The following is a 57,671-nucleotide window of genomic DNA, read 5'->3' as shown; positions in this document are numbered from 1 at the left end:
GTGCCTCGATCAGGCGTTCTGGCGATCCGGTAGCGGCGCCGAGCGGTTGCGCCACCAGGCGATGACGATGGCCGCCATCAGCACGAAGCCCAGGTATCCCATCGCGGGATAGACCAGGCCCACCAGCTTGACGAAGCCAACCTGGCTGGCGATGAAGGCGAGTACCACCGCGACCACGGTCGCCACACGGAAGGGCACGCCATAGGCGGCGCAGCGCGCGGCCAGGGTGTAGGCGAAGCCGCTGGTGGTGCAGTACAGCTTCACCAGCAGCAGAGCCAGCATCACATCGCCGAACCACGGCGCGATGTTGTTGCTCAGCAGCAAGGTAGGAATGGCGCTGCCGCCGATCACATCGATCTGCACCAGCATCACCAGGGCCATGGCCAGGATCAGCACGCCGACACCGATGCCGCCGAACACGCCGCCCAGTGCGGCAGTACGCAGATTAGCCACGCTGCCGCCCATCACCACCACGGCAGCCGCGGTGGCGGCGACGTTGTAGGAGACATACAGCAGCGCGCCAAGCAGCCAGTTGGGCGCCGGATGCGGCACGGCCTGCGCGATCTGTTCCAGCTCGACCAGCGGCTTTTGAATGTGCGTCAGCGCGTAGACGGCGATGATTGCCACGATGACCATCAGTACCGGCGTGATCAGACTCATCAGGGTGATCACACGCTTCAGGCCAAGGCACACGGTGATGACGGTCAGTACAGCGAGGACGATGCCGCCGATGGAGTGGCCGATGCCCAGTTGCTGTTCGAAGGACGAGTTGGCGCCGGCGAACATCACCACCATGGTGCCGAACAGGAAGAAGGTCAGCATCAGGTCGACGATGCGGCCCAGCGGCTTGCCACAGATGTACTCCATGGCTTCCTTGTGCGACTGGGTCTGCAGGCGGCTGCCGATCTGGTAGAGGTTCATCAGCAGGAAGGCGAACAGTGCCAGTGCCACCAGGGCGCCGGCCAGGCCCATGATGCCGAAACCACCGAAGAACTGGAGGATCTCCTGGCCCGAGGCGAAGCCGACGCCCACCACCAGGCCGATGTATGCCCCGCCGAGCTTGAGACTGGTTTTCATGATCGAGACTCTGTTGTTGTTATGAGAGCGGCCCCGCTCGCGGCGGAGCCGAAAAGGGTTACGCCTGGCCGACGTAGGCCTGGACTTCCACCTCGACGTCCACGCCCAGCGCCAGTGCCGATGCCACGCAGGAGCGCACCGGCAGCCCTTGCTCGAAGTAGCGCTTGTACACCTCGTTGAAACCGGCGAAGTGCGCCATGTCGGACAGCCACACAGTGGCTTTCACTACCTGCGAGTAGTTCGCGCCGCAGGCTTCCAGGCTTTCGGCGATGCGGGTCATGACCGCTTCGGTCTGGGTCTGGATGTCGCCCTTGACCACCTGGCCGTCCGCGGTCATCGGGATCTGCCCGGACAGGAACAGGAAGCCGCCGGCTTTCACCGCGCGGGAGAACGGGAAGGGCAGGGTGCTGGGGTAACGCTGGATATCGCTCATTCTAAGGTCTCCGGGGGAATTCAACGCAGGCGCGCCGGGTTCAGGCGCTGGGGGTCGACGCCTTCCTGGCGCAAGGAGTCGGGCAAGGGTTCGCCGAGCAGCAGCGATTGGGCCAGGCGCGACACGCCATCGGCGGACTGGATGCCGTAGCCACCCTGGGCGGCCAGCCAGAAGAACGCCGGGTTCTGCGCATCCTGGCCAATCACCAGGTCGCCGTCGGCGACGAAGGAGCGCAGGCCGGCCCAGCTGTGGTTCGGCCGGCGGATCGCCAGGGTGGTGTGCTCTTCGATGTGGTACACGCCCAGGGCGATGTCGAGCTCCTCGGGCTGCACGTCCTGCGCTTCCACCGGGTCGGCATTGGCGGGCGAGCCGAGCAATTGGCCGGCGTCCGGCTTGAAGTAGAAGCTTTCGTCGATGCCGATCACCGTCGGCCAGTGGCTGATGTCCACGCCATCCGGCGCCGGGAAGGTGAAGGCGGTACGGCGGCAGGGCTGCAGGCCGATCGGGCGGATGCCGCAGCGCTTGGCCACGTGATCGGCCCAGGCGCCGGCGGCGTTGACCAACTGCGCGGCGTGGACGGTTTCGCCCTGGCTGAGTTCGAGCGTCCACGCGTTATCCGCGAACTCAGCTGACAGCAGCTCGCGGTTGCAGCGCAGCTCGCCACCGCGCTGGCGCACTGCGCGCAGGTAGCCCTGGTGCAGGGCGTGGACGTCGAGGTCGCGGGCGTCCGGCTCGTAGAGCGCGCCGATGATGGCGTCTGCGCGCAGGACGGGGAGGAATTCCAGTGCCTGCTCGGTGCTGATGCGCTCCACGCCCGGCGTGGACTCGGCCTGTCTCAGCAGCTCGACGTGCTCCGGGCCGCCGACGTACAGGCAGCCGCGCGGGGTGAGGATCGGGTGCTCGCTGAAGCCTGCCGGCGGGCGCTCGTAGAAAGCCCGGCTGGCGCGGGTCAGCGCCTGGATCTGCGGCGTGCCGTAGGCCTCCATGAACATGGCGGCGGAGCGCCCGGTGGAGTGGTAGCCGGGTTGCTCTTCGCGCTCCAGCACCAGCACCTTGTGGGTCTCGCTCAGACGGTAGGCGAGGGAGGCGCCGGCAATACCGGCGCCGATGATGACGAAATCGAAATGGCTCACTGCAAGGGCCTTGTGCAGATTTTCTCGTATGTGAGAAATCTAAGATATGAGAATTTTTGCGACAAAGGCAAGGCCCGGTAAACTTTCGTCGGCCCCCTCACGAGATGTCCCATGAGCGAAACCGCCCACGCACTACCCAAGCCCCAGCAACTGGATCGAGACGAAGTCGGTGCGCGCCTGCGGGCAGTCCGCAAGCAGCAGAAGCTGACCCTGAAACAGCTCTCCGACCTGTCTGGCGTGGCGGTTTCCACCCTGTCGAAGATGGAGTTGGCGCAGGTCGCGGTGAGCTACGACAAACTGGCTGCCGCCGCCCGCGCGCTGCAGGTGGATATCGCCCAGCTGTTCCGCCCGTCGCCGTCCGTCGGCGGGTTGATGGGGCTGAAGACATTCGTGAAGACCGACATCGATGACGCCGCCGGCTACGACACCGGCGGCTACGAGTACTACCCTATCGCCGGCGACTTTCCGCAGCGCAGCATGACGCCGCTGTACGCGCGCATCTTTGCCCGCGAGGTCGGCGAGTTCGACGATTACGTTCGCCACCCCGGCCAGGAGTTCGCCATGGTGGTGTCCGGTCGCGTGCGCATCCAGTTCGAGACGGGCGAGTCGGTGAGTATCGGCTTGCGCGAGACAGCCTATTTCGACAGCAGCGTCGGCCATCTCTACCTCAACGACGGCGAGGCCGACGAGGCGCAGGTGATGGTGGTGATGTCGGAGTTGCGACCCGCCGAGTAGCGGGCCTCAGGTCGCCTGCTGGGTGTCGCGGCGAGGCAGCAGGGCGATAAAATCGTCCAGCGGCACCGGGCGGCCGAACAGGTAACCCTGGTACAGGTGACAGCCCTGTTCCGTCAGCAACGCCAGTTGCTCCGGGGTTTCCACCCCTTCGGCCACCAGATCCAGGCCGAGGCTGTGTCCCATCGCGATGATGGCGCGGACGATTTCCGCGTCGTTGCTGTTGCTGGGAGCGTCGCGCACGAAGCTCTGGTCGATCTTCAGGCTGTCCACCGGCAGGCGCTTGAGGTAGGTCAGCGACGAATAGCCGGTGCCGAAATCGTCCATCGCAAACTGCACACCGGCTTCGCGCAGGCGCTCCATGCGCGCGATGGTGTCGTCCAGTTGCTGGATCACGATGCCTTCGGTGATCTCCAGCTTCAGCAGGCTGGGCGGCAGCTTGGTCTTGTGCAGCAGGGCCAGCAGGCGCTCCACGAAGTCGCTCTGGCGGAACTGGCGGGGGCTGATGTTCACGCTCAGGCTGAAGTTCTCGATGTCGATGCGGCCTTCGGCGAGCAGCCGCGCGCCGGTGCGACAGGCCTCCTCGATGACCCACTGGCCGACTTCGACGATCAACCCGCTGTCTTCCAGCACGCGGATGAAGCTGGCTGGCGATTGCGGGCCGCGGGTCGGATGGCGCCAGCGCAGCAGCGCCTCGGCGCCGACGATGCGTGAATCGCGGGCATCCACCTGCGGCTGGTAGTGCAGGTTGAATTCGCGGCGGGCGAGGGCCATGCGCAGGCCGTTTTCCAGGCGCAGGCGCTCGCTGGCGGCCTGCTGCATGGATTCGTGGAACAGCTGCACGGTGTTGCGCCCGGCGTCCTTCGCGCGGTACATGGCGATGTCGGCGCGCTTGAGCAGGTCGTCCGGGGTCGCGCCGTCGTCGGGGATCAGCGCGATGCCGATACTCGGGGTGATCTGCAGGCGGTGGCCGTCCAGCAGCATCGGCTCGGCCAGCAGGTCGCGCAGCTTCTCCGCCAGTTGGCGCACCTGCTGGGCGGTTTCCAGGCGGCTGCCCTCGATGCCGGTGATCAGCACGACGAATTCGTCGCCGCCCAGGCGTGCGACGGTGTCTTCCTGGCGCACGCTGGCCTCCAGGCGCGCGGTGACCATCTGCAGGATGGAGTCGCCGACGGAGTGGCCGAGGGAGTCGTTGATGTGCTTGAAGTGGTCGAGGTCGAGGAACAGCAGGGCGCCGCGCAGGCTGTGGCGTTGCAGCAGGGCGATCTGCTGCTTCAGACGATCCATCAGCAGCGCGCGGTTGGGCAGGTCGGTCAGTGCATCGTGGTAGGCCAGGTGCTGGATGCGTGCCTCGGCCTCGCGCAGCTCGCTGGTGTCGCGGGCGGTGAGCAGCAGGCAGTCCATGCCGCCCAGCTCAATCGGTTCGACCGACACGTCCACGGTCTTGGTCGTACCGTCGCGGTGGCGACCGCGCATCTCCAGGTGGTGGACGTAACCGTCGCGGTTCAGCGCAGCGATCATGTTCAGGCGCTCGTCCGGGTCGGCCCAGATGTTCATCTCCAGTGAGGTCTGCCCCAGTACTTCCTCGGGGCGGAAGCCCGTGAGGCGGTGGAACCCTTCGTTGACCTCGATGTAGCGGCCGGTCTCGCGCTCGGTGATGGTGATGGCGTCGGGGCTGGAGTGGAACGCCTTGGCGAACTTCTCCTGGCTGGCCTTGAGCGCGGCCTCGGCCTGCAGCCGGCGTGTGACGTCGCGAAAGCTGGACAGGATGCACAGCTGGCGGTCGACCCAGATCAGCCGGCTGGCGACCATGCAGGTAATGGTCTGGCCCTCGCGGGTGAGGAACTGCACTTCGACGTTCTGCAGTGAGTGGTCGCGCATCAGTTGTTCGAACAGCCGCGAGCGCTGGTGGTGATCGGCCCAGAAGGTGACCTGGTGAGACGAGCGGCCGATGATGTCTTCAGCGAGCCAGCCGAAGGTACTGCAGAAGCTCGGATTCACTTCCACGAACTCGCCGTCGCGCACCCGGGAGACGCAGATCGGATCCGGGCTGCCCTGGAACAGGCTGGCGAACTTCTCCTCCGAGGCCTGCAGGCTGCGTTCGCGTAGCACGCGCTCGGTGATGTCGAGCAGGGTGCCGGCCATGCGTAGCGGTTTGCCGTGGCTATCGCGGTACAGACGTGCGCGGCTTTCCAGGTAGCGCACCTCGCCCGAGTCGAGTTGGGCACGGTAGGTGAACTGGTAGTCGTTCTCCGGTCCGCGAGCGAGCCGGGCGTAGGCCTGGCGCATGCGCTGGCGGTCGGTCTTGTCGACACAGGCGAAGAATTCGCCGAAAGGCCCGTGGAAATCGCGATCAGGCAATTCGTGCAGAACAGCGGCGCGGGCCGAGCCGTACAGCAGTCCACTGGGAATGTGCCAGTCCCAGATGCCCAGTTGCGCGGAATCCAGGGCCAGGTCCAGGCGCTCCTGACTGTCGCGCAGGGCGCGTTCCTGGGCGCGCATGCGGGTGATGTCGCGCACCGTCAGCACCAGGCAGGGGCGGCCATCCTGCTCGATCTGGCAGCCATAGACGCGGGCGCTGCGGACTTCCCCGGTGCGGGTGATGAGGGTGACGTCGAAACCGTCGATCTGCCGCTCGACGGTGATCTTGTCGAGCATCCGCTGGCGTTCTTCGAGACTGTGCCAGAGGCCGAGCTGCACCGAGGTGCGGCCCAGGGCTTCTTCGCGGCTCCAGCCGAAGCGGTCGACGAAACTGGCATTGAGCTCGAGGAATTTTCCGCTGTCCCGGTCGGTGATGACCATGGCGTCAGGCGCGGTATGAAAGGCTTTGGCGAACTTGTCCTGGTCGTCGGTGGCAAGCGGGGGCGAGAGCGGATCGCGGCTCATGCGTCGCTCCCCCTGTGTCTGCCGGCGCCGGCCAAATCGGGCCGGAGATCGCGAAGTGACATGCGGACGGGCATTCGGGCCCCTTCTTCTAATTCTGTCAGAACAATAGAGGTTAGGCCGCGACAGGCGCAAGCCCGGCCGCCTGGGCGTCGAGCAGGCGCATGAAGGCCCGTGCGGCGTTGGACAGGGTGCGTTCGGTATGCAGGATGTAGCCCAGCTGGCGGCTGAGCTGGATGTCCTGCAGCGGCAGGCGGACGACGCTGTCATCCAGCATGGTGCGTGGAAGGACGCTCCAGGCCAGGCCGATGGAAACCATCATCTTGATGGTCTCCATGTAGTTGGTGCTCATGCCGATGTTCGGCGTCAGTCCCTCGGCCTCGAACATGCGCCGCACGATGTGGTGGGTGAAGGTGTTGCCGCCGGGGAACACCGCCGGGTGCCGCGCCACGTCGGCGAGGAACACCGGGCCTTGCACCGACAGCGGGTGCTCGGGAGCGGCGACGAAGTCCAGCGGGTCGTCCCACACCGGTACGGCGCGCACGGGCTCGGCGGTTTCCGGGGCGAGGGTGATCACGGCCAGCTCGGCGCGGCCGTGGAGAATCTCTTCGTAGGCCACTTCCGAATCGCAGAACTGGATATCCAGCGCCACCTGCGGATGGGCCCTGGTGAAGGCGCGCAGCAGCGGCGGCAGGCGGTGCAGGCCGATGTGGTGACTGGTGGCCAGGACCAGCCGGCCACTCACTTCGCCGTTCAGGTTGGTCAGGGCGCGACGGGTATCGTCCAGCACGCTGAGGATCTGGTAGGCGCGTGGCAGCAGGGCGCGGCCGGATTCGGTCAGGGTCACTTCGCGGCCAACACGGTCGAACAGACGCACGCCCAGCTGGTTTTCCAGGGCGGCGATGCGCTTGCTCACCGCGGGTTGGGTCAGGTGCAGGCGCTCGCCGGCCTCGGAGAAGCTGCCGGATTCGGCGATGGCGAGGAAGGTGTTGAGGCTGGTCAGGTCCATGTCGACTCCCTGCGCTCTGGAGGCGGCGCCCGACTTTTATAACGCACCGTATTCCTTGTGGGAATCCTTTGGATAAAAAATATGAATTTGAGTTATTCGGTGCCTTTCCATAGGATCATCCCCACAAGCCCAAAGGGCATAGAAAGACGCTGATGAGGACTCTCTGATGGCCGGCAAGACGCTCTACGACAAACTCTGGGAAATGCACGAGGTGAAGCGCCGTGACGATGGTTCGTCGCTCATCTACATCGATCGTCACATCCTTCATGAAGTGACCTCGCCGCAGGCCTTCGAAGGTCTGCGCCTGGCCGGCCGCAAACCGTGGCGCATCGACGCGAACATCGCTACCCCGGACCACAACGTGCCGACCACCCAGGTCGAGCGCAAGGGCGGCCTCGCGGCCATCGCCGACGAAGTGTCGCGCATCCAGGTCCAGACCCTGGACGAGAACTGCGATGACTTCGGCATCCTCGAGTTCAAGATGAACGACGTCCGCCAGGGCATCGTCCATGTGGTCGGTCCGGAGCAGGGGGCGACCCTGCCGGGCATGACCGTGGTCTGCGGTGACTCGCACACCTCGACCCATGGCGCCTTTGGCGCACTGGCCCATGGCATCGGCACCTCCGAGGTGGAGCATGTGCTCGCTACCCAGTGCCTGGTCGCCAAGAAGATGAAGAACATGCAGGTTCGCGTGGAAGGCAAATTGCCCTTCGGCGTGACCGCCAAGGACATCGTCCTCGCCGTGATCGGCAAGATCGGCACCGCGGGCGGCAACGGCCATGCCCTGGAGTTCGCCGGCAGCGCCATCCGTGACCTGTCGATGGAAGGCCGCATGACCATCTGCAACATGTCCATCGAAGCGGGCGCCCGCGTCGGCATGGTGGCGTGCGACCAGAAGACCATCGACTACGTGAAGGGCCGCCCGTTCTCGCCGCAAGGCAGCGATTGGGACAAGGCCGTGGAGGCCTGGAGTGACCTGGTGTCCGACGCTGACGCGCACTTCGACACCGTCGTCGAGCTGCGTGCCGAGGACATCAAGCCGCAGGTCAGCTGGGGTACTTCGCCCGAGATGGTCCTCGCAGTGGACCAGAACGTCCCGGACCCGGCGGCCGAAGCCGATGCGGTCAAGCGCGATTCCATCGTCCGCGCGCTGAAATACATGGGCCTGAATGCCAACCAGGCGATCACCGACATCCAGTTGGACCGTGTGTTCATCGGTTCCTGCACCAACTCGCGCATTGAAGACCTGCGCGCTGCCGCCGCCGTGGCCAAGGGCCGCAAGGTCGCCGCCACCGTCAAGCAGGCGCTGGTCGTACCGGGCTCGGGCCTGGTGAAAGCCCAGGCCGAACAGGAAGGCCTGGACAAGATCTTCATCGAAGCCGGCTTCGAGTGGCGTGAACCGGGCTGCTCCATGTGCCTGGCGATGAACCCGGACCGCCTGGAGAGTGGCGAGCATTGCGCTTCCACCTCCAACCGCAACTTCGAAGGCCGCCAGGGCGCCGGTGGTCGTACCCACCTGGTGAGCCCGGCGATGGCCGCCGCGGCTGCCGTGACCGGTCGTTTCATCGACGTACGTGAATTGATGCAGGCTTGAGCTTGCGATAGTTGCGTCACGAGCGACGGGAGGTGGTACTCCGCCGCGGCGCAGGAAGCGGAGTGTGTTGCGACACATGAGGATTCCGAGCAGCGCCGGAGTGCCAGATCCCGAGCGCAGTAGCAGATCTCGCAAGCTCTGAGGAGAACGAATATGAAAGCCTTTACCCAGCACACCGGTCTCGTCGCGCCGCTCGACCGCGCCAACGTCGACACCGACCAGATCATCCCCAAGCAATTCCTCAAGTCGATCAAGCGCACCGGCTTCGGCCCGAACCTGTTCGACGAGTGGCGCTACCTCGATGTGGGCCAGCCGAACCAGGACAACTCCAAGCGTCCGCTGAACAAGGACTTCGTCCTCAACTTCCCGCGTTACCAGGGCGCCAGCGTGCTGCTGGCGCGCGAGAACTTCGGTTGCGGCTCCTCCCGCGAGCACGCGCCGTGGGCGCTGGACGAGTACGGTTTCCGCACCGTGATCGCCCCGAGCTTCGCCGACATCTTCTTCAACAACAGCTTCAAGAACGGCCTGCTGCCGATCATCCTGAAGGATGAGGAAGTGGACGAGCTGTTCGCCCAGTGCGAGGCCACCGAGGGTTATCAGTTGACCGTCGACCTCGCCGCGCAGACCGTGACCCGTCCGGACGGCAAGCAGTACAGCTTCGACGTGGATGCGTTCCGCAAGCACTGCCTGCTCAACGGCCTGGACGACATCGGCCTGACCCTGCAGGACGCCGAGGCCATCCGCGGTTTCGAGACCGGCTACAAGCAGAACCAGCCCTGGTTGTTCCGCGACGCCTGACCGGCGTCGCGGCTTTTGCAAGAGCCAATCCCGTGAGGAATGCACCATGACCGAGAGTCGTCACGAGCAGGTGGTCCAGCGTCAGTTCGGCGCCCAGGCCAGCGCTTACCTGACCAGCGCCGTCCACGCCCAGGGCGAGGAATTCGCGCTGCTGCGCGAGTCCGTGGCGGCTGACGCCGGCTCGCGCGTGCTCGACCTTGGCTGTGGTGCTGGGCATGTGAGCTTCCAGATCGCGGAATTTTGCGATGAAGTGATCGCCTACGACCTCTCTCAGCAGATGCTCGACGTGGTGGCCGCGGCCGCCGCCGACCGTGGTCTGGGCAATATCTCCACGCGCTGCGGTGCCGCCGAGCAGTTGCCTTTCGACGACGGCGAGTTCGATTTCGTCTTCAGCCGCTATTCCGCGCACCACTGGCGGGACGTCGGACAGGCGCTGCGGGAAGTGCGCCGGGTGCTCAAGCCTGGTGGCGTGGCCTGCTTCATCGATGTCGCCGCGCCGGGCTTGCCTCTGCTGGACACCTATCTGCAGACTGTCGAGGTCCTGCGCGACACCAGCCATGTGCGTGACTACTCCCCGTCGGAGTGGGCGCGTCTGGTCGGCGAAGCGGGTCTTGCGGTGACTGCGCAGAAGCGCCAGCGCCTGCGCCTGGAGTTCACCTCCTGGGTCGAGCGCATGCGCACGCCCGAGGTCATGCGCCAGGCCATTCGTGCCCTGCAGCTTTCGATGGGCGACGAGGTGCGCGAGTATTTCGAGATCGACGCCGAGGGTTCTTTCAGCACCGACGTGCTGGTGCTCTGGGCGGAGCGCTGATTTCAAGGTTCTGACCGCCCCGGATGGTGCGAGCCATCCGGGGCGTTACGTTATTTGCCAAGCGGCTTTATTGGCCGAGCGGCTTTCAAACAGTGAGCAGAAAGATGAGCAAACAGATTCTGGTTCTCCCCGGCGACGGTATCGGTCCGGAAATCATGGCCGAAGCGGTCAAGGTCCTGGAGCTGGCCAACGACAAGTTCGCCCTGGGATTCGAGCTGACCGAAGACGTGATCGGTGGCGCCGCCATCGACAAGCATGGCGTGCCGCTGGCCGACGAGACCCTGGCGCGCGCGCGCAACGCCGACGCCGTCCTGCTGGGCGCCGTGGGCGGCCCGAAATGGGACAAGATCGAGCGTGACATCCGCCCCGAGCGCGGCCTGCTGAAGATCCGCTCGCAGCTGGGGCTGTTCGGTAACCTGCGTCCGGCCATCCTCTACCCGCAACTGGCCGATGCTTCCAGTCTGAAGCCCGAAGTGGTCGCCGGCCTGGATATCCTCATCGTCCGCGAGCTGACCGGCGGCATCTATTTCGGCCAACCGCGCGAGCAGCGCGTACTGGAGAACGGCGAGCGCCAGGCGTACGACACCCTCCCGTACAGCGAAAGCGAAATCCGCCGCATCGCCCGTGTCGGCTTCGACATGGCCCGCGTGCGCAACAAGAAGCTGTGCTCGGTGGACAAGGCCAACGTCCTGGCTTCCAGCCAGCTGTGGCGTGAAGTGGTCGAGGAAGTCGCCAAGGACTACCCGGACATCGAGCTGTCGCACATGTACGTCGACAACGCCGCCATGCAGCTGGTGCGCGCGCCCAAGCAGTTCGACGTGATGGTCACCGACAACATGTTCGGCGACATCCTGTCGGATGAGGCTTCCATGCTCACCGGCTCCATCGGCATGCTGCCTTCTGCCTCGCTGGATTCGAACAACAAGGGCATGTACGAGCCTTGCCACGGTTCCGCGCCGGATATCGCCGGCAAAGGCATCGCCAACCCGCTGGCGACCATCCTCTCGGTTTCGATGATGCTGCGCTACACCTTCAGCGAAGGCGCCGCCGCCGACGCCATCGAGAAGGCCGTGAGCCTGGTGCTCGACCAGGGCCTGCGTACCGGTGACATCTGGTCCGACGGCTGCACCAAGGTCGGTACCCGCGAAATGGGCGATGCGGTAGTCGCGGCTCTGCGGAATCTGTAATCTCTCCGGTTCGCTCGCTCCCGGCCTTCCCTGCGAAGGTGGGAGCGACGGCCCTCTAAATATTTGAAGGTGTAGTAGCGATGAAGCGTGTAGGTCTGATCGGTTGGCGTGGCATGGTGGGTTCGGTGCTCATGCAGCGGATGCTGGAAGAGCGGGACTTCGACCTGATCGAGCCGGTGTTCTTCACCACCTCCAATGTGGGTGGCGAAGGTCCGTCCATTGGCAAGGACATTGCCCCCCTGAAGGACGCCTACAGCATCGAGGAACTGAAGACCCTCGACGTCATCCTGACCTGCCAGGGCGGCGACTACACCAGCGAAGTCTTCCCCAAGTTGCGCGAAGCCGGCTGGCAGGGCTACTGGATCGACGCCGCCTCCAGCCTGCGCATGCAGGATGACGCGGTCATCGTCCTCGATCCGGTGAACCGCAAGGTCATCGACAATTCGCTGGACGCCGGCACCAAGAACTACATCGGCGGCAACTGCACCGTCAGCCTCATGCTGATGGCCCTGGGTGGCCTGTTCGAAGCCGGCCTGGTCGAGTGGATGAGCGCCATGACCTATCAGGCGGCCTCGGGCGCCGGTGCGCAGAGCATGCGCGAGCTGATCAAGCAGATGGGTGCGATCAATGCTTCCGTTGCCGATGACCTGGCCAACCCGTCCAGCGCCATCCTCGACATCGACCGCAAGGTCGCCGAAGCCATCCGCAGCGACGCCATGCCCACCGAGAACTTCGGTGCGCCGCTGGCCGGCAGCCTGATCCCGTGGATCGACAAGGAACTGCCCAACGGCCAGAGCCGCGAAGAGTGGAAGGGCCAGGCCGAGACCAACAAGATCCTCGGTCGCTTCAAGAACCCGATCCCGGTGGACGGCATCTGTGTGCGCATCGGTGCCATGCGCTGCCACAGCCAGGCGCTGACCATCAAGCTGAACAAGGATATCCCGATGGCGGATATCGAGGGTCTGATCAGCCAGCACAACCCCTGGGTCAAGCTGATCCCGAACCAGCGCGAAATCAGCATGCGCGAACTGACTCCGGCGGCCGTCACCGGCACCCTGAGCGTTCCGGTCGGCCGTCTGCGCAAGCTCAACATGGGCTCGCAGTACATCGGTGCCTTCACCGTCGGCGACCAACTGCTGTGGGGTGCTGCCGAGCCGCTGCGCCGCATGCTGCGCATCCTGCTCGAGCGTTGATGCGCGCCTGAGTGTTTCCCGCTCCCTGGAGCACACAACGCCGGCCCTGCGCCGGCGTTGTGCTTTGTGCGGGACGAGAAGTTCCCTGTGTCTAGGTGAACCGCCGCACAAAAACGCCAGTCTGTTCGGCTGGCGACTCTTTGGCGCCAGTTTCTGTGACGCAGCCGGAAAAGCCACCGGGAACCAGTCGCTATCCTCGCAGCCCGTCCATGGGGACAGGTTTCGGCGCGCCTTTTCGCGCCGGCCGACGGCAAGCAAGCAGCGGGGGAGAGGATGGCTCGGTTACACAGATTGTGGTTGGCGACGGCAGTGGCCGCGGCTTTCATGCCGGGCATGGCGGGCGCCCTGGAACTGGGCGATATTTCCTCGCGGGCAGCGCTGGGGCAGAACCTCTCGGCCAATATCGACCTGCGGGGCGTGGCGGACCTCAGCTCCGAGGAAGTCGTGGTCAACCTCGCGTCGGCAGAGGACTTCGAACGCCTGGGCGTGGACCGTAACGTCGTCACCAGCGGGTTGAAATTCACCCCCGATATCGGCAAGAACGGCCGTGGTGTCATTCACGTCAGCTCGTCCAAGCCGATTCGCGAGCCCTACGTGAACTTCGTTCTCCAGGTCGTCTGGCCGCAGGGGCGCCTGGTGCGCGAGTTCACCCTGCTGCTCGATCCGCCGAGCTACGTGGTCAGCCCGGTAACGCCGCCGGCGATCGCTCCGGTAGCTGCCGTTCGTGCGCCGCAAGCACAGCCTCTGGCGCCCTCGGCAGTGAACGCCGCGGCTGCGGATAGCTATCGGATCCAGCGCAACGATGCGCTCTGGGACATCGCCTCGCGCAATCGGCCGTCCAGCGGCGTGTCGGTCATGCAGACCATGACCGCGATCCAGCGGATGAACCCGGATGCGTTCGTCGATGGCAACATCAATCGCATCAAGGTCGGTCAAGTACTGCGCCTGCCCAGCGAGCAGCAGGTTCGCGAGCAGGGCCATGCCCAGGCCGTAGCCCATGTCGAAACCCAGAATTCGCAGTGGAAGGCCAAGCGCAATCCGCAGTTGGCTCAGCAGGGGCGCCAGCTGGATGCCACCCACAAGGCAGAGGCGGGAAGTGCGCCCGCCAAGGCCGAACAGCAGGACAGCCTGCGTCTGGTGTCTGGTCAGCCGGGCAAGGACAAGGGGAAGGTCGAGGCCGAGCAACTGGCCGTCGCCCAGGAGGGGCTGGACAGCGCCCGGCGCGAAGGCGATGAGCTGCGTAGCCGGATTGCCGACCTGGAAAGCCAGACCCAGAAGCTGAACAAGCTGATCGAGCTGAAGGATTCCCAGATCGCCGGGCTGATCGCGCGTCTGGCCGAGCAGGACCGTGCGAAAACCCAGGGGACTCCGCAAGCGGGCAATCCCCAGGCAGCGGCAGGCGAGGTTGTCCAGGCGTCCGCCCCGTTGACCGCCCAGGCTGCAGGTGGCGAGTCGCGCCCCTGAGCTGCGGCGATAGGCGGCGGGGCCCTCGATTGCTTCGCCGCCGGTGGGGGCAGTAAAGTGCTCGGCTACTTTCCCCACCGATTTGAGACACTTCGATGCCTGAAACACTCGACATCGCCGTAGTAGGCGCCACAGGACTCGTTGGCGAGGCTTTGGTCGAACTGCTGGAAGAGCGCGACTTCCCTGTCGCCAACCTGTACCTGCTGGCCAGCGGTGAATCCGCCGGCAAGTCGGTGGCCTTCCGTGGGCGCAATATCCGGGTCGGCACGCTCGATGATTTCGACTTTTCCAAAGTGCGCCTGGCGTTTCTCTCCGTGAGTGCCGAGGCCTCCACCGACTGTGCGGGCCGTGCTGTCCAGGCCGGCTGCAGTGTGATCGATCTCAGTGGCGCGTCGCTGGATAATGCAGACGCATTGCTGGCCCAGGCCGGCGTGAATGGCGATGCACTGGAAACCCTGCAACTTCCCGCTCGGATTGCCGCTCCGGTAGCGCCCGCAGCCGAAGTGGCGGAAGTCCTGGCGGCTCTGCGTCCGGTGCTGGAGCTCCGCCAGGTCAATGTGAGCGCCTGCCTGTCCGCGTCCGCGCTGGGGCGCGAAGGGGTGCAGGAACTGGCGCGGCAGACCGCCGAACTGCTCAATGCCCGTCCGCTGGAGCCACGTCTGGTGGACCGCCAGTACGCCTTCAACATGCTGGCGCAGCTGGGTGGTGTCGATGAGCAGGGTTATTCCGCGGTGGAACGTCGCATCGCGGCTGAGCTCGCGCTGCTGTTCCCTGAGCTGAAGGAGGGGCTGAGCGTGACCTGCAGCCTGGCGCCAGTGTTCTTCGGCGATACCCTGATGCTGTCCATCAAGACTGCGGCGCCGGTTTCCCTGGCTGCCGTCCGCACCGCGCTGGATGCGGCTGACGGGCTCGAACTGGTGGAAGATGATTACCCGACTGTCATTGGCGATGCACAGGGGCAGGATAGTGTTTACGTCGGTCGCCTTCGTGCCGGTCTGACAGATTCGTGCGAACTGAATTTGTGGATTGCGTCAGATAATGTGAGAAAAGGCGCAGCCCTAAATGCTGTGAACTTGGGCGAATTGTTGATAAAACACTATCTGTAAAAGATACTTACCGAATATTTGAAGAAGTATTCTAGCTTGGCAATACTGGCCGGGAACGTCGCTGACAGGGGAAAGCACCACCGTGAAAACGGACGGTGTAGTGGGCAGCGGCGCCCGATAGACGTTGTTCTAATCCAGAAAAAAGCTATTAAAACAAGGGATTACTATATGGTCCGGCTTCGCAAACTGGTGCAGGCAATCGCAGCTGCTTCGGCACTGACCTCGGGCATGGCGCATGCGCTGGGGTTGGGAGATATCCACCTGCGTTCGGCACTGAACCAGCCGCTGGACGCCGAGATCGAACTGGTCGAAGTTCGCGATCTGTCCGCGGCCGAGGTGATCCCGAAGCTCGCGTCGCCGGAGGACTTCAACAAGGCCGGCGTCGACCGTCAGTACTTCCTGACCGGCTTGAAGTTCACGCCCATCGTCAAGCCCAACGGCAAGAGCGTCATTCGCGTAACCTCCGACCGCCCGGTGCAGGAACCCTACCTGAACTTCCTCGTGGAAGTGCTCTGGCCCAACGGTCGGCTGCTGCGCGAGTACACCGTGCTGCTGGATCCGCCGCTGTACTCCCCGCAGACCGCCGCCGCCGTACCGCGCGCGCCGATGGCGACTCCTGCTCCGGTGGCGCGTCCGTCCGCCCCCGCTGCACCGCGTGCGACGCCCGCACCCAGTGCCCAGCCGGCGCCGTCGCGTCGCCTGGAAGGCAACGAGTACCGCACCGGCAAGAATGACACCCTCTGGGAAATCGCCGCGCGTGCGCGCCCGGATGGCAGCGTTTCCGTCCAGCAGACCATGCTGGCGATCCAGGACCTCAACCCGGATGCCTTCCTCGGCGGCAACATCAACCGCCTGAAGAGTGGCCAGGTGCTGCGCCTGCCCGATACAGAGCAGATCAAGGCTCGCACCCAGCCAGCAGCCGTGACCGAGGTCAACCAACAGTACACCGCGTGGCGTGAAGGCCGCAGCCTGCCCGCTGGCGGCGCTCGTCAGCTGGATGCCACGCCGCGCGCCAACGCCGGCAATGCTCCGGCGCAGGCCGATACGAAGGACAGCCTGCGCCTGCTCTCCGGCGAGAACGGCAAGGCCAAAGGGGGCGACAAGGGCAGCAAGGACGGCCAGGCCGTCGCTGACAAGCTGGCTGTCACCAAGGAAAGCCTCGACACCACTCGCCGCGAGAATGACGAGCTGACCAGCCGCATGACCGACCTGCAGAGCCAGATGGACAAGCTGCAGAAGCTCATCGCCCTGAAGGATGCGCAACTGGCGAAGCTGCAGAGCGAGCTGGGCAACGACAAGGCCGCCGCGGCAGTTCCGGCTCCTGTGCCGGAGGCCGATTCGGCTGCCCAGCCGGCCACGTCGCCGGCTCCGGCTGTGGCGGAACAACCGTCCGCACCGGCTCCCGGTGGCGAGGCGGGCACCCCGCCGGCTCCTGCCGCCGAGGCGCAGCCGCAACCCGTGCCGGCACCTGCACCTGCTCCGACACCTGCACCCGAGGCGCAGAAGCCCGCGCCGGCTGCTGCTCCGGTCGCTGCACCGACCGAGCAGGCCGAGACCAGCATCGTCGACGAGATTCTCGCCAACCCGATCTGGCTGGGCGCCATCGCCGGCAGCGCGTTACTGGCCCTGCTGGTCCTGCTGATGATCATCTCCCGCCGTCGCGCCGCCCGGGAGCAGGAGAGTCTCGCAGCCTACGAAGGCGATGACGAGCCGCACCTGGACGACGATCTGACCCTCGCTGGTAGCGAACTCGACACCCTCGACGTGCCTCAGGCCGCCGAAGTCGCTGCTCCAGCACAGGCTGCCCCCGAGCGCGTTGCCGCGCAGACCAGCGATGCGCTGGGCGAGGCGGACATCTACATCGCCTACGGTCGTTTCAATCAGGCCGCCGAACTGCTGCAGGGCGCCATCTATGACGAGCCGCAGCGCACTGACCTGCGCCTGAAGCTGATGGAGGTCTATGCCGAGATCGGTGATCGTGAAGGTTTCGCCCGCCAGGAAAACGAGCTGCGCGAAATCGGTGGTGCCGAACCGCAGGTCGAGCAGCTGAAATCCCGCTACCCGGGCATGGTCACTCTGGCCGCCGTGGGCGCTGGGCTGGCCGCTGGCGCCGCCGCGTCCGATGAACTCGACGGATTCAGTCTTGACGACTTCGCCATCGATACGCCGGCCACCGCCGCAGAGCCCGCTGCGCAGCCCCAGGCTGGCCTGGACGATGCCTTCGACCTGGCCCTGGATGATCTCGAGCTGGGCGAAGAGAAGCCTGCCTCTCCGGCCGTCCAGCAGGATGACGAGCTGTCCTTCGGCAGCTTCGACCTGGATGACGACCTGGGGCTGAGTACTGCACCGGCCGAAGCGCCCGGCAGCAAGCTCGAGGACGATTTCGCCTTCGATCTCGACCTGCCGGAAGAGTCGGTTTCCAAGGCCGATTCTCCATCGCTGGTCGACGACCTGAGCGATTTCTCCCTGGGCCTGGACAAGGACCTGGAAAAAGACGGCTCCGCCACCCTGGCCTCGGCGGAAGACGACTTCCTCCTGGGCCTGGATGACGACACTGCTTCGCTGTCCGGCGTGAGCCCCGAGGAGTTCACCCTGGATATCGAGAGCAAGGCGCCGCAGGCCGATGACCTGCCGGACGACTTCGACCTGTCCCTGGCGGATGAGGAGCCGGCACCGGCCAAGGCCGATGACAGCTTCGCCGCGCAACTGGACGAGGTGAGTGCCGAGCTGGATCGTCTCTCCGCGCAGAACGACGCGCCCCAAGCCCCAGTCGTACCGCTGGCGGAAGACAGCTTCGCCGCCGGTGGTCTGGATCTGCCGGGCGAGGGTGCCGACGATGAAGACGATTTCGACTTCCTGTCCGGCGCTGACGAAGCAGCGACCAAGCTTGACCTGGCGCGTGCCTACATCGACATGGGCGACACCGAAGGCGCCCGCGACATCCTCGATGAAGTCATCACCGAGGGTAACGACAACCAGCAGCAGGAAGCTCGCGAACTGCTCGGGCGTATCGCCTGAGCCGGAAGGCTCCAGATAGATGATTGAAGCAGTACCCTCAGCGGCGGCCGAATCGGCCGCCGTTGGCGTTTCCAGGATTGCCCTGGGCGTCGAATTCAAAGGTTCGCGTTATCGCGGGTGGCAGCGCCAGGAAAATGGTGTGCCGACCGTGCAGGGCGCGCTGGAAAAGGCTCTGTCGCGGGTGGCCGATCATCCGGTTTCCCTGATGTGCGCAGGCCGTACCGATGCGCTCGTCCATGCGAGTGGACAGGTGGTGCATTTCGACACCACGGCCGAGCGCTCCCTCATTGCCTGGGTCATGGGCACCAATGCCAACCTGCCCAGCGATATCAGCGTGACCTGGGCCAAGGTGATGCCGGCGCATTTTCATGCCCGCTTCACCGCCATGGCGCGACGCTATCGCTACGTGATCTACAACGATCAGATACGCCCGGCGCATATGGCCGAAGAGGTCACCTGGAACCATCGTCCGCTGGATGTCTCGCGCATGCGCGAAGCGGCGAAGGCGCTGGTCGGTACCCACGACTTCACCTCGTTCCGCGCGGTGCAGTGTCAGGCCAAGTCGGCGATCAAGACCGTGCATCACCTGGAGGTGATCCAGCACGGGCGCTTCATCGTGCTGGATGTCCGCGCCAACGCCTTCCTGCATCATATGGTGCGTAATTTTGCCGGCATGCTGATGACCATTGGCGCTGGCGAGCGCCCGGTGGAGTGGGCTGCCGAGGCACTGGCTGCGCGCGACCGGCGCGCCAGCGGCATCACCGCGCATCCGTACGGACTGTACCTGGTTAGCGTGGAATACCCGGAAGAGTTCGTGTTGCCCGAGCGCTATCTGGGGCCACATTTCCTTTCAAGTTTGCCGGATGTCGTTGGCTGACGATGCCCGGGTCATTTGCTACCATCGATCGATCACTTGCCTGAAGGTTGCCGCATCTTGTCCGCCGTTCGCATCAAAATCTGCGGTATTACCCGAGTCGAGGATGCCCTGGCAGCCGCCGAGGCGGGCGCCGACGCGATCGGCCTGGTGTTCTACGCCAAGAGCCCGCGCGCGGTGAGCATCCAGCAGGCGCGGGCAATCGTCGCTGCGCTGCCGCCCTTCGTCAGCACCGTCGGCTTATTCGTGGACGCCACTCGCTGCGAGCTGGGCGAAATCCTCGATGCGGTGCCGCTGGATGTCCTGCAGTTCCATGGTGATGAAACCCCGGAGGCCTGCTCCGGCTGGCACAAGCGCTATCTGAAGGCGCTGCGCGTGAAGCCGGGCGATGACGTGGCGGCGCAGATCGCACGATATCCCCAGGCCAGCGGTTTCCTGCTCGATACCTATGTGGAAGGCGTTCCTGGTGGAACCGGGCAGGCGTTCGACTGGTCGTTGGTTCCTCGGGATGTGCGGCGTCCGCTGATCCTGGCCGGTGGGCTGACCGTTGCCAACGTGGCCGACGCGATTGCCCAGGTACGGCCTTACGCCGTGGATGTGAGCGGCGGGGTGGAAGCGAGCAAGGGCATCAAGGATGCGCAGAAGATCCGTGATTTCATCGCGCAGTGTCGTTCGGTGGCGTGACGCGGAATCTTCATGTGACGACGAGCGGCCAGCCGCCGTCCACTACCCAATCGCTGCCCGCGGGTAGCGCTGGAAGTTGTCGGTACTGGCTTTCTTGCCCGCCGGTGACCCGCATTGAGTGCTGTATCCGTGGCGACGCCCCAGGCGGCGCCTTTGTTTGCGAGGGGTTCCGGCCTTGAGGTCGGAACCGCGACGATGAATTTGCTCAGGGACACGCGTATGGCAGTACGCCGTGCCCCTGCACTGGAGACGAGAGCATGAGCAACTGGCTGGTAGACAAGCTGATCCCTTCCATCATGCGTTCCGAGGCGAAGAAGAGCTCGGTTCCCGAAGGCCTGTGGCACAAGTGCCCGTCCTGCGAGGCGGTGCTGTACCGCCCGGAGCTGGAAAAGACCCTCGACGTCTGCCCCAAGTGCGATCACCACATGCGTATCGGCGCGCGCGCGCGCATCGATATCTTCCTCGATGAGGAAGGCCGCGAGGAGCTGGGCGCCGAGCTCGAACCGGTGGATCGCCTGAAGTTCCGCGACAGCAAGAAGTACAAGGACCGCCTGACTGCCGCGCAGAAGGACACGGGTGAAAAGGACGCGCTCATCTCCATGAGCGGCAAGCTGATGGGGCTGCCGGTCGTGGTCAGTGCGTTCGAGTTCTCCTTCATGGGCGGTTCCATGGGCTCCATCGTCGGCGAGCGCTTCGTGCGCGCCGCCAACTACGCCCTGGAAAACCGTTGCCCGATGATCTGTTTCTCCGCTTCGGGCGGGGCTCGGATGCAGGAGGCGCTGATCTCCCTGATGCAGATGGCCAAGACCTCCGCCGCGCTGGCCCGCCTGCGCGAAGAGGGCATCCCGTTCATCTCCGTGCTGACCGACCCGGTCTACGGTGGTGTATCTGCGAGCCTGGCAATGCTTGGCGACGTGATCGTCGGTGAGCCGCGTGCCCTGATCGGCTTCGCCGGCCCGCGCGTGATCGAGCAGACCGTTCGCGAGAAGCTGCCCGAAGGCTTCCAGCGCAGCGAGTTCCTGCTGGAGCACGGCGCCATCGACCTGATCATCCACCGTTCGGAAATGCGTCAGCGGCTCGCCAGCCTGCTGGCCAAGTTCACTCACACGCCAAGTACCGCACTCGCAGGATGACCCAACGTACCCTTGCCGACTGGCTCAGCTATCTCGAACAACTCCACCCCACGGCCATCGACATGGGGCTGGATCGCTCCCGTGAAGTGGCTGGCCGGCTTGGTCTGGGGCGCCCCGCGCCCCGCGTGGTGACCGTCACCGGTACCAATGGCAAGGGTTCCACCTGCGCCTTCCTCGCCGCTCTGCTCGGCGAGCAGGGCCAGCGTGTCGGCGTCTATAGCTCGCCGCACCTGCTGCGCTACAACGAGCGCGTGCTCATCGATGGTGTCGAAGCCAGCGATGAGGCACTCTGCGAAGCCTTCGCCGCCGTCGAGGCGGCCCGAGGCGATATCTCCCTGACCTACTTCGAAATGGGCACCCTCGCAGCCTTCTGGCTGTTCGAGCGCGCCAATCTCGATGCCGTGGTGCTGGAGGTCGGTCTGGGCGGCCGCCTGGATGCGGTCAATCTGATCGACTCCGATGTCGCCGCGGTCACCAGTATCGGCATCGACCACGCCGACTGGCTGGGTGATACCCGTGAGAGCGTGGCCTTCGAGAAGGCCGGAATCTTCCGCGCCGGCAAGCCTGCCGTCTGCGGTGATCTGGAGCCGCCGGCACCCATCATGGAGCAGGCACGCAAGCTCGGCTCGCCGCTGATCCTGCGCGGTCGTGACTTCGACCTGGCGATGGGGGAGAGCGACTGGCACTGGCGCGGCCGTTCCGCCACGGGTGAGGCGCTGAGCCTGCACAACCTGCCGCTGCTCGAGCTGCCGATGGAGAACGCGGCGCTGGCCTTGCAGGTCTATGCCCTGCTGGATCTGCCATGGCAGTCGGAGCAACTGGTTGCTGCGCTGCTGCGCACCCGAGTGACCGGGCGCCTGGACCGCCGCACCGTACAATGGCATGGCGAAGAGCGCCACTTGCTGCTCGACGTCGGGCATAATCCGCATGCTGCGCACTACCTTGCCAGCCGCCTGCGTGCCGCGCCGCCGAAGGGTGTGCGCCATGCAGTGTTCGGCCTGCTGGCGGACAAGGATCTCGACGGCGTACTGGAACCCGTGCTCGGCTTGGTGCAGGATTGGGCCGTCGCGCCGCTGCCCACAGGTCGCAGTCGCCCCGCCGCAGAGCTGGAAGCGGCGCTGCAGGTTCGCGGGGCGAGCGTCAGTTGCCACGGTGATATCGCCGCGGCGCTGGTGGCGCAGTGCGACGCAGCGGGCACCGATGACGAGATCCTGGTGTTTGGTTCGTTCTACAGCGTGGCGGATGCCCTGGAGTGGCTCGCCAAGGCTGCTCAATAAGTAGACCTAAGGGGAGTTGTGCATGGCGTTGCTCGATAAGGGGCTCAAGCAGCGGGTAGTCGGAGCGCTGGTGCTGCTGGCGCTGGCGGTGATCTTCCTGCCCATGCTGTTCTCCCGCGAGGATGATGTACGCCAGGTGGTGGTCGAGGCGCCGGTGATGCCCAAGCCGCCGGCTATGCCCACTGTCGAAGTGCAGCCAACCGAGGTCCCCGAACCGCAGGCCGAGGACGCGGACAATGCCGTGCCGATAGCCGAGGCAGCTCCAGCGCAGGTGCCTTCCGCCCCAATCGGCAGTCTCCCGGCCCAGCAGGCTCCACCCACTCAGCCCAAGGCTCCGGCCCCGCAGTCGGTTGCTCCCAAGCCGGCGCAGCCGCCTGCTCAGGTTCAGGCCGCCGCGCCTGCGGTCCCCGTGCAGCAACCGGCTCAGCGCCTGGACAGCAATAACCTGCCCGTGAGCTGGTCGGTGCAGTTGGCCAGCCTGTCCAACCGTGCTCGCGCCGATGAGCTGCAGAAGTCCCTGCGCAGCCAGGGCTACAACGCCTACGTGCGCAGCTTCGACGGCATGAACCGCGTGTTCGTCGGCCCGGTGGTCGAGCGCGCCGAGGCGGACCGCCTGCGTGACCAGCTCGGCAAGCAGCAGAAGCTCAATGGTTTCGTCGTGCGCTTCCAGCCTGAGCGCGGCTGATCCCGATCGTTAGCTTCTTTCAATCAGCCCCATGTCAAACTGGGGCTCTTCTAAATCGAAGGCCTCTGCTAAAATGCGGGGCCTTTCCGTTTCTGGGCCGCAACGTGGCATTTACCTGGGTCGATTGGACGATGATCGGCATCATCGTCATTTCCAGCCTGATCAGCTTGAGCCGTGGTTTCGTCAAGGAAGCCCTGTCGCTGGTCACCTGGATCGTAGCCGGTGCGGTCGCCTGGATGTTCGGCGGCGCTCTGGCCGAGCATCTCGCACCCTATATTCAGCTGCCCTCGGGGCGCGTTATTGCCGCCTGCGCGCTTCTTTTCGTCGTCACGCTATTGCTGGGCGCACTCGTCAATTTCCTTATCAGCGAGCTGGTGCGGGTGACCGGCATGTCCGGCACCGACCGCGTGCTCGGCATGGTGTTCGGTGGCGCCCGTGGCGTGCTGCTGGTGGTTTTACTGGTCGGTCTGCTGAGCCTTGCGCCGGTGCAGCAGGACCCGTGGTGGCAGCAATCGGTGCTGATGCCGCATTTCCTGATGGTCGCCGACTGGTCGAAGAACTTCATCCTGACGTTTGCCGGGCAGTGGATGTCCGGCGTTACCATCACTCCGCCATCCGGAGTGGGGTCTTTGCTGCCGGCCCAGTGACGGGCAGGCGAAGGCGACGGGCAGCCGTCGCCGCTACGGCAGGTCCGGTGGATACTGCCGAATACGGAATTGTTTTAGCCTGAACACCAACTAGGGGTTGCGTCGCATGTGTGGCATCGTCGGTATCGTGGGCAAGTCGAACGTCAATCAGGCGCTGTATGACGCCCTCACCGTTCTCCAGCATCGTGGCCAGGACGCTGCGGGTATCGTCACCTGTCAGGACGACCGTCTGTACCTGCGCAAGGACAACGGCCTGGTCCGTGATGTCTTCCAGCAGCGCCACATGCAGCGCCTGGTTGGCAAGATCGGCATCGGTCATGTCCGCTACCCGACTGCGGGCAGCTCCAGCTCGGCCGAAGCGCAGCCGTTCTACGTCAACTCGCCCTATGGCATCACCCTGGCGCACAACGGCAACCTGACCAACGTCGAGCAACTGGCCAAGGAAATCTACGAATCCGACCTGCGTCATGTGAACACCAACTCCGACTCGGAGGTGCTGCTCAACGTATTCGCCCATGAGCTGGCAGTGCGCAACAAGCTGCAGCCCACCGAGGAAGATGTGTTCGCCGCGGTGGCGGGCGTGCATGCCCGCTGCGTCGGCGGTTACGCCGTAGTGGCGATGATCACCGGCTACGGTATCGTCGGATTCCGCGATCCCCATGCGATCCGCCCGATCGTTTTCGGCCAGCGTCACACCGAGAACGGCGTGGAATACATGATCGCCTCGGAAAGCGTGGCCCTGGACGTCCTCGGCTTTACCCTGATCCGCGATCTGGCGCCGGGCGAAGCGGTGTACATCACCGAAGAAGGCAAACTGTTCACCCGCCAGTGCGCGGCCAACCCGCAGTACTCGCCGTGCATCTTCGAGCACGTCTACCTGGCCCGCCCGGACTCCATCATCGACGGTATCTCGGTCTACAAGGCGCGCCTGCGCATGGGCGAGAAGCTGGCCGACAAGATCCTCCGCGAGCGTCCCGATCACGACATCGACGTGGTCATACCGATCCCGGACACCAGCCGCACCGCCGCGCTGGAGCTGGCCAACCGTTTGGGCGTGAAGTTCCGCGAAGGCTTCGTAAAGAACCGCTACATCGGCCGTACCTTCATCATGCCCGGCCAGGCCGCGCGCAAGAAATCGGTGCGCCAGAAGCTCAATGCCATCGAGCTGGAATTCCGCGGCAAGAACGTGATGCTGGTGGACGACTCCATCGTCCGCGGCACCACCTGCAAGCAGATCATCCAGATGGCCCGTGAGGCCGGCGCGAAGAACGTCTACTTCTGCTCCGCCGCTCCCGCGGTGCGCTACCCCAACGTCTACGGCATCGACATGCCGAGCGCCCACGAGCTGATCGCGCACAACCGCAGCACCGAGGAAGTCGGCGAGCTGATCGGCGCCGACTGGCTGATCTACCAGGACCTGCAGGACCTGATCGAATCCACCGAGGGCGGCAAGATCAAGATCGACCACTTCGACTGCGCTGTGTTCAACGGTGAGTACGTCACCGGCGACGTCGACGAAGCCTATCTGAACAAGATCGACCAGGCGCGCAACGACGCCACCAAGACCAAGGGTGCCGCGGTCAGCGCCATCATCGATCTCTATAACGACTAAGGAGAGCAGGCATGGCTCAGGATTGGGAAGCCGGCCGGCTGGACAGCGACCTGGAGGGTGTCGGCTTCGACACCCTCGCAGTTCGCGCCGGGCAACGCCGCACCCCGGAGGCTGAACACGGCGAAGGCCTGTTCACCACCTCCAGCTATGTGTTTCGCAGCGCCGCCGATGCAGCCGCGCGTTTTGCCGGTGAAGTACCGGGCAACGTCTACTCGCGCTACACCAACCCCACGGTGCGTACCTTCGAGGAACGCATCGCCGCGTTGGAAGGCGCGGAGCAGGCGGTGGCCACGTCGACCGGCATGTCGGCCATCCTCTCGCTGGTGATGAGCCTGTGCAGCGCCGGCGACCACGTGCTGGTGTCGCGCAGCGTGTTCGGCTCGACCATCAGCCTGTTCGAGAAGTACTTCAAGCGCTTCGGCATCGAAGTGGACTACCCGCCGCTGAGCGACCTGAAAGCCTGGGAAGCGGCCTGCAAGCCGAACACCAAGCTGTTCTTCGTCGAATCGCCATCCAACCCGCTGGCTGAGCTGGTGGACATCGCCGCGCTGGCCGAGATTGCCCATGCCAAGGGCGCATTGCTGGCGGTGGACAACTGCTTCTGCACCCCGGCGCTGCAGCAGCCGCTGAAGCTGGGCGCGGACGTGGTCATCCACTCGGCGACCAAGTACATCGATGGCCAGGGCCGCACCATGGGCGGCGTGGTCGCTGGTCGCCGTGCCCAGATGGAGCCCGTCGTCGGGTTCCTGCGCACTGCTGGTCCGACACTCAGCCCATTCAACGCCTGGGTCTTCATCAAGGGGCTGGAAACCCTGCGCGTGCGCATGCAGGCCCACAGTGCCTCGGCCCAGCTGGTCGCCGAATGGCTGGAGCAGCAGCCAGGCGTGGAGCGCGTGTACTACGCAGGCCTGGCCAGTCATCCGCAGCACGAACTGGCCAAGCGTCAGCAGAAGGGCTTCGGTGCGGTGGTGAGCTTTGAGGTGAAGGGTGACAAGGCCGCAGCCTGGCGCTGCATCGACGCCACCCGGATGATCTCCATCACGACCAACCTGGGTGACACCAAGACCACGATCGCTCACCCGGCCACCACGTCCCATGGCCGTCTGTCGCCGCTGGAGCGTGAGAGCGCGGGCATCCGTGACAATCTGATCCGCGTCGCCGTGGGCCTCGAAGATGTCGATGACATCAAGGCTGACCTGGCACGAGGCCTGGCGGCACTGTGAGCATGATGGACGCCCTGGGCAATGGCCGGGTGGTGCTGGTCACTGGCGCCGCGCACGGTATCGGCCTGGGTATCGCTGCCTGGCTGGTTGCCGAGGGCTGGCAGGTGGTGCTCGCGGATATCGACCGCGAGCGCGGCCCGAAAGTGGCTGCGGCGTTGGGCGAGCGTGCCAGTTTCATTGCGCTGGATGTGGCGAGCGAAGGGCAGGTCGCGGCGGCTGTGGCCGAGTTGATCGGCCAGTTCGGTCGCCTGGATGCGCTGGTGAGCAACGCTGCGATCGCCCGACCACACAATACGGCGCTCGAAGGTCTCGGCCTGAACGAGTGGAACCGTACCCTGGCAGTGAACCTCACCGGTCCGATGCTGCTGGCCAAGCACTGTGCGCCGTACCTGCGCGCGCACAGCGGCGCCATCGTCAACATCGCTTCCACGCGGGCGCACCAGTCCGAGCCGAATTCCGAAGCCTATGCGGCGAGCAAGGGTGGGCTGCTGTCGCTCACCCACGCTCTGGCCGGCAGCCTGGGGCCGGACATTCGCGTCAATGCGATTTCCCCCGGCTGGATCGACGCCCGCGACTTGCGCGAGCGCGAAGCGGAGCCTTTGACTGAGCTGGACCATGACCAGCACCTGGTCGGTCGCGTCGGTACGGTAGAGGACATTGCCTCGGCAGTTGCCTGGCTGATCGGCGACAGCGCCGGCTTCGTCACCGGCCAGGAACTGGTGATCGACGGCGGCATGACACGCAAGATGATCTACCTCGACTGAGTGTCGGGTGCAGAAGAGGAGGGCGGCCCGAGGGTCGCCCTTTTCTTTTTCGGCCGGTTCTGGCGTTGGCAGCTTGAATATCGGCGCCCAGCTGCAGGAGCGGGCTGCCGGCGATCACGCGCAGGATGCGCCCTGGCAGGTTGGCGCCATGTCTTCCTGAGGGGCGTTTGTTCTCGGGGCCGTGTTCGATAACGGTGCGCCGAAACTTTTTCGGTAGAAAATGAAAAAAAGTTCAATCAGGGCATTGACTTAGGTTCTGTCGGCTGTAGAATGCGCCCCACTTCGAGACGAAGGGTGATTAGCTCAGCTGGGAGAGCATCTGCCTTACAAGCAGAGGGTCGGCGGTTCGATCCCGTCATCACCCACCACTCTCGCAAGTTACGCGCAGCGGTAGTTCAGTCGGTTAGAATACCGGCCTGTCACGCCGGGGGTCGCGGGTTCGAGTCCCGTCCGCTGCGCCATTTCCCCCTCCTTGGTTCCTACCCCGAACCGGTCTGTCGAGTGATTCACTCCAGGCGCCAGGAGGTTGCTGTACCGGACGAAAGTCCAACCGACACGCAGCGGTAGTTCAGTCGGTTAGAATACCGGCCTGTCACGCCGGGGGTCGCGGGTTCGAGTCCCGTCCGCTGCGCCATATTCGAAAGCCCTCAGGTAGCAATACCTGAGGGCTTTTTCGTTTCCGTCCGAAAAATCCTGCAGCCTTCTGTAAGACGCTGTCACAGGTCGTTCACCTTCGGCGTCTAGCTTTTTCACCGTGGTCTTTGCTAAAACCCGATCGAACGGTCAGGAGAAAGCCAATGGATGACTATCAGGAAGAACTGCTGGAACTGCATGCCGTGGAGCAGGATCTGCCGGAGCCGGCGGACGACGCCACGGAGATGTGATCAGGCGCCTTGGCGCTGTGCGCGGCGGAACTCGCCCGGTGTCTGACCGCTCCAGCGCTTGAAGGCCCGCTGGAAGGCTTCCGCGGAGGCAAAGCCGAGCAGGTAGGCGATCTCGCCAAAGGCCAGGTCGGTGTCGCGGATGTAGATCATCGCCAGGTCGCGGCGGGTGTCGTTGAGGATGCTGCGGAACTGCGTGCCTTCTTCGGCCAGCTTTCGGCGCAGCGTCCAGGTTGGCAGCTTCAGCCTCGCGGCGACTTCTTCGAGGTCCGGTTCACGACCATTAAGCATCGGGCCCAGCAATTGGGCCACACGCTCGCGCAGGCTGCGCGTGCGGGTGAGTTGCTCCAGTTCCTTCTCGCAGATATCCAGCAATTGCCGCCAGGTGCTCGGACAGTGGTCCGGATTGCTGCGCGCCAGCGTCGCCTGGTCCAGGCGCAGCTGGTTGTGCTCGGCGCCGAACTCCACCGCGCAGCCGAGCCTTTCCTCGAAGCGTGGTGCCCAGGTCGGCGCCGGATATTCGATCTCAATCTTCTCCGGGCGCAGCGGCTGCGCGCCGATGCTGCCAAGCATGCTCACCCAGCCGGCCAGCACCGAGTCCACCACGAAACGGTTGTAGGCGTTGTACGGGCTGATGGAGTAGAAGCGCAGCCAGGCGCCGCTGGCATCCTCGATGAAGCTGCTCTGGCCGCGGTAGTTCTGTGCATACAGCGGCTCGAAACGGATCAGTGCGCGGGCAGCGGCACGCAGGTTCGGCGCCTGCGCGGCGGTGACGCCGGCCAGGCCGCTCTGGCTCGGTCGGCTCAGTTGGCCCATGCGCAGGCCAAGGGCGGGATCGCCGCTCTGCTGGATGGCGGCGTGGCCCAGACGCATGTAGCGCGGGATCGACAGGCGCGCGCCGGGTTCGCCCAGGCGCGCCGCGTCCAGCCCGTATTGTTGAAGCAGGGGCTGCGGGGCGACACCGCTTTCCGCCAGCGCGTCGGCGAGGCTGTGGACGAAACCCACCGACAGATCGCCGAGACGCATGGTCGGACGGTTCATAGCCAGAGGTTGATCAGGCGCGCACCGGGGCCGTCGGGCGCCAGGGTGTGGCTGTCGCCGCTGACCACCAGGCTGCGGCCGTCGCTGCCCAGGTCCCAGAGGTGGCCGCGCAGGAACACGGTGATGCCGGCGTGGGCGCCACTTTCACCGAGGCGGCCAGCCAGTGCCAGGAGCTCCCACGCTTCGCCTTCGGTGAGGTCGCCCGGCTTGAGCGTTACGTCGCCGGGAGTCGGCGCGCCGTTGTAGCCCTTCCACGGTTTGCTCCAGTTGCCATTGCCGGTGAGGAAGGCCGGAACGACGACCAGGTCCGGTTTCTGCGGGGCCAGCGCGGAGTAGCTCGCCGGGTACCAGCTGTCCGCGCAGATCAGCACGCCCAGGCGTCCGGCCGGAGTCTGCAGGACCTGCAGGTCATCCGGGTCGCCGCCACGGGTGATGCCCTTCTCGTCGTCGATCGGGAACAGCTTGCGTTGCGGCTTGCCCAGCGGCAGACCGTCGCTGCCGAAGACCTGGGTGACGTTGTAGAGGCGACCATTGCCGGTTCGGATCTGGCCTTCGACGATGCGCGGGTTGGGCAGCACGATGGAGCCGGCGACCAGGGTCACGCCGAACTCCTTGGCCAGCCCCCCGAATAGTGTCTGGTAGTCGTGGGCCATGTCCACCGCCTTCATGCGGAACAGGGCGTCGGCCATGCGGTCCTCGCCTTTGGCGCCGAGCCAGCCGCGCGCGACTTTCAGCGGGTTGCTGGCGATCATCCATTCCATGGCTTCGTCGAGGTGCTCGGTCTGGTAGACCTCCGGTTTCTCGCCGGCGGCCACCAGCCAGGTACCGATGTGCTCGGGGAACACCACCACGGTACGCGGGTTGATCAGACCCTCGTCGCGGGCCTTGGCCAGGTAGGCTCGGAACTTCAGGTGCAGGCGTTCGACGCTCTGGTAGTCCTGAGTGAACAGCTCCGGCTGCACGCCCAGCAGGTTGCCGCGTTCGGACGGCTGCCCCTGGTTGAGCGCGACTTGGCTGCGCAGGTCGGACAGGTAGTGGCCCACCGGGCGGCGCTCCGCCCAGCCGGCATAACCGGCGAAGAGGATGACCAGGACGAGGAAGATCAGCTTGCGCATAAAGGACGGGTACTCATGGGATGCACCACAGGGTAGGGGTTGCGCCGGGCATTGCCAAGAAGGGGTGTCATCTTTGGTCAGTAACTTGTCATTTTCGATCATTGAGCGGCGAGGGCGCGCTCCTTAGAGTCTGCCCCATACCGACCGCGCCCCATGCCTCGCCGTTCCACGACTGCGGGCTGAGGGCGCGGCATCATCGTGAATGCCGGAGGAAACATGACCGCCACTTACCCGCACCTGCTCGCGCCGCTGGACCTGGGTTTCACCACCCTGCGCAACCGCACCCTGATGGGCTCCATGCACACCGGCCTGGAAGAGAAGCCCCAGGGCTTCGAGCGCATGGCGGCCTACTTCGCCGAGCGCGCCCGCGGTGGCGTCGGTCTGATGGTCACCGGCGGGATCGGCCCGAACGAGGAGGGCGGTGTGTATTCCGGTGCGGCCAAGCTGAGCACCCCGGAAGAAGCCGAGAAGCACAAGATCGTCACCCAGGCGGTGCACGAGGCGGGCGGCAAGATCTGCATGCAGATCCTCCACGCCGGCCGTTATGCCTACAGCCCCAAGTCCGTCGCGCCCAGCGCCATCCAGGCGCCGATCAACCCGTTCAAGCCGCGCGAGCTGGATGAAGAAGGCATCGAGAAGCAGATCGCCGACTTCGTCAATTGCTCGAGCCTGGCACAGGTGGCTGGCTACGACGGCGTCGAGATCATGGGGTCGGAAGGCTACTTCATCAACCAGTTCCTGGTCGCCCACACCAACCACCGCACCGACCGCTGGGGCGGCAGCTACGAGAACCGCATGCGCCTGCCGGTGGAAATCGTCCGCCGTGTGCGCGAGGCCGTTGGCCCTGACTTCATCATCATCTATCGCCTGTCGATGCTCGATCTGGTGGAAGGTGGCAGCACCTGGGACGAGATCGTCCTGCTGGCCAAGGCCATCGAAAAGGCTGGCGCGACCATCATCAACACCGGTATCGGCTGGCACGAAGCGCGTATCCCGACCATCGCCACCAAGGTGCCTCGCGCGGCCTTCACCAAGGTCACCGCCAAGCTGCGCGGTGAGATTGGTATCCCGCTGATCACCACCAACCGCATCAATACCCCGGAAATCGCCGAGCAGGTACTGGCCGAAGGCGACGCCGACATGGTGTCCATGGCCCGTCCATTCCTCGCCGACCCGGACTTCGTCAACAAGGCCGCCGATGGCCGCGCCGACGAAATCAACACCTGCATCGGTTGTAACCAGGCCTGCCTGGACCACACCTTCGGCGGCAAGCTGACCAGTTGCCTGGTGAACCCGCGCGCCTGCCACGAGACCGAGCTGAACTACATCCCCACTACCCACGTGAAGAAGATCGCCGTGGTTGGTGCCGGCCCCGCCGGCCTGTCGGCCGCTACCGTGGCTGCCGAGCGTGGCCACGAGGTGACCCTGTTCGACGCTGCTGGCGAGATCGGTGGCCAGTTCAACGTCGCCAAGCGAGTACCGGGCAAGGAGGAGTTCTACGAGACCCTGCGTTATTTCAAGCGCAAGGTGGAAACCACCGGCGTGAACCTGCAGTTGAACACCCGCGTCAGCGTTGACGACCTGGTCAAGGGCGGCTTCGACGAGATCATCCTCGCCACCGGTATCGTGCCGCGCACGCCGGCCATTCCGGGTATCGAGAATGCCAAGGTGATCAGCTACCTGGACGCTATCCTCGAGCGCAAACCGGTCGGCAACAGTGTCGCGGTGATCGGCGCCGGCGGCATCGGTTTCGACGTCTCCGAGTACATCACCCATGCCGGCGAATCCACCAGCCTGGATCGCCATGCCTTCTGGCAGGAGTGGGGCATCGACGAGAACCTGGAGGCCCGTGGCGGCATCGCCGGCATCCAGGCTCACCCGCACGCCGCGGCGCGCCAGGTGTTTCTGCTGCAGCGCAAGAAGTCCAAGGTCGGTGACGGCCTGGGCAAGACCACCGGCTGGATCCACCGCACCGGCCTGAAGAACAAGCAGGTGCAGATGCTCAACAGCGTCGAGTACCTCAAGGTCGACAACGACGGTCTGCACATCAGCATCGCCGGCGGCGAGCCGCAGTTGCTGCCGGTAGATACCGTGGTGATCTGCGCCGGCCAGGACCCGCTGCGCGAGCTGCATGACGGCCTGGTCGCTGCCGGTCAGAGCGTCCACCTGATCGGCGGCGCTGACGTGGCGGCGGAACTGGACGCCAAGCGCGCCATCAACCAGGGCTCGCGCCTCGCTGCCGAGATCTGATTCACAAAAACGGGCCCGGAAAAGTTCCCTTCCGGGCCCGGAAATCGCTTCGGAAATCTAACCGCGTCACAGAATTATCCAGCCAGTTAACCGCCCGGCCTGACCGCCGGGGCGGGTGCCAACCCAGTCACATTGCCTGCGACATTAATTCCCCTAGACTTGCTCGGATGTCGGGATTTTCCCGCTGTCTGGGTGCTGCATTTCTGACAGACCCTTTTCTCCAGACTTCCTCCCGCACCAGCCCAGAGGTCAATCGATGAGCATGCAGAAGAAGCCTCAAATGGTGGAAGCCGTGGTCTTCTTCAATGACCGTGGCGTCTGCAAGGAAATGCTCTACCCCGAATTCGAGGCGCTGCTCGACAACGTCGTGCAGATGCCGGAGTACGCCGATCAGCAGATGCAGCTGGCCTATGTGCTGATCAACCCGCGCCTGATGGTCAAGGCGGTCGTGTTCTTCTACCTGGACTTCGACGAGAAGGGCGAAGCTGATCGTGGCTGGAACCTGCCGCTGCGCAACCTGGCTGATCGCGCCGGTCGCGGCCCGGACATGGGCGCCGGGCCGATCCGCCTGGCCTGCCGCAGCCAGTGCCCGGTGTCCTGGCACCAGATGCACCTGTGGGATCCGGTCCTGGATGCCAGCCAGAACCATCTGGTGCAACTGCGCGAAGCGGTGAAGCGCAACAATCTCGGTGTGCTGGTGGAAGAAGAGCCGGCCGCAGTCGAGCTCGCTCGCTTGCAGATGGCCGACGAGCACCAGTGGTACGCACCTGCCGAAGAGTCCCGCGAAGAAGCCGAAAAACTGGCCCGAGCGATGCTCGAGGAGCATCAGCTGAAGACCGCCGAGCTGCTCGGCCAGCATGAGGCTCGTCTGTCGCAGATCAGTCAGCAGCACGAACAGGAACTCAGCCGCCTGAAGCTCGGCGCGCAGGAGCAGATCAAGGTGTTGCAGGCCGAACTTGCTGCCCTGCGCGAGGGCCTGAAGCGTGAGGAAGAGATCAATACCGGCCTGCGACGTGAACTGGACGGCCAGGCCAACGGCTTCCAGCGCGGGCGCGAGGAGCTGACCGCGCAACTGCGGCATATCGAACAGAGCGGCCGCGACGAGCTGGAGCAACTGCGCCAGCAGATCGAGGACGAATCCCGTGCCCGCATGGCCAGCCTGGAAGCGCGCTACAAGGAGCAGATTTCCGTCCGCGACGTCGAGCTGGGCTACCGCAACGAGCTGGACCAGCAGTTGCAGCAGGAGAACCAGCAACTGCGCACGGAAGCTGAACAGTTGCGCGAGGAAACCGTCCAGCTGCGCCAGGTCGCCGCACAACTGCAGAAGGGCGCCGAGGGCCTTCGCCTGGAGCTGGATTCACTCTCCGCCAGGACGGCCGATGGCGCGGTGCTGGAGCGCCTGGCGGGCATGGGGGTGATCTTCGTGGTGTACCATCCCGGCGCCGGTCATCTGACCCTGTCGCTGCAGGATGTCGCCCGTTACCAGGAAAACCCCATGGCCTACGCCGCGGCCAAGTGCTTCGTCGCCGAAGACCAGTACCGCAGCTGGCTCGCCCACTACCAGCAACCCGCCTGCGAAGGACGCCTGTCCAATGGCGAGCGCTGCGCCATGCCCATCGATCGCGTGGAAACCCCCGGCCGCTTCGTCGACGGCGACAGCAACTGTTGCTCCCGACACAAGACCACTGGCCGCCTGCGCAGCGTCACCAGCGGCTGACCGGGGCGTCGTGCGCTTCCCCGACTGGCGCCCTGACGCTCCCCTGCAACGCCTCTACCTGGATTGGCTCGACCGCGCCGGCGTCGAGCTGGCGTTGTTGCGCCTGGACCTCGTGGACGCGCAGGTCTCCGGCAACAACTGGTTCAAGCTCGCCCCTTATCTCCAGCAAGCCGCCGACCTGGGCCATCACGGCGTGATGACCCTGGGCGGCGCCCATTCCAACCACTTGCACGCGGTGGCGGCGGCCGGCGCGCGATTCGGCTTCGAGACCGTGGGACTGCTGCGCGGAGAAGAGCAGGACAATCCCACGGTGGCTGATCTGCGCCAGCTCGGCATGCAGCTCCACTGGCTCGGCTATGGCGGTTATCGCCGGCGTCACGACGCTGGTTTCTGGACGCCCTGGCGCGAGCGCTACCCCCGGTTGCTGGCGGTGGGCGAGGGTGGCGGAGGGCTCGCGGGGGCGCAAGGCTGCTCGCCGTTGGTTGCGCGGATTCGCGAGCAACTCGTCGAGATCGGCTGGGCTGACTATCAGCAGCTCTGGGTCGCCTGCGGCACCGGTACGACCCTGGCCGGCCTGGTGCTGGGTGAGCGCGGCGCGCATCCTGTGGTCGGTGCCATGGCGGTGCCTCCGGGGCACGGTATTGAAACACAGGTGCCTGAACTGTTGAGGGAGGGCGGCGCGGGCGATGCCGGATACCGGCTGATCGATGCCAGCCGTGGCGGCTTTGCGCGGATCGACGCGGCACTGGCACGCTTCATCCTCGCAACCGAAGCCGCAAGCGGCGTACCGCTGGAGCCCCTGTACACCGGCAAACTGTTGCTGGCCTTGCGCGATGAGATCGCAGAAGGGCGCATCGAGCGCGGCGCTCGCATTGTCGCGATCCACGGTGGCGGTCTGCAGGGGCGGCGGGCGCTGGATGAAGCATTGAAAGCGCTGGCTGTTCAGCGCGAATAGCCGCTGTGCACCCGCGGCCAACGGTCGCCCACCAGGAACAGCCGTTCCTGCTCCCGCCAGCGGCCGTGCCGTTGCTCCAGGCGCACCAGCATCTGCGGGAAGCCGTCTTCGGGCAGCTCGGCCAGCCAGGTGGCGAAGCGCGCTGCGCTCCAGCATTCATCTTCGACTGTCGGAGATAGCCAGGCCTTGCGCGACAGCGCCTGCCAGCCGTGCGGATGCAGGGCATGGTAGGCCGGCCAGGCGCGCCGATGCAGCCAGCGGCCGCGCTGGTGGTTGTCGCTGGCGCCTACGGGGGGTGGACAGGGCGTGGGCCAGGAGTAGAACAGGTAGCCGCCGAGCCACAGTCCGGGGGCCGGCTCCGCGCGACTGAACTGGCGTACGACGGCGAGGCCTTCCGTGGTGGACGAGAGCGGCAACTGGTGCTGGTAGAAGTGTTCGATCTTGCGCAGCAGGTGGTCTTCGGCGCCTGGGCCGAGCCAGGCGTTCGGGCCGTCGTCGCTGGGGCCGAGGTAGAGCTTGATGGCCAGTTCGAGGTGATGCAGGCCGTCGTCGTCCTCCAGCAGCAGGTCCAGTTCGCCGAGGGTCTGGCCGTTGTCGCGCACCGGCAGGTTGGCCGCCAGCAGGCGCAGGTCCGGCGCGTGCTCCAGCGCGTATTGCCAGAGGCGTTCGTAGTAGCGGCCCAGGCGCTGGTGTGGCGCGGATTCGAGCTGTTCCAGCAATTCGCCTGGCGATCGTTCCTGGGTGTGCAGCCAGGCGGCCAGCAGCGCGGGCTGCGAGTACCAGCGACTGGCACTCAGCGGATGGCGCAGGGCGGGGCTGCCGGGTTGCAGCAGGGGCGGGGAGAGCAGCGTCCAGGCAAGGTCGCGGACCTGCGGCTGGCGCAGGTCGATCAGCAGCTCGTCGAGCAGTGCGGTGAAGTCGGTCATCCGTGAAGCCTAGCCGTTATGGTCGTGCTCCGGCCACGCGTGGTTTGCCGCTGCTTCCGCGTTTCGCCCATAATTCCGACACTCAAGTAGCGCAACGCCGTCCGGAGTCCCATGGAACCCTTTCGCAATATCGGCATCATCGGCCGCCTGGGCAGCACCCAGGTTCTGGAAACCATCCGTCGGCTGAAGAAATTCCTCACCGAGCGCCACCTGCATGTGATCCTCGAGGACACCATTGCCGAGGTCCTGCCGGGCCACGGCCTGCAGACCTGCTCGCGAAAGATCATGGGAGAAATCTGCGACCTGGTCATCGTGGTCGGCGGCGACGGCAGCATGCTCGGCGCCGCGCGCGCCCTGGCCCGCCACAAGGTGCCGGTGCTGGGGATCAACCGTGGCAGCCTGGGCTTCCTCACCGATATTCGCCCTGACGAGCTGGAGACCAAGGTGGCCGAAGTGCTCGGTGGCCAGTACATCGTCGAGAGCCGCTTCCTGCTGGATGCACTGGTGCGCCGCCACGGCGAATCCATCGGCCAGGGCGACGCGCTGAACGACGTGGTGCTGCACCCCGGCAAGTCCACGCGGATGATCGAGTTCGAGCTGTACATCGACGGCCAGTTCGTCTGCAGCCAGAAGGCCGACGGTCTGATCGTCGCCACCCCGACCGGCTCCACTGCCTACGCGCTGTCTGCCGGCGGCCCGATCATGCATCCGAAGCTGGATGCCATCGTGGTCGTGCCAATGTACCCGCACATGCTCTCCAGTCGGCCCATCGTGGTCGACGGCAACAGTGAGCTGAAGATCGTCGTCTCGCCGAACATGCAGATCTACCCGCAGGTTTCCTGCGACGGCCAGAACCACTTCACCTGCGCGCCGGGCGACACCGTCACGGTGAGCAAGAAGCCGCAGAAGTTGCGCCTGATCCACCCGATCGACCACAACTACTACGAGGTCTGCCGGACCAAGCTGGGCTGGGGCAGCCGCCTCGGGAGCAGCGAGTGATGGAACTCGATCCTGCACGCGGCTATGACCTGATCGGCGACATCCACGGCTGCGCGCACACCCTCGACCACCTGCTGGAGCGCCTCGGCTACCGGCTGCAGGGCGGCGTGTGGCGACATTCGAGGCGTCAGGCGTTGTTCCTCGGCGACATCATCGACCGTGGCCCGCGCATCCGTGAGGCCTTGCACCGGGTGCACGACATGGTGGCCGCCGGCGAAGCGCTGTGCATCATGGGCAACCACGAATTCAATGCGCTCGGCTGGTCCACGCCGGCCGCACCGGGCAGCGGCCGGCAGTACGTGCGCGAGCACACCCCGCGCCATGCCCGGCTGATCCGGGAGACGCTGGAACAGTTCGAAGGTCACCCGGCGGACTGGCGCGACTTCCTCGGATGGTTCCAGGAGATGCCGCTGTTCCTCGATTCCGGGCGCTTCCGCATGGTCCATGCCTGCTGGGACCACGACGTGATCGACGCGCTGCGGCAGCAATTCCCGGATGGTCGCATCGACGAAGCCTTCCTCATGGCTACCGCCGAGCCGGGCAGCTTTGCCCAGCAGGCCTGCGACCGCCTGCTGCGTGGGACCGACATGCGCCTGCCCAACGGCCTGACGCTGACCGGCAGCGACGGTTTCACCCGCGCCTTTTTCCGCACCAAGTTCTGGGAAGAGGACCGCGCGCCGGAAACCTACGGCGACATCGTGTTCCAGCCCGATGCGCTGCCCGACGAAGTGGCCAGCGAGCGCCTGAGCGAGGAGCAGAAGTCCCGGCTGCTGACCTACGGCGCCGACGAGCCGCTGCTGTTCGTCGGCCACTACTGGCGGCGTGGCACGCCGGCACCGATCCGCCCGAACCTCGCCTGCCTGGACTACAGCGCGGTGATGTACGGCAAGCTCGCCGCCTATCGGCTGGACGAGGAAACGCGGCTGGACCGCAACAAGTTCGTTTGGGTGGATGTGAAGCGTCCGGAGGGCGATGAGTGAGCGCGGTTGAAGCGATGCGGTTGCCGGCGGCAGTCGACCTGGGAGCGTTCGTCGGCCTGCTGCGCCGCCTGAACGTGCCGTTCCGGGTCAGCGAGGAGTCGGGCGAACAGGTGCTCTGGGTACCCAACTCCCAACTGGCCGAGCAGGTGCGCAGCCTGTACGAACGTTATCCACAGGGCGATCCGGAGTTCACCGTGCACGCAGAGCCCCAGCGCCGCGGGCCAGGTTTCGTGCAGCAGTTGAAGTTGAGCCGGATGACGGCGTTGGTGCTGCTGGTGACCTTCGTGGTAGCGGCCATCACCCTGCTCGGGACCACGCCGGAGACGCTGCGCTGGTTCACTTTCCAGAACTTCCAGATGGTTGGCGAGGATCGCGCGCTGTTCTATCCGTTGTCCGACTCGCTGGCGCAGGGGCAGTGGTGGCGCCTGTTCACGCCCATGCTGATCCACTTCGGCTGGCTGCACCTGGCGATGAACGCGATGTGGTACTGGGAGCTGGGCCGGCGCATCGAGTATCGCCAGGGGGCATGGATGCTGCTGGGGCTGAGCCTGGGCTTCGGCCTGGTGTCGAACCTGGTGCAGTACAGCTGGAGCGGTCCGAGCCTGTTCGGCGGCTTGTCCGGTGTGCTTTACGGCCTGCTCGGCCACTGCTGGATCTTCCAGCGCATGGCGCCCACGCCGGCCTACCACCTGCCCAAGGGCGTGGTGGCGATGATGCTGATCTGGCTCCTGGTGTGCCTGTCCGGCGTGATCGATCTGCTCGGCTTCGGCTCCATCGCCAACGGTGCCCACGTCGGTGGACTGGTGGCGGGTTGCGTGAGCGGCCTGATCGGCGGGCTGTTGGCGCGGCGTCGGGCAGTCTGATGCTGAACCTGCGGGAGCGGGCCGATCTGCGCAACCGATTGACTGGCGTTCGTGCGCGCGAGGCTTTCGCCCGGTAGAATGCCGGCTTCGTTTTTCCCCTGCAGGAGCCGGCCCATGTCGTCCTTCGCCGAAATGATCCAGAACATCACCCCGGAAATCTACGAGAGCCTCAAGCTGGCCGTGGAAATCGGCAAGTGGCCAGATGGCCGCAAACTGTCCCAGGAGCAGAAGGAGCTGTCGCTGCAGGCCATGATCGCCTGGGAGACGGACAATCTCCCCGAGGACCAGCGCACCGGCTACATGGGCCCGCAGGAATGCGCGTCCCACGCCGAGCCGATTCCGAACATGATTTTCTCCTCCAATTCGCTGCACTGATGCAGGAGCTTGGACGCGGCGCCCTGGACAAGATGTCGGCGCGCCTTGAAAGCCCCGTGCAGTACGCCTTCCGCCTGGGCGATGCGCAGGTCCCGGTCAATCCGCTGATCGGCAGGACGGTGCGCCTGGAGTACCTGGGCGAGATCCACTGCTGCCATTGCGGGCGCAGGACGAAGAAGAGCTTCGCCCAGGGCTACTGCTATCCGTGCTTCACCAAGCTGGCGCAATGCGACAGCTGCATCATGAGCCCGGAAAAGTGCCACTTCGAGGAAGGCTCCTGCCGTGAGCCGGAGTGGGGCGAGCGCTTCTGCATGACCGACCACGTGGTCTACCTGGCCAACTCCTCGGGAGCGAAGGTGGGGATTACCCGCGCCACCCAGGTGCCGACCCGCTGGATTGACCAAGGGGCGCGCCAGGCGCTACCGATCATGCGCGTGGCGACCCGCCAGCAGTCCGGTTTCGTCGAGGACCTGCTGCGCAGCCAGGTCACCGACCGCACCAACTGGCGCGCGCTGCTCAAGGGCGAGGCCGAGCCGCTGGACCTGGTGGCGCTGCGCGAGCAGATCTTCGACGCTTGCGCCGAGGGTATCGTCGCTCTGCAGCAGCGCTTCGGCCTGCAGGCGATCCAGCCGGTGATCGACATGGACCCCATCGAGATCAGCTATCCGGTGGAGGCCTACCTGGCCAAGATCACCAGCTTCGATCTGGACAAGACGCCGGTGGTCGAGGGTACCCTGCAGGGTATCAAGGGCCAGTACCTGATCTTCGATACCGGCGTGATCAACGTGCGCAAATTCACCGCGTACCAACTGGCCATCAGCGCCTGATCGAACCTGCATTGAATTTTCGGCGCGCAGCTCTCATCTAGAGAACGATGCATCCAGGGATAGATGCGTTCCCGACTCGCCCGCGCCGTTCCCAATCGCTAGAGTCAGTATTCCTCCGGCCGGCCCATCCTGCCCGCCGCCTTCCAAGGGGCCAAAAGCCATGCGTACCGAGCAACCGAAAGTCATCTACCTCAAGGACTATCAGGCACCCGAGTACCTGATTGACGAGACCAACCTGACCTTCGAGCTGTACGAGGACCACACCCTGGTCCACGCCCAGCTGGTGATGCGCCGCAACCCTGAGCGTGGCGACGGTCTGCCGCCCCTGGTGCTCGATGGCCAGCAGCTGGAGCTGCTGTCGGTGGCGCTGGATGACCAGGCCCTCGAAGCCGGCCAGTACCAGCTCGACGAGAATCACCTGACCCTGCAGCCGACGGCGAAGACCTTCACCGTCGACAGCACCGTGCGCATCCACCCGGAAAGCAACACCGCGCTGGAAGGCCTGTACAAGTCCGGCAAGATGTTCTGCACCCAGTGCGAGGCCGAGGGCTTCCGCAAGATCACCTACTACCTCGACCGCCCGGACGTGATGAGCAGCTTCACCACCACGCTGTCGGCCGAGCAGCACCAGTACCCGGTGCTGCTGTCCAACGGCAACCCGGTGGCCAGCGGCTCGGAAGAGGGAGGTCGCCACTGGGCAACCTGGCAGGATCCGTTCAAGAAGCCGGCCTACCTGTTCGCCCTGGTCGCCGGTGACCTCTGGTGCGTGGAAGACCAGTTCACCACCATGAGCGAGCGCGACGTCACCCTGCGCATCTATGTCGAGCCGGAGAACATCGACAAGGTCCAGCACGCCATGGACAGCCTGAAGAATTCCATGCGCTGGGACGAGAAGGTCTATGGCCGCGAGTATGACCTGGACATCTTCATGATCGTCGCGGTCAACGACTTCAACATGGGCGCCATGGAGAACAAGGGCCTCAACATCTTCAATTCCAGTTGCGTGCTGGCCAAGGCCGAAACCGCGACTGACGCTGCTCACCAGCGCGTCGAAGGCGTGGTCGCCCACGAGTACTTCCACAACTGGTCGGGCAACCGCGTGACCTGCCGCGACTGGTTCCAGCTGTCGCTCAAGGAAGGCTTCACCGTATTCCGCGACAGCGAATTCTCCGCCGACATGAATTCGCGCACCGTCAAGCGCGTCGAGGACGTGGCCTTCCTGCGCACCAACCAGTTCGCCGAGGACGCCGGCCCCATGGCGCACCCGGTGCGCCCGGATTCCTTCATCGAGATTTCCAACTTCTACACCCTGACCGTCTACGAGAAGGGTTCGGAAGTGGTTCGCATGATCCACACCCTGCTGGGCGCCGATGGCTTCCGCAAGGGCACCGACCTGTACTTCGAGCGACATGACGGCCAGGCCGTGACCTGCGACGACTTCGTCAAGGCCATGGAAGACGCCAACGGTGTCGACCTCACCCAGTTCAAGCGCTGGTACAGCCAATCCGGTACGCCACGCCTGGCAGTGGAGGAAAGCTTCGACGCCGCTGCGCAGAGCTACACCCTGACCTTCCGCCAGAGCTGCCCGGCCACGCCGGGGCAGAGCGAGAAGCAGCCGTTCGTCATTCCGGTGCAGATGGGCCTGATCGACAAGCTGGGCAATGCCCTGTCGCTGCGTCTGCAGGGTGAAGAACACGCCCACGGCAGCGACCGTGTACTGCAGGTCACCGAGGCCGAGCAGTCGTTCACCTTCGTCGGGCTCGCGGAGAAGCCGCTGCCGTCGCTGCTGCGTGGTTTCTCGGCGCCAGTGAAGCTGAGCTTCCCGTACAACCGCGATCAGCTGATGTTCCTCATGCAGTTTGATGAGGACGGCTTCAATCGCTGGGAAGCGGGCCAGCAGCTGTCCGTGCAGGTCCTGCAGGACCTGGTCGGCCAGCACCAGCGTGGCGAGCAGCTTGTCCTGGATGATCGCCTGATCACTGCCTTCCGCACCCTGCTGCTGGACACCGGACTGGACCAGGCCATGGTTGCCGAGATGCTCTCGCTGCCGAGCGAGGCGTACCTTACCGAGATCAGCGACGTGGCTGACGTCGAGGCGATCCACGCAGCCCGTGAGTTCGCTCGCCAGCAGATCGGTGCAGCGCTGCACGAGCCGCTGTGGGCGCGTTACCAGGCCAACCGCAAGCAGTCCCGAGAGACTGCCTACGTCGCTGAGGCCTCGCACATCGCCCGTCGCAGCCTGCAGAACATTGCGCTGTCCTATCTGATGCAGAGCGGCAAGGCCGAGGTGCTCGCTGCCTGCCAGGAGCAGTACAAGGATTGCTACAACATGACCGAGCGCCTGACCGCGCTGGCCGTGCTGGTCAATTCCTCGTTCGAGAAGGAGAAGGCCGAGGCGCTGGCGATGTTTGCCGACTACTTCAAGGACGACCCGCTGGTGATGGACCAGTGGTTCAGCGTTCAGGCCGGCTGCACCCTGCCGGGCGGGCTGGAGCGGGTGCAGGAGCTGACGAAGCACCCGGCCTTCACCCTGAAGAACCCGAACAAGATCCGTGCGCTGATCGGTGCCTTCGCCAATCAGAACGCAGTGAACTTCCACCGCGCGGATGGCGCCGGCTATCGCTTCCTCGCCGACCAGATCATCACCCTCAATGCGCTCAACCCGCAGATCGCCTCGCGCCTGCTGACGCCGCTGACCCGCTGGCGCAAGTACGCCCCGGCGCGCCAGGCACTGATGAAGGCTGAGTTGGAACGCATTCTGGCGTCCGGCGAATTGTCCAGCGATGTCTACGAAGTGGTCAGCAAGAGTCTCGCCTAACACACCTGCCGCGCCCCGTCCGGTGGGCGCATGCGACTTTCGAAAAGGTGTTACCGACCTTTGTTGGTAACACCTTTTTGTTACCTATCGAAATTGACTGGCGTCCTGTTTATCGCTTTGCGTTATTGAGCGAAAAGCTCCGACGTGTCTGCAGCGCGCCTTCAGGGGCGGATTGCGCCATTTAGGGTGGCCGTTGGCGCAATCGGCCACTCGAGTTGATCAGTGAATGATCAGTCACAAAAAGTAGCGTGCTTAATCTTTATTTTTTGTAAGCAGAATCAGAAGTATCTGAATTCTGGCATTGGGGTTGCACCGGCCGACGCTGCTTAGCCTTTGCCCGTCCATTGGGACGGGAGGCGTGTCGAGCACCTTGGGGGAGTTTCCTTCAGATCGACGACAACAAGGCCGTGGAATAACGGCTGACAAGGCGTACCGCGCACTGGCGGCGCCGCCAAAGAATGATCAGTCCATGGAGTGAGTCCTAATGGAAATCCCAGTTCGCAAGCCTGTCTTGCGTTATGCGCCTGCTCGTGCGGGCTTTGCCCTGGCAGGTATCCTGCCGCTGCTGATGTCCGCCCCGGCAAGCGCCGTCGAGTTCAGCTTCCTCGACAACGAAATCTCCGGCTCGCTGGACAGCACCGTGTCCTACGGCGCCCTGTGGCGCGTTCAGGGCCAGGACAAGACCAACAACGATATCAACGGCAACGACGGCAACCGCAACTTCAGCACTGGCCTGGTTTCCGAGGTGTACAAGATCACTTCCGACCTGGAAGCGACTTACAAGAACTACGGTCTGTTCGTACGTGGCTCGGCTTTCTATGACACCCAGATCATGGACAAGCGCAACGACTACTACGATCACAACCAGCCGCCACAGCCGAGCCAGACCTACCCCAACAGCGATCGCTTCACCAGCGAAACTCGTGATGCTGCCGGCAACCGCGCCGAGATCCTCGATGCCTACGTCTACGGCAACTGGGATGTGGCCGACCACCCGCTGAGCGCCCGCCTGGGTCGTCAGGTGTTCAACTGGGGCGAGGGCATCTTCTACCGTGGCGGCGTGAACACCACCAACCCGGTGGACGCCGCCAAGTTCCGTCTGCCGGGCTCCGAGCTGAAGGAAGTGCTGATGCCGGTTGAAGCCCTGAGCTTCAATATCGGCCTGACCGACAACCTGTCGATGGACACCTTCTACCAGTGGAACTGGAAGGAAACCCGTATCGACCCGGTTGGCACCTTCTTCTCCGAGACTGACCTGTTCGCCGATGGTGGCAACACGGCCTATACCACCGTCAGCGCCCTGTCCAACCCGCTGTTCCAGAGCCTTTACCCGCAGCTGTCCGCAGCCAATGTGGGGGGCCTGCAGGGCACCAGCTACCTGGATTCCAATGGCGTGTTCAAGGTTGCCCACGTCGGCAAGGACATCAACGCCAAGAACGACGGCCAGTTCGGCGTCGCCTTCCACTACGTGGCCGAGGAACTGAACTCCACCGAGTTCGGCTTCTACTTCGTCAACTACCACTCGAAAGAGCCGACCATCTACGCCGATCTGAACAGCGATTACGCCGGCGTGAACCTCGACCAACTGGCTGGCGTCGGCGGTTTCACCTCCTACGACCAACTGGTTTCGGCTGCCGGCAGCGGCAATGCCCTGGCCGGCCAGGTGCTGAGCCTGGTCAACGGTGCCACCTCCGTGGACGTCGCCAACCAGGTCAACGCCCGTCGCGAGTACGTCGAGAACATCCGCATGTACGGCTTCAGCTTCAACACCACCGTGGGCGACGCCTCGGTGTTCGGTGAGCTGGCCTACCGCCCGAACCTGCCGATCGGCATCGCCACCACCAACGACCTGCTGGGCGACCTGCTGGTCCAGGCTCCGGCGCTGGCCAGCGGCAAGACCGTGAATATCGGTGGTGGTCAGGTCTCGATGAGCGACCAGATCCACAACTACGAGCGCGTCGAGGCCTTCAATACCTCGCTGGGCACCATCTACAACTTCGGCCCGTCGCTGTCCTTCGACTCGCTGATGGGCGTGGCGGAGCTGGCGTCCGAGCACCTGCGCGGCAGCGACCTGAAGTACACCGCGTACGACGGCAGCACCCGCTACTACTCCGGCCGCAGCAATGGCGCCTACATCTCCGGCTACGACCGTGACGATCAGGTGAACAAGAACGCCTACGGCTACACCCTGCTGCTCTCGGGTACCTGGAACGACGTCTTCGCCGGCGTGAACATCTCGCCCTACGCCGTCTACAAGGACGACTTCGAAGGCAACTCCTACCAGACCGGCAACTTCATCGAAGGCCGCAAGGCCTACACCCTGGGCGTCAAGGCCACCTACCTGAACGCCCTGGAAGCCGAGCTGCAATACACCGAGTTCTACGGCGCCGGGCAGAACAACGCCTCTCGCGACCGCGACAACGTGGGCTTCAACGTCAAGTACTCGTTCTAACGAAAACAGATCCTATGAAAGCCGTGCGGCGGGCGTCAGAAGTACCCGCCGCACACACCTCACGGAGAAGCAACATGCGCAACATGCGTACCCTGGTCGGCGCCGCCGTGGCCCTGGCCCTGTCCGCCGGCAGCGCCCTGGCGGCGGTTTCCCCGCAGGACGCGGCCAAGCTGCAGTCGAACCTGACCCCGCTGGGCGCGGAAAAGGCCGGCAATGCCGCCGGCACCATCCCGGCCTGGACCGGCGGCATCACCCAGGCGCCGGCCGGCTACAAGCCGGGCCAGCACCACATCGACCCGTTCGCTGCCGACAAGCCGCTGTACACCATCACCAAGGCGAACCTGGACCAGTACAAGGCCAACCTGACCCCGGGCACCCTGGCGCTGTTCGCCACCTACCCGGACACCTTCCAGATGCCGGTGTACCCGAGCCGCCGCAGTGGTTCGGCGCCGCAGTGGGTGTATGACAACACCTTCAAGAACGCGACCAGCGCCAAGCTGGCCGAGGGCGGCAACGGCTTCGTCGATGCCTTCGGCGGCATTCCGTTCCCGATCCCGCAGAGCGGCGTGGAAGCGGTGTGGAACCACATCGCCCGCTACCGCGGTACCTACGTCGTGCGTCGCGCCTCCGAAGTGGCCGTGCAGCGCAACGGCGATTACTCGCTGGTGACCTCGCAGCAGGAAGCGCTGTTCAAGTACTACATCCAGGGCAAGAGCTTCGCAGACCTGAACAACCTGCTGTTCTACTACCTGTCGTTCACCAAGAGTCCGGCCCGTCTGGCGGGTGGTGCCGCCCTGGTGCACGAGACCCTGGATCAGGTGAAGGAACCGCGTCAGGCCTGGGGCTACAACGCTGGCCAGCGCCGCGTGCGCCGTGCGCCGAACCTGGCTTACGACACTCCGATCGCTGCCGCCGACGGCCTGCGCACTGCCGATGACACCGACATGTTCAACGGCTCGCCGGATCGCTATGACTGGAAGCTCGTGGGCAAGAAGGAAATGTACATCCCGTACAACAACTACAAGGTGTCCAGCCCTGAGGTTAAGTACAAGGATCTGCTGACCCCGAATCACCTGAACCCGAAATACACCCGCTACGAGCTGCACCGCGTGTGGGTCGTCGAAGGCACCCTGAAGCCGGGCGCGCGCCACATCTACTCCAAGCGCGTGCTGTTCCTGGACGAAGACAGCTGGGGCGCCGCCGAAGTCGATCAGTACGACGGTCGTGGCGAACTGTGGCGTGTATCGCTGGCCTACCTGAAGAACTACTACGAGCTGCCCACCACCTGGACCGCTCTGGATACCTTCCACGACCTGCAGGCCCGTCGCTACCACGTACAGAACCTGGACAACGAAGAGCCGAGCACCATCGACTTCGGCCAGGCCGTACCGGACGACTCCTACTTCAGCCCGTCCGCACTGCGTCGCCGCGGCACTCGCTGAGTTCGCCGTCAGGCTTGCCGGAACGAGCTTGCTCGCGAACCGCCCAGCTTCGGTTCTGCCGGCTGACACGTTTGCAAGCAGGCTCGTGCGTACAGACAGAGCCCCGCCCCTGGCGGGGCTTTTTTATGGCTTCGTGAAAGCACTGGGCGTGAAAGTGTTACCGCTTCACCCGTTGCAGGCCCCTGGCGACGCGCCTTTCGGCTGATGCGGCGAAGCGCGGTCATCCTTTCGAGTGACGCGAGTGGGGCTTAACAAAAGATAACGTGCCGTTAATTGTCAGCCCCGGAAAAGGCTGGCTATATAGCTCCAAACTACATACCGCCTGCATAAGAAAAAGAGGTAAAGGCATATGCGTGAGCCCCTGTGGCGCACTTCGAGCGAGCAGCCCGTCTCGGGAGTGCAACGCTCCTTCCCGATGTCGCGCAAGTCGATTTCCCTGCTCGGCGCGTTTTCCTTCCTGATGATGTCCCTGGCTCCGCTGCATGCCGTTGCCGCAACGGACGCCGCCAGCGATTCCAACTCGATCATTTCCGCCAAGGCCTCCAGCAGCCTGCTGCTGAGCGTTGCCCATGCCGGCAAGCGCCTGGTCGCGGTGGGTGATCACGGGCACATCCTCTATTCCGACGACGCAGGCAAGAGCTGGACCCAGGCCACCGTGCCGACCCGCCAACTGCTGACCTCGGTGTTCTTCATCAACGACAAGAAGGGCTGGGCCGTCGGCCATGACGCCCAGGTCCTGGCCACCACCGACGGCGGCACCACCTGGGTGCGCCAGTTCGAGGACCTCAAGCGCGAAGCGCCGCTGCTGGACATCTGGTTCCAGGACGAGAGCCACGGCATGGCCGTGGGCGCCTACGGCGCGCTGCTGGAAACCACCGATGGTGGCCAGCACTGGGAAGACGTCAGCGACCGCCTCGACAACGAAGACCAGTTCCACCTCAACGCCATTACGGCAGTGAAGGATGCCGGCCTGTTCGTGGTCGGCGAGGCGGGCAGCATGTTCCGCTCCAAGGACTGGGGCGAGACCTGGGAAAAACTCCAGGGCCCGTACGAAGGCTCGCTGTTCGGTGCCACTGGTACTACCCAGGCCGGCACCGTCCTGGCGTACGGCCTGCGCGGCCACCTGTTCCGCTCCACCGATTTCGGCAGCACCTGGCAGCAGGTCAGCCTGCCCACCGCCAACGGCGGCGAGCTGGAGTTCGGCCTCTCCGAAGGCAGCCTGCTGGATGACGGCACCATCGTCGTCGTCGGTCATGGCGGCAGCGTGCTGGAGAGCAAGGATGATGGCGTGAGCTTCAGCGTCGTCAACCGTCCGGACCGCCTGTCCCTCGCGGGCGTGAGCGCGGCCGGCAATGGCAACCTGGTCCTGGTCGGCCAGGGCGGTATCCATCTGGCTTCGGCGACCGGCGCCGAGCTGACAGAACAACAATAAGCCGGGGAGCCGCAATGAACGCTCTGAACAAGCATCAACAGGACAAGGCGACTTTCCTGGAACGCATCATCTTCACCCACCGGCCGTTCGTGATCATCGCGTGCCTGCTGGTGACCCTCTTCCTCGCCTGGTCGGCCACGCAAGTGCGCCCGTCCACCAGCTTCGAGAAGATGATCCCGCTGCAGCATCCGTTCATCCAGAACATGCTGGAGCACCGCAACGACCTGGCCAACCTCGGCAACACCGTGCGCATCTCGGTGGAGGCGGTGAACGGCGACATCTTCACCAAGGAATACATGGAGACGCTGCGGCAGATCCATGATGAGGTCTTCTACATCCCCGGCGTCGACCGCTCCGGCATGAAGTCGCTGTGGAGCCCGAGCGTGCGCTGGACCGAAGTGACCGAGGAAGGCTTCGCCGGTGGCGAGGTGATCCCGCAGACCTACGACGGTTCCGCCAAGGCCCTGGACCTGCTGCGCAACAACGTGCTCAAGTCCGGCCAGATCGGCCGCCTGGTGGCCAACAACTTCAAGTCGAGCATCGTCGACGTGCCGCTGCTGGAGGTCTATCCGGACCCGAAGGACCAGGGCAAGCTGATGAAGCTGGACTATCGCCAGTTCTCCCATGAGCTGGAAGAGAAAATCCGCGACAAGTACCAGCTGCAGAACCCCAACGTGAAGATCCACATCACCGGCTTCGCCAAGAAGGTCGGTGACCTGATCGACGGCCTGCTGATGGTGGTCGGCTTCTTCGGCATCTGCTTCGTCATCACCCTGGTGCTGCTGCTGTGGTTCACCAAGTGCGTGCGCTCCACCATCGCGGTGCTGTCCACCACCCTGGTGGCGGTGATCTGGCAGCTGGGCATCCTGCACCTGATCGGCTTCGGGCTGGACCCGTACTCGATGCTGGTGCCGTTCCTGATCTTCGCCATTGGTATTTCCCACGGCGTGCAGAAGATCAACGGTATCGCCCTGCAGTCCAGTGACGCGGAAACCCCGCTGCTGGCTGCCCGTCGTACCTTCCGCCAGCTGTTCCTGCCGGGCATGATCGCGATCCTCGCGGACGCCGTCGGCTTCATCACCCTGCTGGTGATCGACATCGGCGTGATCCGCGAACTGGCCATCGGCGCTTCCATCGGCGTGGCGGTGATCGTGTTCACCAACCTGATCCTGCTGCCGGTCGCCATTTCCTACATCGGCATCAGCAAGAAGGCGGTGCAGCGCAGCAAGGAAGACGCGGTGCGCGACCATCCCTTCTGGCGTGCGCTGTCCAACTTCGCCAGCCCGTCCGTGGCGCCGATCTCCGTGGTCATCGCCCTGGCGATGTTCGCCGGCGGCATGTGGCAGGGCCATCACCTGAAGATCGGTGACCTCGACCAGGGCGCGCCGGAGCTGCGTCCGGACTCGCGCTACAACCTGGATAACGACTTCATCATCCGCAACTACTCGACCAGCTCCGACGTGCTGGTGGTGATGGTCGCATCCGAAGCCGAAGGTTGCTCCACCCACAAGACCCTGTCCGCCATCGACGAGCTGGCCTGGCGCCTGGAGAACACCCAGGGCGTGCAGTCGGCCATCTCCCTGGTCACCGTCTCCAAGCAGATGATCAAGGGCATGAACGAAGGCAACCTGAAGTGGGAGTCGCTGTCGCGCAACCAGGACGTGCTGAACAACTCCATCAGCCGCGCCGAAGGCCTGTTCAACAGCAACTGCTCGCTGGCGCCCCTGCTGGTATTCCTCAACGACCACAAGGCCGAAACTCTCGACCGCGCCGTCGCTGTCGTTCAGGACTTTGCCAAGGCCAACGAGAAGGACGACCTGAAGTTCAAGCTCGCCGCCGGTAACGCCGGTATCGAGGCCGCCACCAACGACGTGATCAAGCACTCGGAACTGACCATCCTGATCCTGGTGTACATCTGCGTGGCGGTGATGTGCCTGATCACCTTCCGTTCCTTTGCCGCGACCCTGTGCATCGTGTTGCCGCTGATCCTCACCTCGGTGCTGGGCAACGCGCTGATGGCTACCCTGGGCATCGGCGTGAAGGTGGCAACCCTGCCGGTGATTGCGCTGGGTGTGGGTATTGGCGTGGACTACGGGATCTACATCTACACCCGCCTGGAGTCCTTCCTGCGCCAGGGTCTGTCCCTGCAGGAGGCCTACTACGAGACCCTGAAGTCCACCGGCAAGGCCGTACTGTTCACCGGTCTGTGCCTGGCCATCGGCGTTGCCACCTGGATCTTCTCGGCGATCAAGTTCCAGGCCGACATGGGCCTGATGCTGACCTTCATGCTCCTCTGGAACATGTTCGGTGCCCTGTGGCTGCTGCCGGCGCTGGCGCGCTTCCTGATCAACCCGGAGAAGGTACGTCAGAAGAAGGCATCGATCCTGGTTCACTGATCGACGCTCCAGCACGAAAAAACGCGGCCCTCGGGCCGCGTTTTTTTATGGCTTCCAGATCGAACCCGGAGCCGCGATTGGCTTCGCCTCGCTCGGGTTCAGGCGTCGATTTCCCTGTAGGAGCGGGCCACGCCCGCGATCGCGCGCATGGCGCGCTGCTGGAGTTGCTGCGTCACGGCAGGATCGCGAACACCCGCGCCGGGAAGCCCGTGCCCTCGGCGATCTTCGGGAAGCTCACCACGGCCAGCGCGCCGGCTTCGGGCACCTTGTCGAGGTTGGCGAGCAGTTCTATCTGGTAATGGTTGGTGCCCAGGATGTAGGACTCCAGCGAGTAGTCGTCCTTGCTGGTGGCGATGCCCGGGTCGGTGTCGGTGGTCTCGTGGCCGGATGCGGTGATCTTGCGGGTCTCGTAGAGATACACCAGCGCTTCCTTGCTCCAGCCCGGATAGTGCGCGACACCCTTGGCATCCTGGTTCTGCATCTTCGCCTGGTCCGGCCAGCGCTGGGACCAGTCGGTGCGCAGCGCAACGAAGGAGCCTTCCGGCACTGCGCCGTGCCTGCTCTCCCAGGCTTTCACGTCGGCCAGGGTCAGTACGTAGTCCGGGTTCTTCGCCACCTGCTCGTGGATGTCGATGACCACCAGCGGCAGGAACTGCTCCTTCACCTCCAACTGGTCGACACTGCGCAGCCCCTTGTGGAAGTGCACGGGCGGGTCGACGTGGGTGCCCCACTGGCCGACGTGACTGTACAGCTCCACCTGGAAGCCATCCTTGTCCACGGTGTAGAGCGTTTTGCGGCCCATGGGTTCGAAGCCTTTCCAGTGGGGGGTGTTGCTGTCGAACGAGTGGGTCAGGTCGACGAAAGTGTGCTGCTTGAGGCTGGCGTAGGTGTCCCACAGGCCGGGTTGGGCGGCCTGGCTCGCGGCGGGCAGGAGTGCGGCGGCGAAGAGCAGGGCGGGAAGGCGTTGCATGGGTCTGATTCCTTGACGGGGATGGGAGAAAGCGCCTTATCTTTCTCCATCGCTCGATCCGTCATCCAATTCTGAATTCTGCTTTTCTTATTCCCTTTCGTTAGGAGTTCTCATGTCTTTCCAGCTCATCGAGTATGCCGAAGCCAGCCCCGACGTTCGTGCCGTCTACGACGACATCATGGCGACCCGCAAGATCGACTGGGTGAACAACTTCTGGAAAGCCCTGGCCAACCACCCGCAGACCCTCAAGCGCACCTGGGAAAGCCTCAAGGACGTGATGGGGCCGGGGCAGTTGGACCCGCTGGTGAAGGAGCTGATCTATGTGGCCGTCAGCGTCACCAACAACTGCAACTACTGCATCGGTTCCCACGGCGCAGCGGCGCGCAAGGCCGGAATGGACGACGCCATGCTCGGCGAGCTGATGGCGGTCGTTGCGATGGCCAACGAGACCAACCGCCTCGCCATTGGCTACCAGGTGCCGCTGGACGATGTGTTCAAGGGGGCGGTGATGGAAAGCAGCGGTAGCTGATTCCGCTCCGGATCTTGTTGGGCGTGCTTCTGCAGGTTGACTCCGGCGTTTGGGTTTTTGTAGGAGCAGAGCTTCGCCGCGATGCTCTTGCTTCTTGCCGGGTGTTCCCGCTTCGCTTCGGCGTGCGCGCGGACTCCGTGTTTCGCCCCCTCGGGCGAGTTACTTTCTCAAGCGCCAGAAAGTAACCAAAGGGCTTGCCCCGGACATCCGGTTTTTCGCTTGGGGCGAAAAATTCCCTCATTGAACGGGGCATTGGGCGCGTGCGGATATTTCTCTGGAAGACTCAAGAGCCAAAGCTGGGGGGCAGGTGCTCCTCGTAGGAGCGCGCTTGCTCGCGAACCTATCTCGTACCGGTTTATCAGGGGGACGAGGTCGACAACCGCTGGATCGCCTTCACCGGCGTGCCGTCGCTCCAGCGTCCCATGGACAGCTGCGCCGACCCGCCGCCCAAGGCGTAGCCGCGGTCCTGGCCGTAGAAGGCCGCGTCGCACAGCGCGTCGAGCAGTTTCCAGGGGCCGAACCAGTCCATTGCGTCGGTCGCCAATGCGTTGTGCGCCAATGGTTGTCCCTGCTTCAGACGTTGCTTCACGCGCTCCTGCACGCGATTGAGCAGCCAGCTGGAAGTGTCGCTGGGCGGGTAGCGCGGATCAAAGCGCGGCGCGGTCGGTGCTGCGTGGTTGGCCAGCAGCGGCGGGCTGCCGTGGCGATCACTGCGCAGCAGGAGCAGATCCTTGTCGCGAGCGGCAACCTGGGTGCTTTCCGCGTAGATGCGCCGGGCGTCGTCGCAGGCGACACGCTCGTCCTCGTCGCCGCAGATCGCCAGCAGCAGGGTGCCGGCAGGAATGTTCGCCAATGGCTCCAGCGGCACCTGGCGCCAGCGCGGCCCGCTGCTCTTGCCTGGTTCCACCGCCATCAGTGCGCGCGGCTGGGGTACGCCAAGGCGTTGCCAGGAGGCTGCCAGCCCGCTGGCGATCAGTCCGCCCGCCGAATGCCCGACATAGGCGACGTGTTCCAGCTCCGGTTTCACCCCCAGCTTCCCTGCCTGCAGATCGGCGATGGCGCGGCGCACCGAGTCGGCGGCGTTGGGCAGGAATTCCGCTGCCGGCGTCTTCAGTGTTGCCTGGTAGCGCGGGTAGATGAGAATCGCACCGCGCCGGACGATGTGTTCGATCCAGGTCCGGTAGAGGTCGGGTTGCATCACGCTCCAGCCGTGGGTGAAGACCACCACGGGCGCGCTGGACGGGGCAGGCCGGTCCGGGGTGAACACCCAGTACTCATTGCCCTGGGCGGTGAAATTCCACTGGCGCACGTCGGCGTACCGGTACTGCGAACCGCCGGGGCCCTGCAGCGGTTGGTGCGGCGGCAGGATGTCGGCCGCAGACAGCGGCGTGCAGATCAGCATCAGGCCGGCGAACAGCGCCGGGATCAGCCGGTGGGCGAGCATGGAGGCACCTCTGGCGGGGATGTCTCCAGCATAGCCGTCAGCGGGGGTAGAGCGGGGGCAGGCTGCTGGCTTCCGGAGCCGGCGGTGCGTCGGGATCGGCGCCGGGAAGGGTGCGGATCGCGCGCCAGAGATCTTCACCCTGCCAGTTGCGACCGCCTTCGCTGTCGCTGTAGAGCGCGCCATTGAGGCCGTCCAGCGCATCGGACAGCGGCACGAAGCGTGCCGCCATGTCGGCCAGGGTCTCCGGTTGCTGGCGCGCCCAGGCGTCGAGTGCCTGGCGGGTGGCGTGGGAATCGTTGGCCTGGCAGGCGCGGCGCAGTTCGTCGAGCAGGGTACGGGTGCTGGGGCCGGCGGGCGCTACACGGATTACCGCCGGCTGGCTGCGAGCGCGCCACCAGAGGGCGAAGCCGAGCAGGGTGGTCAGGCTCAGCAGTGCGCAGGCGAGCTGCCAGGGCCACAGCAGTACGTCGCTGACGATGGTCTCGCTGGGCGCGGCAGGCGCCTCGGTGTGTTCTTCCAATTGCGCGTTGGCGGCAACCTGCAGGGTACGTGCCGGCAGGCGGGTGCGCTCGACGCGGTGCTCCTGGGTGTTCCACCAGACGACTTCCACCGGCGGCAGCTCGACCGATCCGGCTTTGTCGGCGATCAGCGCCTCGCGCTCCTCGCGGCTGCCGATCATGCCCTGGTCACTGGCCTCGTTCGCCAGCTGCGGCTGATCCGGGTAATGGCGCAGGCCGTCGGGCAAGGTGATCGGCAGTGGCGGCAGTTGAGCGCTGGAGAGGCCCTCCACGCGCAGCATGATGTTGCGGGTCAGCGACTCACCGGCCTTGGCCTGTTCCGGCTGCGGGCTCCAGGTTTCGCTCAGGCTGAGTGCTCGGGCGGGCAGCCAGGGCGCGTCCTTGGGATAGTCGGCGGGCTTGGGATCGACCGTCAGCGGAATGCTCGGCGAGACCACGCGAACCTGCTTGCCCGGCTGCGGGCCGAAGGGGTTGCTGTCGTCGCTGCGGCGTTGCGCGACCTGAGTGGCATTGAAGGTCTGGCCGGGGATTTCCAGGGTGCCGCTCTTCTGCGGGAAGATTGCATAGCGCACCTCGATCACGCCGTGGCGAACACCGTTGATGTCCTTCTCGTAGGTGCGCGGCTCGCCCAGTTGTTCGACGCGCGCGTCGTTCATGCGCAGCGGGCTGAGGCTGCTGTCGTCGTACAGCGAGACCGAGTGGTAGATGCGCAGCGTGAGAATCACCTGGGCCTGCACCCAGCTTTCCTCGTGGTCGACGCTGGCGTCGATGAACACCGGCGAGAGTTTCTGCCCCTCGGTGCTGTTCTCGGCCTCCAGCACCTCAAGGCTGATGGGTTCGCTGGTGTTGCCGCCCAGCTGCAGCGGTGGGATCTCCACCTTGCCTTCGCCCCGTGGCTGCAGGGTGATGATCCAGCGCGTGGTGGCCTGGGCCTTGCCGTTGAGGGTGGTCAGGCGGTTGACCTGGCGGGTGCCGAGCACCACGAAATGCTCGTCCAGCGGTTTCAGGTCGGGCTTGCCGAACAGCGTCGGATCGTCGGACTCCAGCGTGAGCTCGACGCTCTCGCCCTGGTTCAGCCGTGCACGGTCGACACTGGCGGTGAAGCTGGCCTCGGCACGGAAGGTGGCGAGACAGAGCAGGGTCAGGCAGATCAGCCGTTTCATGGGGTGGGTTCCTGGCGCTGCTGCTGTTGCTGGTACCAGAACTTGCGGCGCAACAGCTCGGACGGATCGTCGGGAATCTGCCGCAGCCACTGTTCCAGGGCCTGACGGCGTTCGTCCCCCAGTGGACCGGCATCTTCCGGGTTGGTTTCCTGTTCTTCCCGGGCGTCGTCGTTGCGCGGGTCGCTGCGGCTCGCAGAAGGACGGTCAGCTTCCTGCGACGGATTCTGCGCCGCCGGTGCCGGCTGGGAGTCGCGCTCGCTGGAGTGCTCATCCTCGTGCTGCCGGGCCTGCGGCTGGGCGGCCTGCGAATCGCTGCTCTGAGCCGGATCCTGAGTCTGCTGGGGCGGCTGGTCCGTGCCGTCTCCGGCGGGATTTTCCTTGCGCTGGCGGAGCAGGTCTTCGAGCAGCGCCTTGTTGCGCTTGGCGGCTTCCAGTTGGGGGTCGCGCTCCAGTGCCTGGTCGTAGGCGTCGAGGGCGGCTTCCAGTTCGTTCTGCCGGGCCAGGGCGTTGCCTCGGTTGTAGTGGTCGGCGGCCTCGTCGCCCTGGGCGAAGGCCTGCGCAGCGTCCACGTAGTCGCCGGCGCGGTACAGCGCCAGACCCTTCCAGCGGAAGTCCTCGAAGCGCTCGGCGGCCTCGGCGGGATGCCCGGCATCGAGCAGGCGCTGGCCTTGCTGGTCCCTGCGCAGCCAGAGGTCGTTGAGTTCGAAGGCGCTGGCATCCTGCGGTGGCGCCCACAGCAGCGGCAGCAACAGCGGCAGGCTGAAGAGCCAGCCGCGACGGCCGGCGCAGGCGGCGAGCAGGAGCAGGGGCAACAGCAGCCAATAGCCCTGGTCCGCCCAACGTTGCAGGCGCAGCAGCGCATCTTCTTCGCTCACCTGCAGGCCCCGGGTGCTGTCCAGCAGGCCGAGGGAGCGCAGGTCGCTGCTGTTCGTGCGCAGGCGCTGGAAGCGGCCGTCCATGTCGGTGGTGAAGGCGCGCAGCGAGTTTTCGTCCAGACGTGGCACCAGGATGTTGCCCTGATCGTCCTTGAGGAAGGTGCCGTCTTCCTGCGCGATGGGTGCGCCACCGGGGGTGCCGACGGCGAGCAGCAGGAGGTCCTTGCCCTTGCCTTTGAGCGCCTGGCGAATGCCCTGGCGTTCGCGGGCGTCCAGCGCGCTGGTGATCAGCAGGATGCGGCCATTGCCTTCAGCGCCGTTGTCCAGCAGGCGGCGCGCCTGGGCCACGGCGAGATCGGCGCGCTGGCCGGGTTCGGGCATGATCGACGGCTTGAGGGCATCGAGCAGATTGCGGGCGGTGGCCAGGTCATTGGACAGCGGCACCAGCGTGTGGGCGCTGCCGGCGTAGACGACGATGGCGGTCTGCGCATCGGCCCGGCTCTGCAGCAGGTCGAGCAGCTTGTGCCGGGCCTGTTCCAGGCGCGTGGGCTTGAGGTCGGTGGCGAGCATCTGCGGAGTCAGCTCCAGCACCACCACCAGTGGGTCGCTGCGCTCCATGGTCGGTTGCTCGACCTGCTCCCAGCTCGGGCCGAGCAGGGCGAGCACGGCCAGCAGCCAGGCGCTGCCGAGGTAGATCCACGGGCGGCGTTCATGCCGGCCATTGCCGCCGGAGAGCAGCCACGGATGGAAGGCCTGGGGCAGCAGTAGTTGCCAGCGGCCGGCGCGGCGTTCGCGGTGCCAGAGTTTCCACAGCAGCCAGCCGAGCGGCAGCAGCAGGATCAGCCACAGCGGGTGCAGCAGGTGCGGCCAGAAACCAGTCATGGCTGGCGCTCCTTCTGCAGGCGTGCCAGCCAGGCGGGCCAGCGCCAGTCTTCGGGCGGCCACAGGGTGCCGACCACCAGCGCCGCGCTGACCAGGAGCGCCAGCAGCAGCGGCCAGCGGTACAGCGCGAGCGCCGGCCGCGCCTGGGTCGGCTTCTGCTCGACCGGCTCGAGCTGATCGAGGCTGTCGGAGATGCGTTGCAACTCTTCGCCGTTGCGCGCGCGGAAGTATTCGCCGCCGGTGCTTTCGGCGATGGCCTTGAGCGCCGGCTCGTCCAGATCCAGCCCCGGATTGAGGCCAAACAGCCCGGCCACGCCGCCCTGTTTCGGATCGGCGCCGATGCCGATGGTGTAGACCTTCACGTGTTCTTCGGCAGCCAGCCTGGCGGCCGTCTGCGGGGATATCTCGCCAGCAGTGTTGGCACCATCGGTGATCAGGACCAGCACGCGGCTCTCCGCCGGACGCTGGCGCAGGCGCTTGACGG

The 57,671-nt window shown here is 65.0% G+C and carries 45 protein-coding genes and 3 tRNA genes (1 of these 48 cut by a window edge); 35 read left to right on the top strand and 13 right to left on the bottom strand.

Going from position 1 to position 57,671, the window contains the following annotated elements; all coding sequences use genetic code 11:
• Positions 1–9: 9 nt before the first annotated feature.
• From AC1ZV1_RS20990 to AC1ZV1_RS20980, 3 genes are read right to left on the bottom strand one after another with little or no spacing between them, the layout of a single operon-like run.
• A complete protein-coding gene (locus AC1ZV1_RS20990; protein ID WP_484293445.1) occupies positions 10–1,077 on the bottom strand; it encodes a YkvI family membrane protein in 1,068 nt (355 codons plus the stop codon).
• A 58-nt stretch (positions 1,078–1,135) separates the two neighbouring features.
• A complete protein-coding gene (locus tag AC1ZV1_RS20985) occupies positions 1,136–1,510 on the bottom strand; it encodes a RidA family protein (RefSeq protein ID WP_184589263.1) in 375 nt (124 codons plus the stop codon).
• A gap of 20 nt (positions 1,511–1,530) precedes the next feature.
• The gene (locus AC1ZV1_RS20980; RefSeq protein WP_484293444.1) at positions 1,531–2,643 is read right to left on the bottom strand and encodes an NAD(P)/FAD-dependent oxidoreductase; all 1,113 of its coding nucleotides are present in this window, start codon (positions 2,641–2,643) and stop codon (positions 1,531–1,533) included.
• A 111-nt stretch (positions 2,644–2,754) separates the two neighbouring features.
• Between AC1ZV1_RS20980 and AC1ZV1_RS20975 the strand changes: the two genes are divergently transcribed.
• Positions 2,755–3,378: a helix-turn-helix domain-containing protein gene (locus AC1ZV1_RS20975; RefSeq protein WP_484293443.1), complete on the top strand. Its 624-nt coding sequence runs from the start codon at positions 2,755–2,757 to the stop codon at positions 3,376–3,378.
• Between the two features lie 6 nt (positions 3,379–3,384).
• Here the strand turns inward: AC1ZV1_RS20975 and AC1ZV1_RS20970 are convergent, their stop codons facing one another.
• Positions 3,385–6,261, bottom strand: coding sequence for a sensor domain-containing protein (locus tag AC1ZV1_RS20970; RefSeq protein WP_484293442.1), 2,877 nt, complete (start codon positions 6,259–6,261; stop codon positions 3,385–3,387).
• A 112-nt stretch (positions 6,262–6,373) separates the two neighbouring features.
• The gene (locus tag AC1ZV1_RS20965; RefSeq protein WP_484293441.1) at positions 6,374–7,267 is read right to left on the bottom strand and encodes a LysR family transcriptional regulator; all 894 of its coding nucleotides are present in this window, start codon (positions 7,265–7,267) and stop codon (positions 6,374–6,376) included.
• Between the two features lie 166 nt (positions 7,268–7,433).
• On the opposite strand from AC1ZV1_RS20965, the gene leuC reads away from it, so the two are divergent.
• The 20 genes from leuC (at position 7,434) to AC1ZV1_RS20865 (ending at position 27,971) form a co-directional block, all read left to right on the top strand.
• Positions 7,434–8,861 carry a 3-isopropylmalate dehydratase large subunit gene (leuC, locus tag AC1ZV1_RS20960; RefSeq protein ID WP_484293440.1) on the top strand — a complete coding sequence of 476 codons (1,428 nt, stop codon included), beginning with the start codon at positions 7,434–7,436 and terminating at the stop codon, positions 8,859–8,861.
• 153 nt (positions 8,862–9,014) lie between these two features.
• A complete protein-coding gene (gene leuD, locus AC1ZV1_RS20955; protein ID WP_484293439.1) occupies positions 9,015–9,659 on the top strand; it encodes a 3-isopropylmalate dehydratase small subunit in 645 nt (214 codons plus the stop codon).
• Positions 9,660–9,705: 46 nt separating this feature from the next.
• Positions 9,706–10,470, top strand: coding sequence for a class I SAM-dependent methyltransferase (locus AC1ZV1_RS20950; RefSeq protein WP_484293438.1), 765 nt, complete (start codon positions 9,706–9,708; stop codon positions 10,468–10,470).
• Positions 10,471–10,574: 104 nt separating this feature from the next.
• Positions 10,575–11,657, top strand: a complete 1,083-nt coding sequence (gene leuB / locus AC1ZV1_RS20945; RefSeq protein WP_484293437.1) for a 3-isopropylmalate dehydrogenase — start codon at positions 10,575–10,577, stop codon at positions 11,655–11,657.
• A gap of 80 nt (positions 11,658–11,737) precedes the next feature.
• Positions 11,738–12,850: an aspartate-semialdehyde dehydrogenase gene (gene asd, locus AC1ZV1_RS20940; protein ID WP_484293436.1), complete on the top strand. Its 1,113-nt coding sequence runs from the start codon at positions 11,738–11,740 to the stop codon at positions 12,848–12,850.
• A 309-nt stretch (positions 12,851–13,159) separates the two neighbouring features.
• Complete coding sequence (locus AC1ZV1_RS20935; RefSeq protein ID WP_484293435.1) at positions 13,160–14,314, top strand: type IV pilus assembly protein FimV; 1,155 nt, start codon at positions 13,160–13,162, stop codon at positions 14,312–14,314.
• A 95-nt stretch (positions 14,315–14,409) separates the two neighbouring features.
• Positions 14,410–15,420, top strand: a complete 1,011-nt coding sequence (locus AC1ZV1_RS20930; protein WP_484293434.1) for an aspartate-semialdehyde dehydrogenase — start codon at positions 14,410–14,412, stop codon at positions 15,418–15,420.
• 168 nt (positions 15,421–15,588) lie between these two features.
• A complete protein-coding gene (locus tag AC1ZV1_RS20925) occupies positions 15,589–18,438 on the top strand; it encodes a motility hub landmark protein FimV (protein WP_484293433.1) in 2,850 nt (949 codons plus the stop codon).
• A gap of 19 nt (positions 18,439–18,457) precedes the next feature.
• Entirely contained in the window at positions 18,458–19,315 is an 858-nt protein-coding gene (gene truA, locus AC1ZV1_RS20920; RefSeq protein ID WP_484293432.1) for a tRNA pseudouridine(38-40) synthase TruA, read from the top strand.
• Between the two features lie 57 nt (positions 19,316–19,372).
• Positions 19,373–19,996, top strand: coding sequence for a phosphoribosylanthranilate isomerase (locus tag AC1ZV1_RS20915; RefSeq protein WP_484293431.1), 624 nt, complete (start codon positions 19,373–19,375; stop codon positions 19,994–19,996).
• Positions 19,997–20,253: 257 nt separating this feature from the next.
• Positions 20,254–21,129 carry an acetyl-CoA carboxylase, carboxyltransferase subunit beta gene (gene accD, locus AC1ZV1_RS20910; protein ID WP_484293430.1) on the top strand — a complete coding sequence of 292 codons (876 nt, stop codon included), beginning with the start codon at positions 20,254–20,256 and terminating at the stop codon, positions 21,127–21,129.
• Complete coding sequence (gene folC, locus AC1ZV1_RS20905; RefSeq protein WP_484293429.1) at positions 21,126–22,406, top strand: bifunctional tetrahydrofolate synthase/dihydrofolate synthase; 1,281 nt, start codon at positions 21,126–21,128, stop codon at positions 22,404–22,406. The genes accD and folC overlap by 4 nt, the downstream gene beginning before the upstream one ends.
• Positions 22,407–22,428: 22 nt before the next feature.
• Positions 22,429–23,091 (top strand): SPOR domain-containing protein, encoded by a 663-nt coding sequence (locus tag AC1ZV1_RS20900; RefSeq protein ID WP_484293428.1) that lies wholly within the window; start codon positions 22,429–22,431, stop codon positions 23,089–23,091.
• Positions 23,092–23,195: 104 nt separating this feature from the next.
• Entirely contained in the window at positions 23,196–23,738 is a 543-nt protein-coding gene (locus tag AC1ZV1_RS20895) for a CvpA family protein (protein WP_138525869.1), read from the top strand.
• Positions 23,739–23,844: 106 nt separating this feature from the next.
• A complete protein-coding gene (gene purF / locus AC1ZV1_RS20890; protein ID WP_484293427.1) occupies positions 23,845–25,350 on the top strand; it encodes an amidophosphoribosyltransferase in 1,506 nt (501 codons plus the stop codon).
• An 11-nt stretch (positions 25,351–25,361) separates the two neighbouring features.
• Positions 25,362–26,573 carry an O-succinylhomoserine sulfhydrylase gene (locus AC1ZV1_RS20885; RefSeq protein ID WP_484293426.1) on the top strand — a complete coding sequence of 404 codons (1,212 nt, stop codon included), beginning with the start codon at positions 25,362–25,364 and terminating at the stop codon, positions 26,571–26,573.
• Positions 26,574–26,575: 2 nt separating this feature from the next.
• Positions 26,576–27,337 (top strand): SDR family oxidoreductase, encoded by a 762-nt coding sequence (locus AC1ZV1_RS20880; protein WP_484293425.1) that lies wholly within the window; start codon positions 26,576–26,578, stop codon positions 27,335–27,337.
• Positions 27,338–27,629: 292 nt separating this feature from the next.
• Positions 27,630–27,705: transfer RNA gene (locus AC1ZV1_RS20875), tRNA-Val, on the top strand.
• A gap of 16 nt (positions 27,706–27,721) precedes the next feature.
• Positions 27,722–27,798, top strand: a tRNA-Asp gene (locus tag AC1ZV1_RS20870).
• 96 nt (positions 27,799–27,894) lie between these two features.
• A tRNA-Asp gene (locus tag AC1ZV1_RS20865) sits at positions 27,895–27,971 on the top strand.
• Positions 27,972–28,221: 250 nt separating this feature from the next.
• Here the strand turns inward: AC1ZV1_RS20865 and AC1ZV1_RS20860 are convergent.
• Both AC1ZV1_RS20860 and AC1ZV1_RS20855 read right to left on the bottom strand, forming a co-directional pair.
• Positions 28,222–29,259, bottom strand: a complete 1,038-nt coding sequence (locus AC1ZV1_RS20860) for an AraC family transcriptional regulator (protein ID WP_484293424.1) — start codon at positions 29,257–29,259, stop codon at positions 28,222–28,224.
• The gene (locus AC1ZV1_RS20855) at positions 29,256–30,374 is read right to left on the bottom strand and encodes a nitrilase-related carbon-nitrogen hydrolase (protein WP_484293423.1); all 1,119 of its coding nucleotides are present in this window, start codon (positions 30,372–30,374) and stop codon (positions 29,256–29,258) included. The genes AC1ZV1_RS20860 and AC1ZV1_RS20855 overlap by 4 nt, the downstream gene beginning before the upstream one ends.
• A gap of 216 nt (positions 30,375–30,590) precedes the next feature.
• Here AC1ZV1_RS20855 and AC1ZV1_RS20850 point away from each other — a divergent pair, with 216 nt between their 5' ends.
• From AC1ZV1_RS20850 to AC1ZV1_RS20840, 3 genes are all read left to right on the top strand, one after another.
• Positions 30,591–32,624, top strand: a complete 2,034-nt coding sequence (locus tag AC1ZV1_RS20850) for an oxidoreductase (RefSeq protein ID WP_484293422.1) — start codon at positions 30,591–30,593, stop codon at positions 32,622–32,624.
• A gap of 256 nt (positions 32,625–32,880) precedes the next feature.
• Entirely contained in the window at positions 32,881–34,341 is a 1,461-nt protein-coding gene (locus AC1ZV1_RS20845) for a chromosome partitioning protein ParA (RefSeq protein WP_484293421.1), read from the top strand.
• A gap of 10 nt (positions 34,342–34,351) precedes the next feature.
• Positions 34,352–35,296 (top strand): 1-aminocyclopropane-1-carboxylate deaminase/D-cysteine desulfhydrase, encoded by a 945-nt coding sequence (locus tag AC1ZV1_RS20840; protein ID WP_484293420.1) that lies wholly within the window; start codon positions 34,352–34,354, stop codon positions 35,294–35,296.
• Here the strand turns inward: AC1ZV1_RS20840 and AC1ZV1_RS20835 are convergent.
• Positions 35,284–36,222 carry a DUF1853 family protein gene (locus AC1ZV1_RS20835; RefSeq protein ID WP_484293419.1) on the bottom strand — a complete coding sequence of 313 codons (939 nt, stop codon included), beginning with the start codon at positions 36,220–36,222 and terminating at the stop codon, positions 35,284–35,286. The genes AC1ZV1_RS20840 and AC1ZV1_RS20835 overlap by 13 nt on opposite strands.
• 111 nt (positions 36,223–36,333) lie before the next feature.
• Between AC1ZV1_RS20835 and AC1ZV1_RS20830 the strand changes: the two genes are divergently transcribed.
• The 10 genes from AC1ZV1_RS20830 to AC1ZV1_RS20785 all read left to right on the top strand — a co-directional run bounded on the left by AC1ZV1_RS20830 (position 36,334) and on the right by AC1ZV1_RS20785 (position 50,806).
• Positions 36,334–37,221: an NAD(+) kinase gene (locus AC1ZV1_RS20830; protein ID WP_017519352.1), complete on the top strand. Its 888-nt coding sequence runs from the start codon at positions 36,334–36,336 to the stop codon at positions 37,219–37,221.
• Positions 37,221–38,201, top strand: a complete 981-nt coding sequence (locus tag AC1ZV1_RS20825) for a metallophosphoesterase (protein ID WP_484293418.1) — start codon at positions 37,221–37,223, stop codon at positions 38,199–38,201. Before AC1ZV1_RS20830 ends, AC1ZV1_RS20825 begins: the two co-directional genes overlap by 1 nt.
• Positions 38,198–39,064, top strand: a complete 867-nt coding sequence (locus AC1ZV1_RS20820; protein ID WP_484293417.1) for a rhomboid family intramembrane serine protease — start codon at positions 38,198–38,200, stop codon at positions 39,062–39,064. The genes AC1ZV1_RS20825 and AC1ZV1_RS20820 overlap by 4 nt, the downstream gene beginning before the upstream one ends.
• Positions 39,065–39,178: 114 nt before the next feature.
• Positions 39,179–39,439, top strand: a complete 261-nt coding sequence (locus AC1ZV1_RS20815; protein WP_484293416.1) for a YeaC family protein — start codon at positions 39,179–39,181, stop codon at positions 39,437–39,439.
• Positions 39,439–40,266 carry a DUF2797 domain-containing protein gene (locus AC1ZV1_RS20810; protein ID WP_484293415.1) on the top strand — a complete coding sequence of 276 codons (828 nt, stop codon included), beginning with the start codon at positions 39,439–39,441 and terminating at the stop codon, positions 40,264–40,266. The genes AC1ZV1_RS20815 and AC1ZV1_RS20810 overlap by 1 nt, the downstream gene beginning before the upstream one ends.
• Before the next feature lie 160 nt (positions 40,267–40,426).
• Positions 40,427–43,084 (top strand): aminopeptidase N, encoded by a 2,658-nt coding sequence (gene pepN, locus AC1ZV1_RS20805; RefSeq protein ID WP_484293414.1) that lies wholly within the window; start codon positions 40,427–40,429, stop codon positions 43,082–43,084.
• 484 nt (positions 43,085–43,568) lie between these two features.
• Positions 43,569–45,536 carry a DUF1302 domain-containing protein gene (locus AC1ZV1_RS20800; RefSeq protein WP_484293413.1) on the top strand — a complete coding sequence of 656 codons (1,968 nt, stop codon included), beginning with the start codon at positions 43,569–43,571 and terminating at the stop codon, positions 45,534–45,536.
• Between the two features lie 74 nt (positions 45,537–45,610).
• The gene (locus AC1ZV1_RS20795; protein WP_484293412.1) at positions 45,611–46,978 is read left to right on the top strand and encodes a DUF1329 domain-containing protein; all 1,368 of its coding nucleotides are present in this window, start codon (positions 45,611–45,613) and stop codon (positions 46,976–46,978) included.
• 349 nt (positions 46,979–47,327) lie between these two features.
• The gene (locus AC1ZV1_RS20790; protein WP_484293411.1) at positions 47,328–48,410 is read left to right on the top strand and encodes a WD40/YVTN/BNR-like repeat-containing protein; all 1,083 of its coding nucleotides are present in this window, start codon (positions 47,328–47,330) and stop codon (positions 48,408–48,410) included.
• A 14-nt stretch (positions 48,411–48,424) separates the two neighbouring features.
• Positions 48,425–50,806 (top strand): efflux RND transporter permease subunit, encoded by a 2,382-nt coding sequence (locus tag AC1ZV1_RS20785; RefSeq protein ID WP_484293410.1) that lies wholly within the window; start codon positions 48,425–48,427, stop codon positions 50,804–50,806.
• A 172-nt stretch (positions 50,807–50,978) separates the two neighbouring features.
• Here AC1ZV1_RS20785 and AC1ZV1_RS20780 read toward each other — a convergent pair whose 3' ends face one another.
• Positions 50,979–51,776, bottom strand: coding sequence for a cyclase family protein (locus AC1ZV1_RS20780; protein WP_484293409.1), 798 nt, complete (start codon positions 51,774–51,776; stop codon positions 50,979–50,981).
• A 112-nt stretch (positions 51,777–51,888) separates the two neighbouring features.
• Here AC1ZV1_RS20780 and AC1ZV1_RS20775 point away from each other — a divergent pair, with 112 nt between their 5' ends.
• Positions 51,889–52,305 (top strand): carboxymuconolactone decarboxylase family protein, encoded by a 417-nt coding sequence (locus tag AC1ZV1_RS20775; protein WP_484293408.1) that lies wholly within the window; start codon positions 51,889–51,891, stop codon positions 52,303–52,305.
• A 358-nt stretch (positions 52,306–52,663) separates the two neighbouring features.
• Here AC1ZV1_RS20775 and AC1ZV1_RS20770 read toward each other — a convergent pair whose 3' ends face one another.
• The 4 genes in view from AC1ZV1_RS20770 to AC1ZV1_RS20755 are tightly spaced (at most 37 nt apart) and all read right to left on the bottom strand, a layout consistent with a single transcriptional unit that may run on beyond the window.
• A complete protein-coding gene (locus AC1ZV1_RS20770; RefSeq protein ID WP_484293407.1) occupies positions 52,664–53,749 on the bottom strand; it encodes an alpha/beta hydrolase fold domain-containing protein in 1,086 nt (361 codons plus the stop codon).
• Between the two features lie 37 nt (positions 53,750–53,786).
• Positions 53,787–55,430: a BatD family protein gene (locus AC1ZV1_RS20765; protein ID WP_484293406.1), complete on the bottom strand. Its 1,644-nt coding sequence runs from the start codon at positions 55,428–55,430 to the stop codon at positions 53,787–53,789.
• The gene (locus tag AC1ZV1_RS20760; RefSeq protein ID WP_484293405.1) at positions 55,427–57,187 is read right to left on the bottom strand and encodes a vWA domain-containing protein; all 1,761 of its coding nucleotides are present in this window, start codon (positions 57,185–57,187) and stop codon (positions 55,427–55,429) included. The genes AC1ZV1_RS20765 and AC1ZV1_RS20760 overlap by 4 nt, the downstream gene beginning before the upstream one ends.
• Positions 57,184–57,671: the 3' portion of a vWA domain-containing protein gene (locus AC1ZV1_RS20755; protein WP_484293404.1), read on the bottom strand. Its footprint extends 547 nt past the window's final position; 488 of the gene's 1,035 nt are visible here — the last part of the coding sequence; its start codon lies off the right edge, out of view; it ends in the stop codon at positions 57,184–57,186. The genes AC1ZV1_RS20760 and AC1ZV1_RS20755 overlap by 4 nt, the downstream gene beginning before the upstream one ends.

The sequence above is a fragment of the Pseudomonas sp. BB438 genome (genome assembly GCF_057180225.1).
The sequence above is the reverse complement of the archived record's forward strand: the minus strand, read 5'-3'. Positions and strand labels throughout refer to the sequence as shown.

Excerpts from the sequence above, each read along its gene's own strand:
- AC1ZV1_RS20990 (WP_484293445.1), bottom strand. The coding sequence starts at position 1,077 with ATGAAAACCAGTCTCAAGCTCGGCGGGGCATACATCGGCCTGGTGGTG.
- AC1ZV1_RS20985 (WP_184589263.1), bottom strand. The coding sequence starts at position 1,510 with ATGAGCGATATCCAGCGTTACCCCAGCACCCTGCCCTTCCCGTTCTCC.
- AC1ZV1_RS20975 (WP_484293443.1), top strand. The coding sequence starts at position 2,755 with ATGAGCGAAACCGCCCACGCACTACCCAAGCCCCAGCAACTGGATCGA.
- AC1ZV1_RS20970 (WP_484293442.1), bottom strand. The coding sequence starts at position 6,261 with ATGAGCCGCGATCCGCTCTCGCCCCCGCTTGCCACCGACGACCAGGAC.
- AC1ZV1_RS20965 (WP_484293441.1), bottom strand. The coding sequence starts at position 7,267 with ATGGACCTGACCAGCCTCAACACCTTCCTCGCCATCGCCGAATCCGGC.
- leuC (WP_484293440.1), top strand. The coding sequence starts at position 7,434 with ATGGCCGGCAAGACGCTCTACGACAAACTCTGGGAAATGCACGAGGTG.
- leuD (WP_484293439.1), top strand. The coding sequence starts at position 9,015 with ATGAAAGCCTTTACCCAGCACACCGGTCTCGTCGCGCCGCTCGACCGC.
- AC1ZV1_RS20950 (WP_484293438.1), top strand. The coding sequence starts at position 9,706 with ATGACCGAGAGTCGTCACGAGCAGGTGGTCCAGCGTCAGTTCGGCGCC.
- leuB (WP_484293437.1), top strand. The coding sequence starts at position 10,575 with ATGAGCAAACAGATTCTGGTTCTCCCCGGCGACGGTATCGGTCCGGAA.
- asd (WP_484293436.1), top strand. The coding sequence starts at position 11,738 with ATGAAGCGTGTAGGTCTGATCGGTTGGCGTGGCATGGTGGGTTCGGTG.
- AC1ZV1_RS20930 (WP_484293434.1), top strand. The coding sequence starts at position 14,410 with ATGCCTGAAACACTCGACATCGCCGTAGTAGGCGCCACAGGACTCGTT.
- AC1ZV1_RS20925 (WP_484293433.1), top strand. The coding sequence starts at position 15,589 with ATGGTCCGGCTTCGCAAACTGGTGCAGGCAATCGCAGCTGCTTCGGCA.
- truA (WP_484293432.1), top strand. The coding sequence starts at position 18,458 with ATGATTGAAGCAGTACCCTCAGCGGCGGCCGAATCGGCCGCCGTTGGC.
- accD (WP_484293430.1), top strand. The coding sequence starts at position 20,254 with ATGAGCAACTGGCTGGTAGACAAGCTGATCCCTTCCATCATGCGTTCC.
- folC (WP_484293429.1), top strand. The coding sequence starts at position 21,126 with ATGACCCAACGTACCCTTGCCGACTGGCTCAGCTATCTCGAACAACTC.
- AC1ZV1_RS20900 (WP_484293428.1), top strand. The coding sequence starts at position 22,429 with ATGGCGTTGCTCGATAAGGGGCTCAAGCAGCGGGTAGTCGGAGCGCTG.
- purF (WP_484293427.1), top strand. The coding sequence starts at position 23,845 with ATGTGTGGCATCGTCGGTATCGTGGGCAAGTCGAACGTCAATCAGGCG.
- AC1ZV1_RS20885 (WP_484293426.1), top strand. The coding sequence starts at position 25,362 with ATGGCTCAGGATTGGGAAGCCGGCCGGCTGGACAGCGACCTGGAGGGT.
- AC1ZV1_RS20880 (WP_484293425.1), top strand. The coding sequence starts at position 26,576 with ATGATGGACGCCCTGGGCAATGGCCGGGTGGTGCTGGTCACTGGCGCC.
- AC1ZV1_RS20860 (WP_484293424.1), bottom strand. The coding sequence starts at position 29,259 with ATGAACCGTCCGACCATGCGTCTCGGCGATCTGTCGGTGGGTTTCGTC.
- AC1ZV1_RS20855 (WP_484293423.1), bottom strand. The coding sequence starts at position 30,374 with ATGCGCAAGCTGATCTTCCTCGTCCTGGTCATCCTCTTCGCCGGTTAT.
- AC1ZV1_RS20850 (WP_484293422.1), top strand. The coding sequence starts at position 30,591 with ATGACCGCCACTTACCCGCACCTGCTCGCGCCGCTGGACCTGGGTTTC.
- AC1ZV1_RS20845 (WP_484293421.1), top strand. The coding sequence starts at position 32,881 with ATGAGCATGCAGAAGAAGCCTCAAATGGTGGAAGCCGTGGTCTTCTTC.
- AC1ZV1_RS20835 (WP_484293419.1), bottom strand. The coding sequence starts at position 36,222 with ATGACCGACTTCACCGCACTGCTCGACGAGCTGCTGATCGACCTGCGC.
- AC1ZV1_RS20830 (WP_017519352.1), top strand. The coding sequence starts at position 36,334 with ATGGAACCCTTTCGCAATATCGGCATCATCGGCCGCCTGGGCAGCACC.
- AC1ZV1_RS20825 (WP_484293418.1), top strand. The coding sequence starts at position 37,221 with ATGGAACTCGATCCTGCACGCGGCTATGACCTGATCGGCGACATCCAC.
- AC1ZV1_RS20815 (WP_484293416.1), top strand. The coding sequence starts at position 39,179 with ATGTCGTCCTTCGCCGAAATGATCCAGAACATCACCCCGGAAATCTAC.
- AC1ZV1_RS20810 (WP_484293415.1), top strand. The coding sequence starts at position 39,439 with ATGCAGGAGCTTGGACGCGGCGCCCTGGACAAGATGTCGGCGCGCCTT.
- pepN (WP_484293414.1), top strand. The coding sequence starts at position 40,427 with ATGCGTACCGAGCAACCGAAAGTCATCTACCTCAAGGACTATCAGGCA.
- AC1ZV1_RS20800 (WP_484293413.1), top strand. The coding sequence starts at position 43,569 with ATGGAAATCCCAGTTCGCAAGCCTGTCTTGCGTTATGCGCCTGCTCGT.
- AC1ZV1_RS20795 (WP_484293412.1), top strand. The coding sequence starts at position 45,611 with ATGCGCAACATGCGTACCCTGGTCGGCGCCGCCGTGGCCCTGGCCCTG.
- AC1ZV1_RS20790 (WP_484293411.1), top strand. The coding sequence starts at position 47,328 with ATGCGTGAGCCCCTGTGGCGCACTTCGAGCGAGCAGCCCGTCTCGGGA.
- AC1ZV1_RS20785 (WP_484293410.1), top strand. The coding sequence starts at position 48,425 with ATGAACGCTCTGAACAAGCATCAACAGGACAAGGCGACTTTCCTGGAA.
- AC1ZV1_RS20780 (WP_484293409.1), bottom strand. The coding sequence starts at position 51,776 with ATGCAACGCCTTCCCGCCCTGCTCTTCGCCGCCGCACTCCTGCCCGCC.
- AC1ZV1_RS20775 (WP_484293408.1), top strand. The coding sequence starts at position 51,889 with ATGTCTTTCCAGCTCATCGAGTATGCCGAAGCCAGCCCCGACGTTCGT.
- AC1ZV1_RS20770 (WP_484293407.1), bottom strand. The coding sequence starts at position 53,749 with ATGCTCGCCCACCGGCTGATCCCGGCGCTGTTCGCCGGCCTGATGCTG.
- AC1ZV1_RS20765 (WP_484293406.1), bottom strand. The coding sequence starts at position 55,430 with ATGAAACGGCTGATCTGCCTGACCCTGCTCTGTCTCGCCACCTTCCGT.
- AC1ZV1_RS20760 (WP_484293405.1), bottom strand. The coding sequence starts at position 57,187 with ATGACTGGTTTCTGGCCGCACCTGCTGCACCCGCTGTGGCTGATCCTG.